This is a genomic window from Streptomyces sp. NPDC048424 (assembly GCF_040651555.1).
Taxonomy (GTDB): Bacteria; Actinomycetota; Actinomycetes; order Streptomycetales; family Streptomycetaceae; genus Streptomyces.
In genome coordinates, this window is record NZ_JBEZKE010000010.1 from 105,814 (window position 1) to 161,912 (window position 56,099).

Here is a 56,099-nt window from a genome sequence, read left to right on the forward strand (position 1 = left end):
CGACCAACGGTGGACCTCCACCTCCGCCGAACGACCCTGCGGCGCCCTGCCCGAGGAGTGCGCCGAAGCCGGCGTCGACCTGGTCGTCGTCTGCGGCGGGGACGGCACGGTCCGCGCCTGCGCCGACGTGGTGGCCGGCACCGGCACACCGCTGGCACTCGTGCCCTGCGGGACGGGCAACCTCCTCGCCCGCAACCTGCACCTCCCCCTGGATCCGCTCGCCGCCCTCGAAACGGCCCTCGTCGGCGACGTCTTCCCGATCGACGTGGGGCGGGTGTGGGGCGACGGCCTCCCGTCGACGCGGTTCACCGTGATGACGGGGGCCGGATTCGACGCCGCCACGGTCCGCGACACCTCGCCCGCGCTCAAGAGCCGCCTCGGCTGGGCCGCCTACGCCCTGTCCGCCGCCCGCCACCTGGGAGACCCGGGCATGCGCCTGACCGTACGGGTGGACGGGGGCCGGGCCCGTCGCCGCCGGGCGCGGATGGTCGTCGTCGGCAACGTGGGCGCGCTCCAGGGCGGACTCGAACTCCTGCCCCGGGCCCGGCCGGACAGCGGACGGCTGGAGCTCGTGCTGTTCGACCCCCGCGGCCCGGCGGGCTGGCTCGCCGCGGCCGGTCACCTCGCCTCCCGGCTCGTCCGCCCGGGCACCCGCGCGCCGGACGCGTCGTCCCCTGCCCCGCCGCACGGCGGCCGGACCGTGGCCGGAGGGGCCCTGGAGTACTTCAGCGCCCGCAGTATCGAGATCCGCTTCGCCGACGCTCAGGCCCGCGAGGTCGACGGCGACACCATGGCCGAAGGCTCCCGGCTGTTCGCCGAGGTGGAACCGGGCGCCCTGCGGATCTTCCTCCCCCGGGCCCCGGGAAGCACTCCGGGCGTCCCCCACCCGAGGAGCCCCGCGCACGCGTCCCGTGTCCCGCGCCACTGAACCCGTACCGGCGCGCCGCGCGCCGGAACCACACACACCGTCAGGAAGCCCATGGGAACCGCGAGCCGAGTACCACAGAGACGTGACGTGGTGGGCGAGGAACTGTCCGCGGACGAGGCCTGGTCCGCCCTGCGCCGCTACGGAGGCTGGAGCCTGGTCCGTGACTCCTTCGTACGCTTTCGCTACGCGGACGGCTTCAGCCACTCCCGCGCGCTCGCCCTGCAGACGGTCCTGTCCATCGTGCCCCTGGCCATCGCCGCCATCGGCCTGTCCGGCGTCCTGCACACCGAGGGCATCGGCCGCGTGGCCGAGCTGACGATCGGACGGATCACCAGCGGCCCCAGCCGGGAGGTCGTCGACGAGGCGCTGCGCGAGAGCCGCCGCCACGCCGGCGACGGCGGCCAGGCAGCCCTCTGGCTGGGCCTGCTCTTCTCCCTCGTCAACGTCACCACGAGCCTGTGCCAGGTCGAGCGCGGCGCCAACCGCATCTACGGAAACGAACGCGACCGGCCCTTCCTGCGCAAGTACACCCGCGGGCTCGCCATGGCGGCCCTCGCGGGTCTTCCGCTGGGGCTCAGCTTCGTCGTCACCGTCCTCGGCGCCGACCTCACCCACGCCTTCGCCGAGGTCTACCACCTCGGGCCGACCGCCATCCGCGCCTGCGACGTCCTGCGTTGGCCGGCCGGGATCCTGCTGGCCGTGCTGGCCACCAGCGCGATCTTCCGCCTTTCACCGCGCCGCGACCAGCCGGGGTACACCTGGCTCGCCTTCGGCGCCGTCGTCTACCTGGGACTGTGGATCACGGCGACCTGGGCCTTGAGCCTGTACGTCGGCGCCAGCGCCACCTTCACCAGCGTGTACGGGCCCCTCAGCGCCCTCGTCTCACTGCTGCTGTGGTCCTACCTGACCTCCCTGGCCCTGTTCCTCGGCCTCTCCTTCGCCGCCCAGCTGGAGGCCGTACGGGCCGGCGTGCGGCAACCGGTCACACAGGACCCCGGAGTCTGACGCAACCCACCCGGGATGCCGCCCGAACCGTCCCGGCCCAACCACCCCGACCGATAGCCCCCGACCGAAAGCCGCGTACCCATGGCACAGCACCCGCCCCGCTCCCGACGCCGCACGGTCCGCGCGTTCCTGGCCGGATGCTCCGGTCCCGACGCGGCCTTCGGGACGAGACTCCTGCTGGCGGTGACGGCGACGACCGCCGTGACCGTGCCGTTCGTACTCGCCCTCGTGCTCGTCGAATCCCGGTGGCCGCCGCTCTACCGCCTCGACCGGGACACGGCCGAACGGCTCCACCGTGCCGCCCTCGAAGACCCGGGACGGGTAAGGGTGTTGAGCTTCCTCACGGACGTGCTGTGGGACCCGGTGACCATGCGGCTCCTGGTGGCCGCGTTGGTGGTGTGGCTCCTGAGGCGCCGCGCGTGGCGGCTGGCGACCTGGGCCGCCGTCACCGCGACGACCGGAGCCCTCCTGGGGTTCCTGACGAAGAGCGTGGTGGAACGGGCCCGCCCGCACCTGCCCGACCCCGTCGCCCACGCGCCCGGGTTCTCCTTCCCCTCCGGGCACGCCATGACGGCCATGGTGTCCTGCGCCGTGCTCCTCCTGGTCCTGCTCCCGCTGGTGCCGCCCGCCTGGCGGCCGCTGCCCTGGGCACTGGCGGTGACGAGCGTGCTCGGAGTCGGCTACACCCGCGTGGCACTGGGCGTGCACTGGGTCAGCGACGTGATCGGGGGCTGGCTCCTCGGCCTCGTCGTGGTCACGGCCACGACGCTCGTCTTCGAGGCCTGGCGGGCCGACATCGGGCGCCGCCGGACCGGCCTCGCGGAGGGGCTGGAGCCCGAGCTCTCCGTCACTCCTCGGGGGACTCACCCGCATGCGCACCCCGGTGACCCGTCCCGGCGTGCGGGACGGGTGTCACCCGGGGATGGAAACAGGCGGTGATCGTCTTGCCGCCGTGGAAGGAATGCGCGTCCCACTCGTCGGCGAGGGCGTCGATGATGGCGAGTCCCCGTCCGGAGGTCGCCTCGCGCGAGGGGTCGCGCGGGGCCGGCAGGCACGGGTCGCCGTCGGCGACGCTGACGTGCAGGCACCGGCCGTCCCAGGTGAGCACCAGGCCGGCGCTGCTGCGGGCGTGGATGTGCGCGTTGGTGACGAGCTCCGACACCGTCAGCAGGACGGAGTGGGCCGTGTCGGGGGCTTCCGTCGTCCACTGAAGGGAGTCCAGGTGTTCCGCGGTCCACCGACGGGCCTCGCGCACCCCTCGGTGGACGGGAAAGGACGTGGCCCACCCCTTGGCACGCATGGACACCGCGCTCACCTCGCTCGCGTTCTCGTGTGATGCCCGACCAGACGGATCGGGACGCGTATCAGAACCGGCTCGCCCGGTGGCGGGCCCGGTGCCCGTCCTTGCGGTGGAGGAGCAGCAGGGCCAACACCACGGGCGCGATCAGCAGGACCATCGTCGTCATGGGAGTTCTCCTTCCCTCGTAGTCCGTCTCTCCTTGACGTCTGGCCCCGATGAGGCGTCCGAAACCCCGACGGCCGTCGCTTCACCCGCGTCATCCGCCCGATCGCGGGTACCCGCGCAGCGTCCGAACACGGAGAACTTGACGGAGAGGGCACCCCGATGACGATGACAGCGCAGGGCAACAAGGCTTCCACCTCGACCGAGTTCCGTCGGCAGGCCGCGCGGGCCGCCGGTCGACTGCGGGACACCGCCGTGCACGTCGGGCATCTCGTCGAGGCCAGGACGCCCGAACCCGTCCTGGCCACCGCGCGCGCCGGAGCCGGCCGGGCCGTGACGATGGCGCGGACCAACCGGACCGCGTTGACCGCGGCCGCCGGCCTACTGGCCGCCGCCGTGCTCACCCGGAAGGCTCGGCGCGTGCGACGGACGCGGCGTCAGCGGTAGTCAGGCTCCCGAGCCGCCCGCTCCCGGGCCCGTTCCGCGTTGAACTGGGCTCCGGTGAGCAGGGCCAGGTTGGCGAACCAGAGCCATACGACGAAGACCACGATGCCGGCCAGCGAGCCGTAGAGGCGGCCGTACGTGTCCAGCTCCGTGTAGAGCGTGAAGAGCGCCGAGGCGGCCAGCCACAGCAGCGCCGCCAGTACGCCGCCGGCCAGGCCCTGGCGGACCCCGCGGCCCTGGGCCGGGCCGGTACGGAAGAGGACCAGCACCAGAAGGGTGACGACGACCAGCAGCACGGGCCAGCGCAGGAGCGCGATCGTGTCCGGTCCTCCTCCGGCGGCCCGTGCGGCCCATCGGGCCGGCGGCCCGGACATGACCAGCCCCGCGGCGCCGACGACGAGCAGGGTCAGCAGCAACGCGGCGTTGAGGAGCAGCATGTGGGCCGCCCGGAGCGGACGTCGCGTATCGGGCACCTGGTGCATCGTGTGCAGGGCACGGCGGAACACCGCCAGGTAACTGCACGCCGACCACAGTGCGCTCGCGACACCGCTGAGGAGCAGGGCCCACATCGACGAGTGTTCCGCCGAGAGGCCTCCCAGCGCGTCCCGGAGCACCTGCGCCGATTGCGGAGGGGCGTACGCGGTGAGGTCGGCGATCAGCCGGTCCCTCGTGGCCCCGCCCAGCAGCCCCACGAGGGAGACGGCGATGACGAGGGCGGGCAGCAGCGCCAGGAGGGCGTAGTAGGTGAGGGCGGCGGCGTGGTCGGCGAGGTTGTCCCTCCAGACGCGGATGGCCGTACTCCGCAACTCGGCGCGGGTGCGCGTCACGAGGGCGGTGGCGGGGGCGAGAGGGCCGTCGCCTCTACATGGTGCGGTGCGGGGGATGTCGGTCACGCCCTGCACGTTCCCTGCGGGCCCGTGCCCATGCGCCCGTGAGGTCCGCGCCGTCGGCCGGGGGGCCTTTCACCCACGAGGGGGCGCGGGCCGCAACGGCCCGCGCCCCCTCGTGCCCGTTCGGCCTTCAGGTCACGGTGCGCCGAAGGTCAGGGTCAGTTGCGGTGTGCCCTCGTTGGCCTGTGCTTCGGAGGACCACAGCCACAGGGCGTCCGTGCCGCTGCTGGTCAGTGCCAGGCCGTAGCCGTCGCCGAGCGCCGCCGCGACCGTCGCGGTGGTGAGCGCGGTGGTGTGCACCGCGCTGCCGTCCGGGATGCCCGCGAAGCTGCCGAGTGCCGGGCCGCCCAGGGCGGGGCGGTTGGTGTACGTGGTCCCGCCCTCGCTCCACGCGCCGGTGACCGGGACGACCGAGACGGTGTCCGTCGTACCGGCGCCGCTCATCGTGCTGGTCTTCACGCTGAGGGTGGCCGACTTGAGGACCGTGCCCGCGGGCGCGGTCGGCAGGTCGAAGCGCAGGTAGCTCGCGTAGAAGGAGGTGCCGCGCACCGCGAGTGAGGACGAGGTGCCGTAGTTGGTCGCGGGCGCGCCCGCGTTGGCGTAGGTGTCCTCCGCGGCGGTGACCTGGACGACGGAGTCGGCCGGGGCGGTGGCGAGGGCGTGGTGGTTCTGGACCTGCGCGGCGCTCAGGACGGTCGGGTAGACGGCGGTTTCGTCGAGCTGGCCCGCCCAGTACTCGCTCGTCGGGCGGTCGGGCCAGCCGCCGAGGCTGTCGCCGCCGGCGTGCCAGTACCCCGAGAAGTTCTCGTGGGTGGTGACGTTCAGGGTGCCCTTCTGGGCGCCGTCCACGTAGAGGGTCATGCCGCCGGGGCCCTGGCTCGCGACGACGTGGTGCCATTCGTTGTCGTTGTACGCGCCGCTGGTGGTGATGGTGCGGGTGGCTCCGGTGTAGACGCCGTAGACCAGCCGGCCGTCGTTGGTCATGTAGATGTGCTTGTCGTACTGATTGCTGCCGCGTGCCTGGTTGTTGCCGAAGCCCAGGAGCTTGCCGCCCCGGGTGGTGTTCGTCTTGAACCAGGTCTCGATCGTGTAGGTGCTGCCCACCGTCTGCCGCTTGTCCCCGTACACCTGGGTGTCAATGCCGTTGAAGCCGATCGCCGTGCTCGCGCCGGAGACCGCGCCGGGGCCCTGCCGCAGGGCGGGGGCGTTCAGGTGCACGCCGCTCTGGTTGCCCGACACGGAGGAGTCGGCGGCGAAGGGCAGGGCCGACTCGTCGTAGCGCCAGTACTGCTGGGCTCCGTCGGCGCGGACCTGGTTCGGGTAGCCGTCCACCTGGGCCGGGAGGGTCACGCTCGCCGTCGCCGACAGGGCGCTGGTGTTGCCGGCCGCGTCGGTGGCCGTCACCCGGTACGTGTACGACTGGCCCGCCGCCGCGGTGGTGTCGGTCCAGGAGGCCTGCGGGCGCTTGAAGAAGAGCGAGTCGGCGGTGACCGTGGCGAGGGGCGTGCCCGCGCCGTTGCGGTAGATCCTGTAGGTCAGCGTGCTGTCGTCGAGGTCGAGGCTGGTGCGCCAGCGCACCTGGACCTCGCCGGGCTTGAAGCTGACCGCGCTCGCGACGGGCACGGTGGGCGCCCCGGTGTCCCCGGTGGAGGCGAAGCGCGTCAGGCTCTGCTGCGCGGCGCCGTTGACGGTGGTGAACTCCCCGCCGACCCACAGGTACTGCACGCCGCCCTTGGAGCCGACCGTCATCACGCGCGGGCCGATGCCCTCGCCGATGCCGTCGTTGGTGTCGGGGGCCCAGCCCAGCTTGCCGGTGCCGCTGGTGGGCTGGGCGAGCAGGTGGTGGCGCTGACCGTCGGGGAACTCGCCGACGCTGGAGCAGTCGTGTGCGTGCGAGGCGCTGTAGAGCACGCTCTGGTACGGCAGCACGGCCTGGGTGGCGCCGAGGCAGGTGTCGCGCCAGCGCTGGCCGAAGTCGCCGAGGTTGAGGGCGATCCGGCCGTCGAAGACCCCGCCGCCGGTGCCCTCGTTGGCGGTGTAGAAACCGGTGGCGTCGGTGGCGATGTCCTTGACGACGGAGTTGGTCTCGATGAAGCCGGCGTACGACTTGGTGAGCGCGCCGCTCGTCGCGTCGACGACGGCCAGCGCGTGCGTGTTCGTACCGTTGACGGTGAAGAAGTCGCCGCCGAGGACCACGCTGTTGCCGTCCGGGGTGACCTCGACGGCGCGGCCGGGTTCGTCGGCGTCGGCGGTGAAGGGCTTGAGGGCGCCGTCGGCCGCGCCGACGGCGGCGAAGCGCTCGCGCGGCTGGCCGGCGACGCTGAGGAAGTCGCCGCCCGCGTAGACGGTGTCGTCGGTGACGGCGAGGGCGCGGACGGTGGCCGCGAAGGCCGGGCGGAAGCCGGTCTTGACCGTGCAGCTCGCCACGTCGATGGCGGCGAGGCTGGACACGGCCGTTCCGTTGACGGCGCCGAAGTAGCCGCCCGCGTACAGGGTCGTCTTGTCCGGGGAGAGGGCGAGCGCGCGGACGGTGGCGCTGCCGGCGGCGATGGTGAAGGACAGTTTGCAGGAGGTCGGGGCGCCGGTCGCGGCGTCGAGCGCCACGAAGTTCACGGCCGACTGCTCGCTGCCGGCGCCGCCCGCAGGCGGGCGGACGGTGGAGAAGGTGCCGCCGGCGAAGACCTGGCCGCCCGCCTCGGCGAGGGCCCAGACGACACCGTTGGGCTGCCAGGTCGACAGCGGGTCGGCGGTGAAGGCGACGGGCGGGGTGACGGCCGCCGCCTGGGGGACGAGGCCGAGGCCCATCCCTGCACCGGTTCCGGCCAAGGACAGGGCGAGAGCGGCCGCCAGCTTTCTGGATCTACGCATGAACCCCCCAGTTCGGTGTGGCGTGCGGCCGTGTGGCGCGGCCGGGTGAGTCATGGCCGAAAACAGCCGAACAGCAGTCCGCGACCATGCGTACGGGCGCACCTTAGGGCGATTTTGCGCTCGGTTCACCCCACTTGGCACATCGGATGCCAAAGAGCGCCGGTACCCGCAGGTACGCCGCCGTCACGCGCGCGGTTTGGCGCGGAGGTGCATCCGCTCCCCCTGGCGCCCGAAGAGGCTCAGGATCTCCACGGGCCGCCCGTCCGCGCTGGTGAACCAGTGGGGCAGCCGGGTGTCGAACTCGGCGGCCTCGCCGGGGCCGAGGACCAGGTCGTGGTCCGCGAGGACGAGCCGCAGCCGGCCGTCGAGCACGTACAGCCACTCGTACCCCTCGTGCGTACGGAAGTCCGGCTCGGTGCCCCGGTCGGTGATCAGCATCTTGAAGGCCTGGAGGGGGCCCAGGCTGCGGGTGAGCGGGATGGCCGTACCGCCGTTGGGCATGGTGCGGGGCGTCAGCCGCACCCGCGGGTCCCCCACTTCGGGGGCGCCGACGAGGTCGTCCAGGGGCACCCGGTAGGCACTGGCGAGCGGCAGCAGCAGTTCCAGGCTGGGGCGGCGCTGTCCCGATTCGAGCCGGGAGAGGGTGCTCTTCGAGATGCCCGTCGTCTCGGAGAGCGCGGCCAGCGTGAGGCCCCGCTCGGCGCGCAGCCGTCGCAGCCGGGGGGCCACCTCGTCGAGTACCGCCTGGTGGGGCGCCGGCTTGTCCGTGCGGTCGTTCTCCATGCGGCCATTCCATCGCGCTGTCCCGGAAACGGCAACGAGGTTTGCCGCCGGAGCGCCGGGACGCGCACGCTCCCGGCATGAGCCCACACAGTGATTCCAGACCCGCGCGGGGACGGCGGTACGCCCGCGCCACCGCCACGGCGGGGCGGCAGGCACCGGCGGTGCGTTGGGTACTGGCCGGCCTGTCGCTCTCGATGCTGCTGTCCTCGCTCGGCACCAGCATCGCGAACGTCGGCCTGCCGGCCCTGGCGCAGGCGTTCTCCGCGTCCTTCCAGCAGGTCCAGTGGATCGTCCTCTCCTATCTGCTCGCCATCACCACCCTGATCGTGAGCGTCGGCCGGCTCGGTGACCTGATCGGCCGCCGCCGGCTGCTCCTGGGCGGGATCCTGCTGTTCACCGTGGCCTCGGTCGGGTGCGGCGCGGCGCCCACGCTCTGGCTGCTGATCGCCGCCCGGGCGGCGCAGGGGCTGGGCGCGGCCGTGATGATGGCCCTCACCATGGCGTTCGTCGGGGAGACCGTCCCGAAGGCGCGGACCGGCAGCGCCATGGGACTGCTCGGCACGATGTCCGCGGTCGGCACCGCCCTGGGTCCTTCGCTGGGCGGCGCCCTGATCGCCGGGCTCGGCTGGCGGGCGATCTTCTTCGTCAACGTGCCGCTCGGCCTCCTGACGTTCCTCCTCGCCCACCGCCATCTGCCCGTCGACCAGCAGCGGACGGCGGGAGCGGGCCGGCCCCGCCTCGACCACCCGGGGACCCTGCTGCTCGCGCTCACGCTCGCCGCCTACGCACTGGCCATGACCCTCGGCCACGGCCGTTTCGGCCCGGTCAACCTCGCGCTGCTGGTGGCCGCCGCCCTGGGCGTCGCCCTGTTCGTACGCACCGAGGCGCGGGCGGCGGCGCCGCTGATCCGGGGGACGGTGTTCCGCGATCCCGTGCTGCGCGCGGGCCTCGCCACGAGCGCGCTCGTCTCGACGGTGGTGATGGCGACGCTGGTGGTCGGGCCGTTCTACCTCTCCCGGACGCTCGGGCTCGACGAGGTCCTCGTAGGGCTCGTGCTGTCGGCCGGTCCGCTGGTCGCCGCGCTCACCGGGGTACCGGCCGGCCGCATCGTGGACCGGATCGGCGCCCCGCGCACGACCGCCGCCGGGCTCTGCGCGACGGCGCTCGGCGCCCTCGCCCTGTCCGTGACGCCGGAGACCTCCGGCGTCCTCGGCTACGTCGTGCCCCTCGCGGTCCTCACCGCCGGCTACGCGGTGTTCCAGACGGCGAACAACACCGCCGTCATGGCGGACGTCCACCCCGATCAGCGGGGCGTCGTCGCCGGGATGCTCAACCTCGCGCGCAACCTCGGGCTCGTCACCGGTGCGTCCGTCATGGGCGCCGTGTTCGCGTTCGCGTCGGCGACGACCGACATCACGACGGCGGGCCCGCACGCCGTCGCCGGCGGCATGCGGGTCACGTTCGCGGTCGCGGCGGTACTGGTCCTCCTCGCCCTCGCCCTCGCCCTGACGGGGCGCCCGGGGAAGGACGGAAGGCGGATCGAGCACTGAAGGCCCGCCCCGTCAGGGGTCACGCAGGGTCACCCTTGGGAAACGGCCCCGCGCGGGCCCGCGCGCCTCTACCGTGCCCTGAGGTGATGGGCACGGCACAGGAGGTGGGGCGGATGGACGACGAAGAAGACATGCGGCTGGCGGGGATGACCCCGGAGATCTCCCGCCGCACCCTCACCATGCTGCGCGGCCTCGCGGGCCTGGAGCCGCCCGAGCAGGTTCCCGAGGACGCCATGGTCGTCGCCGATGCCATCCTGGCCGAGCACGGCACGGACGGGCTCCGGGTGCTGGTGATGACGCTGGCGGCCTGGGCGACGGCCCAGATCGAGAACGTCGCCGAGCTCAGCGGGCGCAGCCACGAGGCGGTGCTGGACGCGATGGAGCTGGCCTGCCTGGAGGCGAACGACGGGGAATAGGACCTGCCCGGGGGGCGAAGGCCGGGGAACAGGGCCCGCCCGGGGTGGCCGGAGGATAGGGTTCCGCACCCGATGCCGGCCGGTCCGGAAGAAAGACGGTCCGGGCCGGCCGGGATCGGGCCGGTGTCGGCGACACTGGGAGAGCAGGAGCGTCGCCGGGGGGTCGTGATCGGAGGCCGTCGTGAGCACACCTTCCCCCATCCGCATGGCTGCCGTCCTGTCCACGGAGCATCGTGGACGTCTGATGTCCCAGGCCCACGAGGTCAATTTCCCGGAGAACGCGCGGATCTTCGACGAAGGAAACCGGGCGGAGTCCTTCTGGATCGTGCGCTCCGGCACGGTGACCCTGGAGATCCCCGTGACCGGCCGCCGGCCCGCGGCCGTGGAGAGCCTCGGCCCCGGTGAGCTGGTGGGCTGGTCCTGGTTGTTCCCGCCGTACGTGTGGCAGCTCGGCGCGGAGGCGATGACGCCGGTGCGCGCGTACGAGTTCGACGCGGCGGCCGTACGGATGCTGATGGACGCCGATCCCGCCTTCGGGTCCGCGGTCGGGCACTGGGTCGGGCGCGTGCTCGCGATGCGGCTCCAGCAGACCCGCACCCGGCTGCTGGATCTGTACGCCCCCCGCCTGAGCGCGGCCGGCTAGACGCCCCGGGCCGCCGGGCCGGTGAAGCCGGCCGTACGGGTCCCGGACCGGTGGTCCGGGCCCCGAATGGCCGGTCGACGGGCGGCCGCGCACGATGGAGGGGTGCGAACCGAGGCTCACGGCACGATCGGCGGACGGGTGTCCGGAATCCTGGAGAACCCGGTCGTCGGGATGGCTCCCTGGATCGTCTTCTCCCTGCTGGTCGGACCGGGACGGTTCGAGATCTCGGTCGTGATCGCCCTGGCGACGGCCGTCATGCTGGTCGTCCTTGGCCACGTGGTCAACCGCGGCAGCTCCTGGAAGCTGCTGGAGGTGGCCGACGTGGTGTTCTTCTCCGCGTTGGCCGTGGTCGGCGCCCTGGCGAGCGAGGGCACGCTGCGCTGGCTGGAGACGTACGCGGGCGAGGTCGCGAGCATCACCCTCGCCGTGATCGCCTTCGGCTCCATGGCCGTGGGGATGCCCTTCACCCTCCAGTACGCCCGCGAGCAGGTCGATCCGGCCCTGTGGCACACGCCCGCCTTCATCCGCACCAACTACGTCATCACCGCGGCGTGGGGACTCGCCTTCCTGGTGACGGCCCTCGCGGGCGCGTACGGGGACCTGGTCCTGCACAACCCGAACAACATCTGGACCGGCTGGATCATCCAGATCCTGGCGATCGTCGCGGCGCTCCGCTTCACCGTCTGGTACCCGGACGTGGTCCGGGCCCGCGCCGCCCGCGAGGCGGCCGGCCAGGCGCCCGAACCGCTGCGCCTGGCAGGGCTGCTGCTGCCCCTGGCCGGGCTGTTGGTGCCGATCGGGATCGCCGTGCTCGTCTTCGACGGCAACGTGTGGTGGCTCGGCGTGGCCCTGATCGTGGGCGGCGGACTCCTGACGAAGGCGCTCCAGTCGCAGAACTGAGCCCCACCGCACGCCACAGCGGGCTTCCTCATCCCGACCCCACGGCAACTCCCGCCGGCTCAGAGGGGTAGCGTAGGCGCGACATAAAACCATGGGCAGCTATGTGTCGGTGTGGGCCGATCCGTGCCGCCCGTCGCCGGCCGCGACGTCACGCCTGGCTGGTGGTTGCGTCTCACCACCCTCTGAGCAAGGAGCTCCACACGCATGTCCATACCACCGCAGCCGCCGTCGTCCCCTCAGCCGTACCCGCAGTCCGGACCGTACGGGCAGCCGGTTCAACCGGGGCCGTACGGCGGCCCGCAGGGCTGGCCGGGGCAGCCGCCGGTGTCGCAGAAGACCAACGCGCTGGCCATCGTCGCGTTCGTCATGTCGGTCGCCTGCGCGCTGCCGCTGGTTCCGCTGATCCTCGGCATCATCGCCCTCTCCCAGATCCGCACCCGGGGTGAGAAGGGCAAGGGTCTGGCCATCGCGGCCATCGTCATCCACTCCCTGACCATCGCGGGCTACGCCCTGTTCCTGGTCCTCGGGCTGACCGGGGCGCTGGACGGCGGCTCAGCGCCGAAGCGCGACACCGGTGGCCAGGTCACCGGGTCGGGCTCCAGCAAGGTGCAGGACATCCGCAAGGGCGACTGCTTCAACACGGGCGGCGATCTGGCGGAGTACGAGGACGAGGACGGCGGCCAGGCCGGCTACTCGGTGAAGATCGTGCCCTGCGACCAGGCGCACGAGGGTGAGGCGTACGCCGTCTTCAACCTGGACGACGGTGCGTACCCGGGCAAGGACAAGGTCGTCTCGATCGCCGAGGAGAAGTGCGCCGGTACGGCGCTGACCGACTACGTGGGCAAGAACGCGAACGTTTCGGACAAGTTGGACGTCTTCTACTACTTCCCGCAGCCCAGCACCTGGGCGTTCGGCGACCGCGAGGTGACCTGCTTCGTGGGCGACTCCAGCGGCACGAGCACCGGTTCGGTCCGCTCCGCTTCCTGAACCGGAGCCTTCCGTCCGGACCACTCCGCGTTGAGGCGCATCCAGGGGTGTCTTGCCCATCGGCAAGGCACCCCTCAGTCGTGCACACCGGCCCGTTCGGCCGGGCGGCGTCGCAGGACCGAGGCGGCCGGGGCGACGGCCGCGACCACCGCGAGGGCCGCGCAGGCCCCGACGGTCGCGCCGAGCACGTCCCACGGGACCACGATGGCGCTCCGGACATCGAGCAGGGCCAGGGCCCAGCGGATTCCGGCCAGGTTGAGGACGGCGACGAGGGAGCCGGCGACCGCGCCGACGAGGACGACCGTCAGGGACTCCCCCGCCACCAGCCGGAGCACCTGCCACCGGGTGGCGCCGGCGAGGCGCAGCTGCGCGAGCTCCCGGGCCCGGTCCGTGGTAGCCATCACGAGGGTGTTGGCGAGCGCGATGCCGGTGTAGAGCAGGGCGATGCCGAGGACCAGCAGGAAGCCCAGCCGGGTGATGCGCTTGGCTGCGGGGTGACGGGCCGCCGGCCACTGGTCCTTGGTCAGGACCCGGCCCCCGGCCGGCCGGGCGGCCTCGGCCAGGGCGGAGGCCACCGCCGTGGGGTCCGCCCCCGGGGCGAGCCGTACGTCGATCCGGTCGACCGGCGCTCCGGGTGCGTTGGCCGGGGTGACGTAGGCCCCGTTGTTGCCGGTGCCGGTGCTCATCACGGCGGCGATCCGCAGGGTCTTGCGGGTGCCGTCGCCCAGCCACACGTCGACGCTCGATCCGACGGTGTGCCGCTCCCACTCCTGCGTGACGATGACGGAGTCGTCGTCGAGGTCGCCGAGCCCGCCCGCGACGAGGGGCGGTTCGGCGGTCCGGGCGAGGGTCTTCGGGTCGGCGGCGCGGGCGTCGGAGCGGATCAGCGCCACGCCGTCCTCCAGGACGTGGAGTTCGGTCGCCGCGGTGGCGCAGACCTCGGTGCCGGGCACGGCCCGGATCCGCTCGACGGACGCCCGGTCGAAGCCGCCCGCCCCGCCCGTGATGACGAAGTCGGCGGTGGTCTGCTGCCGGATCTCGGTGGCCTTGGCCTCGGCCAGGGTGGCGGTGGTGCCGAGCAGGGATCCGGCGAGGGCCACGGTGACGAGGACGGGGGCGGCGACGGCCGCCGTACGGCGGATGCCCGCGGCCGCGTTCTCCCGGATCAGCATGCCGCCGGCGCCGGGCAGTCGGGCCGGGAGCCAGGCGATCAGCCGGACCAGTGGCCGGACGAACACCGGGGACAGCAGCGCGAAGGCGACGATGAACAGCATCGGGCGGCTGGTGTACGTCTTGCGGTGGAGCAGGTCCGACGGGTCGGTGAGCAGGGCGTGTGCGAGGGTGCCGACGCCGGCCAGCAGCAGGGCGGAGCCGAGGATCCAGCGGCCCGGGGTCATGGTCCTCGTCTCGACGGCGGCTTCGCGCAGGGCCTCGGTGGGGCCGACCCGCCCCGCTCGCCAGGAGGCGGCGACGACTCCGGCGACGGCGACGAGCAGCCCGGTCCAGAAGGCCGCGTGGAGGGGCCAGGTGGCGTCGCCGAGGGCGAACCAGTGCGGTGCGATGCCCTCGTCCACCAGCCACCGGGCGAGTACGGGAGCCCCGTACGCCCCGAGCAGGCAGCCCGCGGCGGAGGCCGGTACGCCGAGGACCAGCGCCTCGGCGAACACGCTGCGGCGGACCTGGCCCGGGGTGGCTCCGGCGGTGCGCAGCAGGGCGAACTCCTTGCGGCGCTGGGCCACGGCGAAGGCGAAGGTGGAGGCGATGACGAAGACGGAGACGAAGCCGGTGACCCCGCCGGCGGTGCCGAGCAGGGCGTTCACGGCGAGCAGTGCCTCGCTGTCGCGTTCCGGGTCGGGGTCGGCGTGGCGGCGGTCCCGGCCGGTCAGGACCCGTACGCCGGGGTCCTGGCCCACGGCGGCGCGTACGGCGGCCGGTTCGGCGGCGACGACGAGCTGGTCGATGGCGGGTGACAGCCGGGAGGCGCGGGCGTCGGTCCAGAACACGGCGTCCTCGAAGCCGTGTCCGCCGCCGGGGGCGGTGACGGTGCCGACGACGGTGGCGGGTCCGCGGTCGGTGGTCAGCCGGGTGCCGGGCCGGGCCCATCCGGTGGTGACGACCTCCTGGTCGGACTGCGGGGCGCGGCCCGCGTCGAGGGCGTACGGGGCGAAGGCGGCGACCGACCAGGGGTGGCCGACCAGTTGCTCCGGGGCGCCTTCGGCGTGGACGGGGAAGGACCGGTCCTCGGTGGTCCGGCCGAGGGCGGCCAGCCGTTGTGCGAGGTCGGGGGCGACGGGCTTGGGGTGGGCGAGGGTGCGGGTGCGCTCTCCGTTCGGGCCGGCGACGCGGAGGATGTCGTTGCCCTTGACGACGACGGGGGCCTGGGCGAACCGTTCGGGCAGGCGCTGCGGGGCGTCCAGGGTGGCGGCGAGGGCGAGGCCCATGGTGGCGATCAGGCCGACGCCGAGGGCCAGGGCGAGGAAGCTGCCGGCGAAGGTGACCCAGCGGGTGCGCGCGGTGCGCAGGGCGACGCTCAGCACGGCGCGGCCTCCAGCGTCGTCATGCGGGCGGCGATGTCCGGGGCGCTCGCGCCGGTCAGTTCGCCGCCCAGGCGGCCGTCGGTGAGGAAGACGACGCGGTCCGCGTAGGAGGCGGCCACGGGGTCGTGGGTGACCATGACGACCGTCTGGCGATCGGTGTCGACCATGGCCCGGAGCAGGGTGAGCACTTCGCGGCCGGTCTGCGAGTCGAGGGCGCCGGTGGGCTCGTCGCCGAAGAGCACGTCGGGGCGGGTGATCAGGGCGCGGGCCAGGGCCACGCGCTGCTGCTGGCCGCCGGACATCTGCGCGGGCCGGTGCCGGGCGCGTTCACCCAGGCCCACCCGGGCCAGGACCTCGCGGACCTCGGCCTTGGCGGGCCGGCGGCCGGCCAGGCGCAGCGGCAGGGCCACGTTCTGCTCGGCGGTCAGGGCGGGCAGCAGGTTGAAGGCCTGGAAGACGAAGCCGATGCGGTCCCGGCGCAGCAGGGTCAGCCGGGTCTCGCTCAGGGCGCCGAGTTCCGTACCGCCGACGGTGACGGTGCCGGAGGTGGGCCGGTCGAGTCCGGCGGCGCACTGCAGCAGGGTGGACTTGCCGGAGCCGGAGGGGCCCATGACGGCGGTGAAGGTGCCTTGGGGGAAGTCGAGGGAGACCTGGTCGAGGGCGGTGACCGCCTGGTCGCCGGTGCCGTGGACCCGGCTGACGTCCCTGAGTTGGATCGCGTCGTGTTCCATGCCTCGACCCAACCGTCCCGGACGGCTCGCCGCAGCGGGCCTGGAGGGTGTTCCGGGGGTGGGGCCGGCCCTACCCCCGGAGGGGTTCCAGGCCCCGTCCGGGCCCATCACAGCCGGATGTTCAAAGGTTTCGGGGGGATTTCGTGTCGGTGTTCGGCCGATTCGGTGGGCCGCTCCCGCACAGGTCAGCTCGTTCACACGGCTGCTGTCTGCACTCATCCGTACACGATGGGTGACGAAAAATGGGGGTGCGAACGGGCGTTCGCGGCCCGCGTGGGCAAGACTCTGTCCGCTATCCGAAACACCAACCCAAGGGAGTGTTCGAAATGCGGTCCATCGCAAGGGGTCTCGGGCTCGGTTCCGCCGCCATGGCGCTCACCGCGCTCACCGCACTGGCCTGGCCGGGTACGGCCGGAGCCGCGCCGACCGGTACGGAGAGCCTGTACGCGCCGTCCGCACTCGTGCTCGGCGTGACGGCCGGTCAGGACGCCGGAAGCGGCACGGTGCTGCGTGCGGTGACTCTCGTCTGCTCGCCGACGTCGGGCGGGACGCACCCCAACCCGGTCGCCGCGTGCGCCGAATTGCGCGCGAACGGTTCCCGGCTGGACGCGCTCACGGCCCCGGCCGCCGACGCGGCGTGTACCAGGGAGTGGAACCCGATGACGGTGACGGCCGACGGGGTGTGGCAGGGCCGCCGGCTCAACTACACGTACACCTTCGGCAATCCGTGCGGCTTCCGGAACACCACCGGCGTGCTGTTCGACTTCTGATCCCGCACGGCACGACGGGTCGGGCGGCGCCGTGCGACCGCCGTCCGACCTCCAGGGTCCGCGCGCAGCCCGAGGGTGACGAGGCCCGGCACCCTCCAGGCTCAGCCCAGTTCGAGGCTGGTCACCCCGAACAGCTCGGTCAGTGCGAGGTCCGGGGCCGGGCCGGTGTACATCCGGGCGGTCTCGAAGACCGGGACCAGGCCCAGGTCCGCGACGAGTGCCGTGGCCCGCGGGTTCGCGTCCGGCACGTCCAGGGAGACCAGACCACCCGGCGCGTGCTCGGCGAGCCGCCGCAGCAGGGCGGCCGCCACCGCCGGATCGGCCGCGTACAGCGGGCCGATCCGGTGGGCGGCGCTGCACGGGCGGATCACGCCGAGGCCCTCGATCCGGCCGTCGCGGACGGCGGCCAGTGCCGTCCGGCCGGGCAGCCCGGTCCAGGCGGACAGGAAGGCGGGGCGCGGTTCGGGGAAGAACCGCCGGTCGTAGGCGGCGAGCAGGCCGAAGGGCAGCGAGGCCGCGTCCACGATCGTGATCCCGGCCCCCGACCCGGCCCCGGTGCCGGTCTCGCTCCCGGCCTCGCTCCCGGCCCCGCCCTCGCCGCCGCCGGCCCCCTCGGGGACGCCTTCGTGGCGGACGTTGTTCCAGGCGTGACGGAAGCCGGACTTGCGGTAGTTGTCCTGCTGGGCGACGACCCCGTCCAGTCCGACGAGCCGGCCGTCGAGGCGCGCGATCCCGGCGTCCCACAGCCGGAAGCCGTAGCCCTGGCCGCGGAAGGAGGGGCGGGCGATGTAGAAGCCGATGAAGCCGAAGCCCGCCCCGTACCGGACGGCGGAGATGCAGGCCACCGGTTCGCCGTCGAGCCGGCCGACGAGGAAGCCCTCCGGGTCGGCGACCGCGAAGGCGAAGCGGTCCGACTCCCCCGGGTTCCAGCCCTCCTCGTCGGCCCAGCCGCGCATCAGTTCCATGTCGGCGGCACTCGCGCCGGCGATCTCGAATCCCGTCATGCCGGTGTTGTACCAGATGCGGACGGTGTGCACAGGAGTGCCTGATCGGCCGTCAAGAGCTGTACGAACGCGTCCGGATCGGCCTCCCGGTGGAGGTCGCTGACCTGCCCGTCACCCACTTCGACGACCCGCCAGACCCCGTCCGCGCGCAGCGCGAGATCGGTGGTCACGAAGGGGCAGTCCAGCGCCCCGACGGCCGCCCGAACCGGTTCGAGGGCCGGCTCGGGGAGCTCCGGGACCTCGGCGACCGGGCTGTCGGGGTGGGCGGTGACCAGCCGGGGCACCCCGTCCCGCCACCACACGCGCACCTCCGCGGCCGCCGCCGACGGCGCGACGAAGGTCTCGAAGGCCCTCAGCACCACCCCGCCCGCGAGGAACTCGTCCTGGAGCGCGACGAAGCGTGCGACCACCCGGTGCAGTGCGGCCGGGTCGGCGAGGTCGGGCACGTAACAGGCTTCGTCCCACTCGTGCTTGCGGGACTTCACGTAGTCCTTCACGACGGCGGCGCCCGGCGGCAGGCCCGCGGCGAGGGCCGCGAGCCGCTCCGGGTCCGGGACCTCTCGGGGGGCCGTCGGCAGCCAGCCGCTGACGGGGGTGAGGCCGGCGAAGGCCTCGTACCAGCCGGGGAGTTCGTGCGCCCGGCGGTACGCATCGGGGGTGACGACGAGTTCGGCGCCGCGCCGGCGCAGGGCCGCGTCCAAGGCGGCGTACCGCTCCGCGGGGACCATCCATCCCCGGTACCAGACGGCTCCCGCCCCCTCGGGCACCCGCGCCACCGCCCGTTCGGGGTCCCCGGCGAGCAGCGCGTCGTGGTCGACGAGCAGGACCGTACCGCCGACGGCGCGCAGCTGCCGGGCCTCCGCCGCGAAGTGGGCATCGGCCCGGCGCTCGTTCATCGGGTCGCAGCAGTGGAGGACGGTGGCGGTCGCGGTCGTCGTCGGCATGCGCCCACTCTACGGAAGCCCCCGCGACCCACCCGTACGGATGTCAGCCCGCGCAGATGACGTCGTCGAGCCGGATGGGCTTGGAGTCGAGGCGGACGTACGCGGTGAAGGTATCGGTGACCCCCTCGGCCCACTGGGTGGTGACGGTGGCCCAGCCGACCCCGGCCGCCTGGGCCACGGTGACCGGGCCGATGCCGATGCCCAGCGGTGCGTTCTGGGAGCAGAGGAGGACGTCGGAGTCCTTGCTCAGCTCCTGTCTGTCCTTGAGGACCTGCGAGACGTTGTACTCGCGGTCGTGCGGGGAGGGGCCGTGCTGCCCGTAGAAGGTGGCGAGGAAGCGGCTGATCTGATCGGCGGTATGCCCCTCCGCGATCGCGACGGGCGCGACGGGTGCGACGTGCGCGGCCGGCGCCGCGTGGGCGGGGACGGACGGCAGTGCCGGCAGCGCGAGCAGGGTCACCAGCAGGGCGCCAAGGCTGTGCGGCTTGAGCATCATGTCCCGTTTTGTACCCGGCTGGCCGCTGCACGGGGAGGGAGCCGCGCGGATCTCACTCCTGTGGGGGGCGCGATTCACCGCAGAAACGACCCTCCGGCCTGCTCGCGGCGTGCTCACGGCCTGCTCCGGGGCGCGGCCGGAGCTCGGCCGGAGCTCGGCCGGAGCTCGGCCGGGGGCGCGGAAATGCGGTCGCGAGTGCGCGGCGCCGGTACGTAGGGTCGGCGCATGGGGAAGCCGCTTGTCGCAGTGTTCAGCGGGGCCGGGATGTCCACCGACTCCGGGATTCCGGACTACCGGGGGCCACAGGGCCTGTGGCGCCGGGAGCCGGACGCCGAGAAGCTCGTGACCTACGAGTACTACATGGCCGATCCGGAGATCCGGCGCCGGTCCTGGCTGATGCGCGCCGAGCTCGCCGCGCTCGGAGCACGGCCGAACGCCGCGCACCTGGCCGTGGCCGAACTCGAACGCGGCGGCACCCCGGTCCGGGTCATCACCCAGAACGTGGACGGGCTGCACCAGCTCGCCGGGATGCCCGCGCGCAAGGTGTTCGAGCTGCACGGCACCGCCCGGTCGGTGGTGTGCACGGCCTGTCACGCCCGCTCGGGCATGGACGAGGCGCTGGCCCGGGTCGCCGCCGGGGAACCGGATCCCGCCTGTCCGGCGTGCGGCGGGATCCTGAAGGCGGCGACGGTGATGTTCGGGCAGCGGCTCGACCCCGTGGTGCTGGGGCAGGCCATGGCCGTGGCCAAGGGGTGCCAGGTATTCGTCGCCGTCGGGTCCACGCTCCAGGTGCAGCCGGCCGCGTCACTGGCCGGGATGGCCGCCGAGGCCGGAGCCCGGCTGATCATCGTGAACGCCGAGGAGACCCCGTACGACTCGCTGGCCGACGAGGTCGTCCGCGAGCCGATCGGCACCGCCCTTCCCGCGCTGCTGGCCCGGATCGCGGCGGGCTGATCCACGTCGGCCACCTGATCTCCGCCGAGTGACGGCCACCCCCGGATTCAGCTGCGGATCCGGCTGCGCATTCGGCTTCGAATCCGGTCAATCCGCCGCCCACGTGGCCGAGATGGCCCCGATGATGCTGTTTCAGGCAGATCTGACCGAAGATCATCCCACTTCTCGCGCCCCGTCCCCCGATGATGCGTTACGGGCGGCACGCAGCCGTCCGCATTGGGGCGGGAGGGGCGGAAGTGACACACGAGCTGGTCGAACGCGACGACGTACTCCTGGCCGCGGCCGCCGCCACGGCCCGGGCACGTTCCGGCAGGGGCGGCTGGCTGATGCTGGCCGCGCCGCCCGGCCGGGGGCGTAGCGCCGTGCTCGACACCGTCGTCGGCCGGGCGGGTTCCGACCACGGCGTACGGGTGCTGTCCGCGCGCTGCTCGCCCGAGGAGACCGCCTTCCCGTTCGCCCTCCTGCGCCAGGTCTTCCCCGGCGCCGACGGCATTCCCTTCGCCGAGCCCGCCGCCGAGCAGGAGCAAGAGGTCTTCCACCGGCTGCTGGACCTGCTGACCCGGACGGCGGCAGCCCGGCCCGTGCTGCTGGCCGTCGACGACCTGCACTGCGCGGACCCGGTGTCACGCCGCTGGATCGGCTACCTGGCGCGCCGGATCGCCGGGCTTCCGGTCCTGCTGCTGGCGACCGAATGCCGCGAGCACTCCGACGTCACCTGGCTGCCCCGGACCACGGGCGTCTGCCACCCGCTTCCCCCGCTCGGGCAGGACACCGTCGCACGGCTCGCGCGCGAGCGCGGGCTGACTCCCGAGCAGCGGGTGATGTGCCGGGACGCGACCGCGGGCAACCCCGCCCTCGTCCACGCGCTCCTCGCCGACCTCGCCGACCTGGCCGACCCCGTCCACTCCCCCGACCCCACCGCCCCGGAACCGGGGCACGCCCCGCACAGGCCGGGCGGCGCTCCTCCCGTCCGCTACCGCGACGCGCTCGCCCGCTGGATCCGGCACCGCGCCGACGACGAGACCCGCCACATCGCCCTGGCCCTCGCCGTCACCGCAGCGTGCTCTCCCGCCACCGGTTCCGCTCTGCTCCGGGAGGCACTGACGCTCTGCCCGGCCCGCCACGCGGCCGCGCCCTGCGCGCCGCGGCTGGCCCGGCTGCTCTCCCACCCGCTCGCCCTCCGAGCAGTACGGGACGCGGCCGACCCCACCGAACTGGCGGCCCTGCACACCCGTGCCGCCCGGCTGCTCCACGACCGCGGCGCCCCCGCCGCGGCCGTCGCCGCCCACCTGCTGCACCTGGAACGCCCGTGCGAGGTGTGGATGGCACGCTGCCTCGAGGAGGCGGCCGACGACGCCGTGCGGGCCGGGCACACCGAAGAGGCCGCCGGACTGCTGCGCCACGCCCTGCGGACGCGACCGCCGTTGGCCCGGGACCGGCAGGCCGACCTCACCCTGCGCCTGGGAACGCTGGAGTTCCCGCACAGCGCCGAGGCGGGCATCCGCAGGCTCCGCGCCGGCCTCGACCTGCATCCCGACCGCCAGGAACGCGCCGCCGCGGCGCCCGCCCTCGGCGCGGCCCTCGCGGCACGCGGCCGCACGACCAGCGCGCTGAGCGTCCTGCAGCGGGCGAGCTCCGGCACCGACGACGACGAACTGGTGCACGTCCTGCGGACGGTCACCGCCCTCATCTCCTCGCACGACGCGGCCGCCTGGCGCGATGCCGTCGCGGGCCTGCGCACCCTCGCCCCCACGGCCCCGCCCGCCGTCGAACCACTGGTCTGCGGTCTGATCACCGAGTACGAGACCGGTGCCGGGCTCCTCTCCGCATCCGAGGTCCTCGCCCGGATCCAGCCCCGGCTGGCCGGGGCACCGGTCCACCCGCGGCTGCGCACCGCCTGGCTCGGCAGCGCCGCCACCCTGCTGCAGTGGGCCGACCGGCTGGAGGACGCCCGGGCCCTCGCCCGGCAGGGGCTCCCCGTGCCGCCGACCCCGCCGGACCTCACGGACGCGGGCCTGCAATGCCTGGTGAGCGCCCGGGCGGAAGCGGCGCTCTGGGCGGGTGAGTTCCGGCGCGTCATCGCCGAGAACACCCTCCTGGCCCACACCTGCACCGGGCGCGGCATCCGCGCCCCCCACCTGGTCTCCATGGTGGCGCTCGCCCGGTACGAGCTCGGCCTGCGCGACCAGGCCTGGCAGCTGCTGTCCACACCCGACGAGAGCACCGCGGACAGCTCGTGGGAGTGGAACGAACTGCGCTACGCACGCGCCCTGCTCCACGGCTTCGAAGGACGGTGGCAGGACTCGCTCGACGACCACCTCGCCTGCGGCGCCGGCCAGAGCGCCCGCGACTTCGTCAGCCCCGTGGCCACACCGTGGCGCTCCGGTGCGGCCCTCGCCCTGGTCCGTCTCGGCCGGGCGGGCCACGCGCGGGAGCTGGCCGAGGAGGAACTCGGCCACGCCCGCCGCTGGGGCACGCCTCGTACGGTCGGCAGGGCGCTGCGGGCCCACGCCGCGGCCGTCGGCGGCCGGCAGGGCCTGGAATCGCTCACCGAGGCGGCCGCCCTGCTGGAGGGAGCACCCGCGCCGGTGGAACGCGTCGAGACCCTGATCGACCTCGGCCGGGCGCGCATCGAGGCGGGGCTCGGCCGCAGGGGCCGGGAGGATCTGCGGCTGGCCGACGCCGAGGCGGCCCGGCTGCTGTCCCCCGCGGGGGTCACGGTCGGCGAGGGCGACGGGGGCGAAGGGGGCACCGACCCGGCCACCGCGCCGACGGGCCGGCTGCTGCGGGCGACGCGTGCGGCGCTGCGCGACGCGAACGCCCGCACCACGACGCGGGCCCGGACCGGCCCGGGCGCACTGACCGGAGCGGAGCGGCGCGTCGTGGACCTCGCCGCCCAGGGGCACACGAACGCGCAGATCGGCGAGGCGCTCCACCTGTCCCGGCGCACGGTGGAAACCCATCTCACCAGCTCCTACCGGAAGTTGAAGGTGACGCGGCGCAGCCAGCTCACGGCCGGGCTGGCCGGAGGGGACACCGCCGGGAGCGGGCCACGGGACTGACCACGAGAGCGCGCGGAGCGCCGTGTTCGTGGTCTTCCACGATGTGCTCGGACACGGCCGGCGGACAGAGTGGGCACCGCGCCGGACCGGCCCCCGCGGTCCGGCGCCACCTCCATCCGACCGGCTCCCGCCGCACCCTCGGCGGAGCCGTGCACGAAAGGCACTGAGCATGAACTCCACGATGCGCACGTCCGTCCGCTCTGGTCTGGTCGCCCTGATCGCCGTGGCGGGGACGACGGTCCCGCAGGCCGTCGCCGAGGCCCGCCCCGCCACCGTTCCCACGGCGCAGACCGCCTCGGAGGCCGGGGCCATGCTGGCCCCCAACGAGCTGTGGCAGCTGCGCAAGCGGGGCAGCCGCTACGAGATCGCCAATGTCCACAGCGGCATGTGTCTGAAGGTGAAGGGCGGCTCGAACGACAACGGCGCTCCGGTGGTCCAGGCCGAATGCGGGACCGCGAGCGAGCAGTTGTGGAAGTCGGAGGTCACCGACGGCGGCACGTTCATCCAGCTGCGCAACGCCAACTCCGGCAAGTGCCTGGACATCGCCGGGGGTTCGGCACGCAAGGGCGCCAAGATCATCCAGTGGGACTGCAACGGCGGCCTGAACCAGAAGTGGTGGGACACCGACAACATCGACGGCAACCCCGGCTGGTGGATCAGCGGCACCACCCCGAGCGGCGCCCCCACCTGGATGTGCCTGGACATGCCCGGCGCCAGCACCTCCTCCGGTACGCAGGCCGCCGTCTGGGAGTGCGTCTAGCCACCCCTCCTGGCCCCGCCCGACCGGGGAGGGCGGGGCCAGGCACCGTGAACCCGGGACGGGGCCTAGCTCGCGTCGGCCGCCCGACGCATTTGCGCCACGTCCAGCTTCTTCATCTGCATCATCGCGGCCATGGCCCGGGCGGCGCGCTCCGGGTCCGGGTCGCTGACCAGGTCGACGACACCGGGCGGGATGACCTGCCAGGACACCCCGAACCGGTCCTTGACCCAGCCGCAGGCGGACTCCTGGCCGCCGTCCTTGGTCAGCGTGTCGTAGTAGTGGTCGGCCTCGGGCTCGTCGGCGCAGTCGATCATGAAGGAGATCGCCTCGGTGAAGGGGAACTGCGGTCCGCCGTTGAGACCGACGAACCTCTGCCCGTTGATCTCGAACTCGACGGTCATGACCGATCCCGCCACATCGGGGTTCGCCTCCGTGTAGCGGGCGATCCGGCCGAGCCTGCCGTCCTTGAAGACGGACACGTAGTACTCGGCGGCCGCTTCCGCGTCCCCGTCGAACCACAGACACGTGGTGAAACCGTTGCCGCTCATCTCTGCCTCCAGGCCGGTGCGTGGACGGTGGGTACCGTTCCACACATACAGACCGGCCCCGGGCCCGAAATTCATCGGTGGGCCCGGGGCCGGTTCGCGTTCAGCCGGGAATTCGCCCGTACGGCCTACTTCGCGGGCGCCGCACCCATGGCGAGCATGCGGTCGACGACGCGCTCGGCGGCGTTGCCCTCGTCCAGGTCGCAGAACTCCTCGCGGAACGCCGCCCGCGCCTCGGCGTACTGCGCCCCGACCTCGTCGGCGTTGCGCACGGCCTCGATGAGGCTCGCCGAGTCCGTCAGCAGCGGGCCGGGCGCCTTCTCCTCCAGGTCGAAGTTGAAGCCGCGCAGCGTGCCGCGGTAGTGCGCCAGGTCGTACGTGAAGAGCAGGATCGGCTTGTCGGTGAGCGCGAAGTCGAAGATCGCGGAGGAGTAGTCCGAGATCAGCACGTCGGCGACCAGCAGCAGGTCGGCGGCGTCGGGCCAGCGGGACACGTCGACGACGAAGCCGTCGCGGACGCCGTCGCGGACCTGCTCGGTCACGTGGTGGTGGCCGCGGACCAGCAGGACGTGGTCCTCGCCCAGGTCACGGCGGGCCTGCTCCAGGTCGATCCGCAGGTCGAGCTTGTAGCCGCCCGACCAGCCCTCGCAGTTCTCGCGCCACGTCGGCATGTAGAGGACGACCTTCTTGCCCTCGGGCAGGCCGAGCCGTCGCCGGACCTCGGCGATGCGCTCGGCGTCGGGCCGTACGAGTGCGTCCGTACGCGGGCTGCCGGCCTCGATGACCTCGCCGTCGTAGCCGAGGGCGCGCTTGAGGAGCGGGGTGGCGTAGGAGCTCGGGGAGGCCAGCAGGGACCACTGGGCACTGTCGTGCTCCAGCCCCTCCAGGATCTCCGGGCTCGTGTAGTAGTCGTGCACGAAGTCGTGCCCGATCTTCTTGATCGGGGTGCCGTGCCACGTCTGTACGACGACCTGGCCGGCGCGGCGCTGGAAGAGCTGCGGCACGTTGTCGTTGGTCACGACGTAGCGGGCGCGGGCCAGCACCTCCCACCACTCCACGCTGCCGTACTGCACGGCGCGGGCGGTCGACGGAACCTCGGCGCGGCCGTCGCGGACCAGCCAGATGTGCTCCAGCTTCTCGCCGCGGCGCACGAGCTCCTCGTGGATGGCGCGCGGAGAGTCGCCGGCGCCGTGCCCCTGGAAGGTGTCGTACACCACGATGTCCTTGACCGGCAGGGCGCGCTGCGCCGGGTAGGTCTCGAACCGGGCGACGCGCTGGGCGAAGTGCGAGCGGTCGTGCGGGCTCAGCAGCGGGTCGGCCACCAGCACCATGCGGTCGTGGAAGCGGGTCTCGATCCGCATCCGGCGGCCCTGCGTGCTGAAGGGGTGCGGGCCGTCGAAGAGCAGGCCCGGCCCCATCTGCACGGGAGCGCCGCGGTCGACGCCGAGCAGGCCCGCGGTGGTTCCGCCCTGGGCGGCCGGGCGCAGCGTGGGCCACCAGCGGCCCTCGGGGATCGTGGTCCGGCCGGCGTACGCCTCGGGGAGCACGGGCTGGAAGGTGGTCTCGAAGGCGTCCCCGTCACGGGTGACCGGGTAGCTGAACTCGACGCCGTGCGCGTTGTGCAGGACGAGCTCGTACGGCTCGTCGGCGGGCGCCACGAACCGGCCCCGCAGGGTCACGGTGCCGTCCTCGGCCTTGACCTCGTCGACGAGCGGCGGGGAGGGCTGCACGGAGAGGGTCAGGTGTCCGGTGTTGCCGCGCTTGGCGAAGAGGGAGCGGTCGCCGTCCTCGCCGGGCAGGGGCAGGACCAGGCCGTTGAAGCCGCCGCGCTCGTCGTGGACGAGGCGGTGCTCGCTGCCGTCGGCGCCGAGTACGGAGAGGCTCCAGGGCTCGGGGGCCCACTCGCCGGGCTCGACCTCGGCGTCCGCCACGGCGGCCAGCTCGGCCAGCGGGACGCGTGCGGTGAACGGGACGCGGCCGGAACGGGCCGCGGCGGTCTCCAGCGGGAAGCTGAGGACGGCGCCGGTGGTGACGTGGACGGCCCGCAGTGCGGACGCGGCCCCGGCCTCGGCGGAGAGCTCGCCGGTGATCTCGACGGCGTCGTCACCGGCGGGGTGGACGTCCAGGGCGCGGGCGCGGGCGATCTCCACCTGGATGGTGAGGGCACCGGAGACGGCCGGGACGATCCGGACGTCGGGGGCCACCCAGTACGGGGGCGGGTTCTGGCCGGTGTCGTGCTCGCCGCCGCGCAGGCGGGCGCGGTGCAGGCCGCCGGCTCCGGTGACGGCGATGGACGTGGTCCATATTCCGTCGCGCCACTTGCCGCCCGACTGGAAGATCGAGGGGTCGACGGTGGCGGTGAAGCCGGCCCAGTCGGCGTGCCGCAGGGCGAGGTGCGGGGACTTCACGGTGGCCATCGGGGAGGCGACCGTACGGGTGCTGACGACGGAGCGGCGGCGCTTGCCCCCCTCGCGGAAGACCAGCATCTTGCGCGAGCCGAGGCGGCTCTCCGCGCCGAGGTGGCCGGGGAGGGCGTAGCCGCGCAGCAGCAGCTTGCCGTCGGCCCAGCCCGCCTGCTCCAGGCGGCTGACGACCCGGCGCTCGCGCGGGCCGAGGGTGAGGACCCTGGCGGGGACCGGCGGGCGGCCCTGCAGGAAGGGGTAGTCGGCCTGCGGGCGGGCGAGGCCCTTGACCGGCACGCTGTAGTGGTAGTCGCGCTGGTGGTGCAGGAGCGCGATGAAGTCCTCGACGCGGCCCTCGCCGGCCAGGTAGGCCTTGAGGCGGTCGGCGACCGTCAGGTCGGGCCAGGGGCCCGTGCCGATCTCGCGGACGAGGCCGCCGACCTCCTTGACGAAGGCGGCGCGGAAGTCGGCGCCGCCCTCGGCGACGTACTTGTAGATGAGCGGGAGTTCCTCGCTCAGCACGTTGTAGTCGTAGTCGCGCAGGTAACGGACGTACTTGGCACCCTGCTTGGCCTTGAGGGACTCGCGGACCAGGCGGACGGACTTCACGCGGTCGATCAGGGAGATCGGGTCCGTGGAGCGCTGGGTGATCGAGCGCTCGCCGGTCTCGCGGACGCGCCAGTGGTAGACGCAGTCGCTGATGATGTCGACGCTGGACGCGAAGTAGTGCGCGGGGATGCTGACCGGGGCGTCCTCGTAGAGGATGCCCTCCGGGTACTGGAAGCCGTGCTCGTCCCAGAAGGTGCGCCGGTAGACCTTGTTCCACGCGGTGCGGTCGGTGACCAGCGCCGGGAACTTGGAGATGTGGGTCTTCAGCTGGGTCTTGGCGAACGCCGCGCGGTGGCCCCACGACTGCTGCATGCCGACGGAGCGGAAGCGCTTGACGTTGCCTCCGGCGAAGTCCGAGCCCGTCTCGTCGAGGGCGTCGATCATGCGCTGGTAGGCGTAGTCCGGCATGGTGTCGTCACTGTCGACGAAAGCCAGGTACTCGCTGTCCGGGTGGGCGTGACGGGCGCCGACGTTGCGGGCGGCGCCGAGGCCTGCGTTCTCCTGCATCACGACGCGGAACCGCTTGTCCCGGGCCGCGAAGGCCTTGGCTATGACGGCGCTGGTGTCCGTGGACCCGTCGTCCACGAGGATCGCCTCGAAGTCGCCGAAGGTCTGAGCGGCGATGGATTCCAGGCACTCGTCGAGGTAGAGCTCGACGTTGTAGACGGGGACGACGATGCTCAGGCGCGGGGGCATGGGTGGCGGGTTCTCCAGCGTTTGGTGCTTTATCGATGATCAGCTGCTCACAGCATCCTACTAGGTGGCAGAATCATGGACTCCTCCCTTATCGGGCATACCACGGCTGATCGCCGGGGCGGACGGCAAAGATTTAAGCCGCCCGCCACCTCGACGTCGCGGTCCCGGGTCAGACCTCCAGGTCGGCCTCGATCGCCTTCAGCTGGTGACGGGCCATCGCGAGGTTGGCCCGGCCCTTGTCGAGGGCGAGGTAGAGGAAGAAGCCCGAGGTGCCCCGGCCCTTCAGCAGACGGATCAGGTGGTACTGGCTGCCCAGGGTGATGAGGATGTCCTCGATCTCGTCTTTGAGGCCGAGCATCTCCATCGTGCGGACCTTGGCGCGGACCACGTCGGTGTTGCCCGCGGCGGCGACCGTGAGGTCGAGGTCCTTTCCGCCGCCGACGGACCCGAGGGCCATGCCGCTGCCGTAGTCGACGAGGGCGGCGCCGAGCGCGCCTTCGATGCTGGTGGTGGCTGCCTTGAGGGTGGCATCGACGTTCGCCATGAGGGGTTCCTCTTTCTTGTTTCGTTGTGTCGTGCGCTGTGGCGGTACGTGGTTCGGGTTCGGACCGGTGGAGTCGTACGGGGTCAGGCGGGCGGAGCGGGCGGCAGCGGGGGAAGGGGCGGAACGCCGGAACCGCGCCGCCCGAGGATGTGGTCGATCAGTTCGGCTATCCGCAGGCTGGAGCGCCGGGCCTCGAGGTGGAGGCGCCCGACGTTGACGCGGGGCTCCGCGGTCAGGGTGAGGACGGCCGACATGCCCGCCGCGTAGGTGGCCACGTATCCGTCCTCGCCCCGCACCAGCAGCTCGCGGAACGCGCCCTGCCCGGTGCAGTCGCTCAGCCGCTGGGCCACCCCGAGGGCGGCCGCGGTCAGGGCCGCGACGGATTCGGCCTCGGCGGCGGCGCTGTCCTGGGCGAGGACGAAGCCGTCGGCGCTCGCGGCGAGCGCACCGGTGAGCTGGGGTACCCGGGCCCGCAGCCTGCGGAGCTCGGCGAGTATCTCGGCCTCCGCCTCGGGGGGCACCGTGCTCATGTCGGGCTTTCTCCTTTCGGGCGGCCTCCGCTCGGAGCGGTCGGCGCGCAGGGCCGGTCGCAGCGGGAGCCTCACAGGCTTGCCTCCAGTGCGTCGCGTAAGCGGCGGAGCAGCGCCACGTCCGGGGATTGGGCCTGGGTCATCCAGTCGGGCAGGGGTACCGCGACCGGCGGCGGAGCCGGGGTGTGCGGGGTTTCGACCAGTCCGGCCGCCGCGAGGCGCCGTACGTCGAGCAGCGTGTGGAAGGCGGGCCGGCCCAGCACCCACGCGAGGTCCGCCGGGGTCCGCACGCCGTCGGCCGCGCGCAGCAGGATCCGCTGCCGGGCGCTGACCGTCTGGCCGGGCGCGGCCGCCCGCGGCACCACGGGGGCGGTGTCGAGCAGCGGGTAGGGCCAGACCGCGTCGAGCAGTTCCCGGCGGCGGCGCGTCTCGCGTTCGACGGCGGCGGCCGGCACGGAGCGGACCGAGCCGATCCAGTGGGTGGCGCCGCGGCGGAACCGGGAGGGCCCGCTGCCGGGGGACAGTGCGAAGAAGGCGGCGTCGAAGATGGCGGCGAGGTGGCAGATCTCCAGCTCCCCGCCGGCGAGCCCGCCGCTGTCCACGAGGAAGCGGGCGACCTCGCGGCGGGCGCCGGCCCGGTCGACCGCCTCGCGCCAGCGCTCGGGGGCGAGGCCGCCGCCGGTGGTGAGCAGGACGTCGAGGCCGGGGGTGGCCGGACTCTCCGCGTGCACGATGCGGCCGTCCTCCAGGAAGAGGGTGCCGCGGTCGCGGAGCAGGGCGCCGGTGGCGCGCTCCGCGGCGAGCCGGGTGAGCAGCGGGGACACGGCGGCGAAGGCGTTCGCGGCCGGGGCCGGGGTGGTCATCTGAGCACCAGCCCTTCGGCCAGGGTCCTGAGTCTGTGGCGGGCCAGCGCGAGGTTGCCCTCGGTGCGGTCGAGCCACAGGTGCAGGAAGACGCTGCTGTCGAAGCTCGTGTCGACGAAGCGCAGGACGTGGTAGCCGGTGCGGGTCGTGACGATCAGGTCCTCGACGGGCGGTCCCGCCGTGTCATCGCCCGGCGCCGTCGAGGCGAAGGACTCGTACTCGGCGGCCGCCCGGGCCAGCTCGGCGGTCTCGGCTGCGGTGGTCTCGTGGTCGCCCACGGGCGACTCCCCGGCGGTGCCGAGGGCCAGTCCGCTGCTCCAGTCGACCAGCGCGGCCCCCCGCGCACCAGGCAGGGCCATGGCTTCGAGCAGGCATTCGTCGATCCCGGGCACGCGGGCTCCCCTCCCGGCCGGACGTGCTGTTTGCACGGTCGTACGGCGCGACAGGAGGGAACTTACTCAACTTCCACAGTACGAAAGGGCGTTCTGGCATTTTCCGCTGGAACATGCCATGAAGCGCGTGAGACCTTGGCCGGAACGCGTCGATATTTGATCACGAAGCGAGCGGAAGATCGTCCGCGAGGCGGAAAGAGCCGCCCTCGCGCTGGACGTAGCCCTCGTGGCTGAGGGTGCGGAGCAGGTGGTAGACGGTGGGCAGGGGGATCCCGGTGATCCGGGCGAGCCGTTTGGCCGTCGCCCCGCCTTCGGCGTACATCGCTTCCACGAGGCGCAGTGCGCGCTGCACGGAACCGATCAGGGTGGGTGCGCTGTCCTTCTGAGTGTGGTCGGTACTCATGGTGAGTCCCCCTGCTCGGTACGAGGCCTGGCGAACCCATCAAAGTCGCTCACCGGCCGCAAAACCAGCTGACTCGCGTAAACCTGAGCATAAGATCACCGGATACCTCCCGGTCGGTACCGGATCGGCCCGGTACCCGTCCGGTCCCGCTAACGCGTGCACGTCACGTACGCCGGCAGCGGGGTGTCCTCGATCAGCTGGCGCGGCAGCGACAGCCCGAAGCGGTGTTCCAGGACGGCGAGGGTGTGGCGGTCGCGTTCCTCGTACGGTTCCTCGTCGGGGCGGACGCACGCACCGTCCGGGCCGAGTATCTTGGCCGCGATCAGCTCCGGAAGCAGGAAGTCCGGCTGATGGCCGCCGCGCCAGCATTCCTCGCCGAGGCCGAAGCAGCACACCAGCTCTCCGTCGCGGGCGTACGCGAACTGCTTGGGCGGGTGGTCGGGCTGCGGATCGAGGTGGACGGCCTCGACGCCGCCGCGGGACACCTCGGCGAGCCGTTCCGCGCCGGCCGGCAGGCCGTGCTCCACCGCGAAGGACCAGTCGCCCCACCGGCCGACGCGGGCCACGCCGTCCCCGTCGACCGTCTCCGTGACCATGCTCCAGGCGGCCGGCGCGCCCAGCGGCCCGGGCCGGACCCCGGGGAGCGCGCCGAGCCGCGCGGCGAGTTCGTCGGGGCCTATGCCCCGGGCGAAGGTCAGACCGACGAACCATCCGTCCCAGTCGGCGAGCCACTGGATCCCGCCGGCCGCGCCGGCTCCGCCCTCGGCCATGTGCGCCATCCCTGCACTCCCCACGGTCTCCCCCGCGATGCCGGTGCTCCCTCACCGGCACGATAGTCAGTCCGCGGACCGCTGCGGGAGGAGGCGCTCGACCATCGTCTCGATGAGCCCCTCCACCGGGTGGGCCTCCAGCATCGCCGGCGCGGTCAGGTCGTCCACGATCAGGCCCAGCATCGCGAGGTACATCAGGACCACGCCCTGCCGGTCCCCGGGCAGGCCCGTCTCCAGGTGCCAGGCGATGTTCGCCTCCAGCTCCTCGCCCTGGAACCCGGCCAGCTCCGCCTGGAGTTCGGGGCGCCGGGTGCCCTCCAGCCGCAGCTCCAGCATCGCGATGTGCACGCTGCGCTCGCGCCGCATCCGCTCCAGCAGCCGGGTCAGCAGCACCTTGGTGTCCAGCGGGCCGGTCAGGTCCTCCGGCTCCGGCGTCAGCCGTTCCCGGGTGCGGTGCAGGATCTGCACGAGCAGCTGGGCCCGGTTGGCGAAGTAGTTCGAGGCGGTGCCCGTGGGCACCCCGGCCTCGGCGTCCACCGCGCGCAGCGTCAGGCCGCGCGAGCCCTCGCGTGCCAGGACTTCGATGGCGGCGTCGAGCAGTGCGGCGCGGCGCTGCGGATTCTGGCGCATGGGCGGTCCCTGGGGGGTGGGTGCGGCACATCGCGTGAGGCACATCGGGGGATCACTGCAAGTGCAGTGCTTCGCACACGGTAGCGGATGTGCCGTCTCCGGGCCCTCCCCACCGTCCCCTCCCCCGTGTCAGGCTGCCCGTCATGGAGCGGATCATCGAGGAGATACGCGAGGACCTGTCCCGCCGGCTCGCCGTCGCGGCGGACCGGCTCGCCGACCGGACGCTGACCGAGGATCCCGCCTACGCCGCCCTGCTCGGCCGGGCCGAGCTGCGCGAGCGGATCCACCACCACCTGCGCCAGGCCGTCGAGGGCCTGGTGCGCAGCTCGCGGGGGCTGCCCGTCGAGCTCGCCGACGCCCGGGCCACCGGCGCGCTGCGGGCCGAACAGGGGCTGCCCCTCGCCTCCTTGCTGCGCACCTACCGCCGTGGCGGCCGGCTGCTCTGGCAGACCCTCACCGAGGCCGTGGCCGCGCACGACCGGGCGGCGCTGCCCCGGCTGCTGCCCGGTGCGCCCGCGTTATGGGACGTCCTGGACCAGCTGACGGACGCCCTCACCGAGTCGTACCACCGCACCGAGGCCGTCCGCGCCGACCGCGAGAGGGAGCGCCGGGCGGCCCTGCTGGACGTCCTGCTCGACGGGGCGGCGGCCGACGCGGGGCCGACGGCCGCGGAGGCCGCGGCGCGGCTGGGCCTGCCGGAGCGGGGCCGCTTCGCGGTGGTCGTGGTGGGATCCGGCGGCGAGGGCCTGTCCGCCGGCCCGGCCGCCGCCAAGGGCGGGGCCACCGCTCCGCGCGTGCTGTGGCGGATCCGCGGCGACGGGGAGATCGGCCTGGTGGAGCTGGGCCACCATCCACTGGAGTCCGTACGGGAGCTGCTCGCTCCGCTCGGGCTGCGCGCCGGGGTCAGCCCCGTCGTCGGGGCGGCGGCCGAGCTGGCCGGGGCGCACCGGCTGGCGGTCCTGGCGCTGCGCACGGCTCCCGAGTCCGGCGGTCCGCGCACGGCGCTGCTGGACGAACGGCTGCCGGCCGCGCTGGTCGCCGGCCAGGCCGAACTCGCGGGCCGGCTGCGGCAGGTGGTGCTGGGCCCGGTGCTCGCGCTGCCCGCCGAGGACCGGCGGACCCTGCTGACCACCCTCGGGACCTGGCTCGCCTGTCAGGGCTCGACCACGTACGCCGCGCAGCGGCTGTACTGCCACCGCAACACCGTCTCCAACCGGCTGCGCCGCCTGGAGCAGCTCACCGGCCGCTCGCTCACCGACCCGCGGCACGTGGTGGAACTGGCGCTGGCGCACGCGGCGGTGGTCCAGCACTCCGCGGCCCCGCACGCGGCGGGCCGGCCCGCCGCGGTCCGGCAAGGGGCCGGGGAGGCGCCTACCCCTCCTGCCCCGCGGGCCGGGCGGACTTCGCCGACTCCAGCAGGTACGGGACGTCGATCACCGCGACGCCGGGCGTGAACAGCAGCCGCGCCTTCAGCCGCAGGGCGTTCTGGTTGTGCAGCGGCTGTTCCCACCAGTGCCCCACGACGAACTCCGGGATCACCACCGACAGCACGTCCGTGGCGGCGTCCGCGGCCAGTTCCTGGACGTGCGTCATGATCGGGCCGACCACCTCGCGGTAGGGCGAGTGCAGGATCTTCAGGGGGAGCCCCGGATCGTGCACGGCCCAGGCCTCCCGCAGCAGGGCCGCCTCCCCCTCGTCCGCGGCGACGGTGACCGCCGTCAGGGTGTCGGGGCGCAGCCCCTGCGCGTAGCCGATGGCCTTGAGCGTCGGGGCCTGCACGGCGGCGACCAGCACGAGGACGTGGTGGCGGGCCGGTTTGCGCGGTTTGGCGTGGGGGGCCACGGCGACCTGCCGGGCGACCCTGTCGTAGTGGCGGCGTACGCCCTTCATGCCGAGGAAGAGCAGCGGCATGGCGATGACGACGAGCCATGCCCCGTGCGTGAACTTGGTGAGCAGGACGATGACCAGGACCAGCGCGGTCAGGGAGGCGCCGACCGCGTTGATGGCGCGCCTGCGGTGGATGTGGACGCGCTCCTCGCGCGGGGTGGCGGGTGAGGCGAGCTCCTTGCCCCAGTGCCGGACCATGCCGGCCTGGGAGAGGGTGAAGGAGACGAAGACGCCGATGATGTAGAGCTGGATGAGGCGGGTCAACTGGGCGTCGAAGGCGACGATGAGGGCGATCGCGGCGAGGGCGAGGAGTACGACGCCGTTGGAGTAGACGAGCCGGTCGCCGCGGTTGGAGAGCTGGCGGGGCGCGTACCGGTCCCTGGCCAGGATCGAGGCGAGCATCGGGAAGCCGTTGAAGGCGGTGTTCGCCGCGAGGATCAGCACGCCGGCGGTGACGGCCTGGAGCAGGTAGAAGAGGAAGTGCCAGCTGCCGAAGGTGGCGCGGCCGATCTGGGCGAGGGCGGTGGAGGTAGCGGTGCCGGGCGGCAGGCCCAGCTCGGTGGGGTCGGCCGCGACGTGCACCTGGTACGACATGGCCAGGGCCGTGATGCCCATGAACATCGTGGCCGAGAGCGCGCCCATGGCGGCGAGCGTGGTCGCCGCGTTCCTGGCCTTGGGCTTGCGGAAGGCGGGTACGCCGTTGCTGATCGCCTCGACGCCGGTGAGGGCGGTGCAGCCGGAGGCGAAGGCGCGCATCGCGAGGAAGACCAGGGCGATTCCGGTGTAGGTGCCTTCCGCGATGATCGGCAGGTGGGCGGACTCGGCGCGGATGGTCTCGCCGGTCCCGAGGCGTACGGCGGCCACGGCGAACATGAGGTAGATGACGAGGACGAAACCGTAGGTGGGGATGGCGAAGATCCGGCCCGACTCCCGTACGCCGCGCAGGTTCATCAGGGTGAGCAGCACCACGAAGGCGACCGACAGGGCCACTTCGTGGTCGTTCAGCGAGGGAATGGCGGAGGTGATGGCGGAGACGCCGGAGACGACGGAGACCGCGACGGTCATCACGTAGTCGACGAGCAGGGCGCTCGCGGCGGTGAGCGCGGCGGTCTGGCCGAGGTTCTCCGCGCTGACCACGTACGCGCCGCCCCCGCCGGGGTAGGCGTGGCAGGTCTGCCGGTAGGAGGCGACGACCACCAGGAGCAGGAAGACGATGGCGGCGGCCGCGTACCAGGTGAGGTGGAGCAGTGCGACGCCGCCGAGGGCCAGGATCAGCAGGATCTCCTCGGTGGCGTAGGCCACGGAGGAGAGCGGGTCGCTGCAGAAGATCGGCAGGGCGAGCCGTTTGGGCAGCAGGGTCTCGCCCAGGCGCGCGGTGTCGAGCGGTTCACCGACCAGCACGCGTTTCGCATTGATTCGCCTCATTGGGGCATGATCGTCGATCCTTTTCGCCGGTCATCCCTTTTGCGGCTTGTGTCACCCTGCGAGCTCCTCCGCCCGGTGAGCCAGCCACAGGTCGTGCCGGGCGCTCGGGGACTGGAGCAGGGAGCGCTCCAGCAGCACCTCGATACGGGACAGCCGCTTGCGGGCGCCCGGGACGGAGACGCCCAGCGCCGCGGCCGCCGCCGCGAGTTGCGCGTCGTGCGCCAGCCAGGTGCGGACCGTGGCCCGGGCGCCCGACGGGGCGTCCGGGCCGCTCAGCGCGCTCAGCTGGGCGCGGGCCCAGGCGGTCACGCGCGGATCGCGCAGCACCGCGTCGAGACCGGGGGCGGCCGCGGCGGCCGCCGCCTTCCCCCGCCACGCCCCCGGGGTCAGCCGCAGCGCCAGCGAGAGCGCCGCCTGGTCCCCGAGGCGCGCGAGGTCCAGCCCGAGCAGCGCCTCGACCAGCCGGAGCCTGGCGGCGAGGGTGTTGCGGTGGATCTTCAGCAGCCGCGTGGCGTGCGAGGCGAAGTTCAGCCAGGCGTGGGCGGTGGCGCGCAGTTCCTGTCCGCCGGGGTCCTGGGGACGCCGGGGCTCGTACGCGTACAGGGGCGCGAGCAGGGCCTCGGCCCAGCCGGCCCCGGCCTCGTGCGCGGCGAGCACCAGCTCGGGGCCGGGCCCGAAGCGGGCGTGCCGCTCGCCCCGCTCCCGGGCCACGGCCAGGGCGTGGAAGGCCTGGTGGTAGGCGGCCGGGGCCTCGCGCAGGCGCAGCTCCCCGCTGACCCCGACCGTGCAGTCCGGGGCCACCGCCACCAGAGCCTCGGCGAGGGGGTCGTGGCCGGCGGACACCGCCGCCGGGCCGGCCGGGACCAGCACGATGAGGTGGCGCACGTAGACCGGGCAGCGCACGATCCAGGCCCGGCCGTCCGTCAGCTCCTCGCACAGCCGCGCCACTTCGGCGCGCCGGCCGCTGCGGCATTCGACGACGTACATCCGCATCGGCTCGGGCAGCGCGGGCCCCAGCGCCTCGGCGATCTGGTGGGCGGTGGAGAGCCGCCCGTTCATCAGCAGGTGCAGCACGGCCTCGCGGGCCCGCGACTCGGCGCGCGCGGCCCGCTCCTCCCGCCGCGCGGCCTCCTCGGCGCGCAGGACGAGCGCCAGCGGTGCGGCGGCGTCCGCGAGCAGGGTGGCGGCGTCGGGGTGGTGCGGCTGTGCGAGTACGGCGGCCAGCGCGCGCCCGCCGTCCAGCGCGTACAGCAGCGTGGCGGAGCCGGGGGCGTGCAGGACGGCCGACCGTACGCCGCGGGCGCTCAGCTCGGCGGCGCCCCGCACGGCGGTCTCCGGTCCCGGGCCCCGCCCGGCGTCCACGCCCCCGGTCCATCCGCCGAGGCGGGCGGAGAGCCACTCCAGCAGCGCGGCCGATCCTCCGGCGTGGGCGAGCCGGTGCAGCTTGAGAACGTCCTCGGACCGGGGCACGCGCGCATTCAACCACCCACCGCTCACTGTGCGCTGTGATACCCGTCTCGCCCGGTCACTGGGCACGGCGAACCCTGCCAACGGCCGCCGGGCCGCGTAGGTTTGGCCAGGAGCGGCCGGGTCCCGGCATCCACGGGGGAAGACCGGGGTCCGCCGCCGCTCACATCTTGGCGGCCGCGCTGCGGATGGCCTCGCGGATGCGGAAGTACGTGCCGCAGCGGCAGATGTTGGCGATGGCGTCGATGTCCTCGTCCGTGGGCTCGCTCGTGCGCCGGAGCAGGGCGACGGCGGCCATGATCTGGCCGGGCTGACAGAAGCCGCACTGGGCGACGTCCTGTTCGAGCCAGGCCTCCTGGACCGGGTGCAGGTCGTCCCCGTTCGCCAGCCCCTCGATGGTGGTCACGGACTTGCCCGCGCACGCGGAGACGGGCACCACGCACGGGCGGACGTCGGCGCCGTCGAGGTGGCTCGTGCAGGCCTTGCAGACGTCCACCCCGCAGCCGTACTTGGGGCCGCGGACTCCCAGCATGTCGCGGAGCACCCACAGCAGGGGCAGATCGTCGGGCGCGTCCACGGTGACGCTCTGCCCGTTGACGGTGAAGGTGTGCGAGGGCACGGCGTACTCCTGGATCCGGGACCGGCGAGGGGGGTGAGGGAGTGGCGGGGGAAGCGGGCTAGCGGGGGTAGGGGGTGAAGTCGACGTCGAAGTCGAGGGGGAAGCTGCGCGGCTTGGAACCGGTGGCCCGGGCCCAGGCGTTGGCGATCGCGCCGACGGCGGCGGGCACGCCGAGCTCGCCCGCGCCGCCCGGCTCCTCACCGGTCGCCGGCAGCACGAAGACCCGTACGTCGCGCGGGGTGTCCCGCTGCTGCGCCCAGTGGAACTGGCTGTAACTGCCTTCCAGCGGCAGCCCCTTGTCCAGGTGCAGGCCCGCGCGCAGGGTGGTGGAGATGGCGTCGGTGAGACCGCCGATCATCTGGGCCTCCAGCCCGCGCGGGTTGACCGGCAGGCCCACGTCCACGGCGATGACCGCCTTGGTGACGCGGACGTGGTCCGGGTCCCGGGTGTCGATCTCGACGAGGCACGCGGTGCGGGACTTGTACTCCTCGTGGAAGGCGATGCCCTGCGCGCGGCCCGCCTCCATCGGCCGCCCCCACTCCCCTTCCGTGGCCACCTTGTCGAGTACGGCTCGCTGGGCGTCGGTCTTCAGGAAGGTGCGGCGGAAGCGGTAGGGGTCCCGGCCCGTGCGCGCGGCGAGTTCGTCGACCACGATCTCCTCGGCGCCGCGCGTGTTGGCGGAGTACACCGAGCGCCAGGATCCGGTGGGGATGCCGGTCGGCACCTCGGTGAGCGCCTGGGTGGTGAGCCCGAAGTGGTACGGGGACTTCACCGTGGTCAGGAACAGGGTCTGGGCGAGGGTGGCGTTGCCGATCCCCAGCGGCAGGCTCGCCGCGGTGGCGGTGATGATCTCGCCGAGGCCGTGCCGGAAGTCGGTCTCGGCGGCGGCGACCCGGTGCTCGAAGCTGAGGACCTCGCCCAGCAGGTGGGTGGCCCGGATCTTGTGGTGGGTGGCGGGGCGCATCCGGCCGTGCCGGGTGTCGTCCACGCGGGTCCACATCAGCCTGACCGGGCGGCGGCAGGCCTTGGAGATGCGGGCGGCCTCCAGGGCCGCGTCGAAGAAGAGCCGCCGGCCGAACGAGCCGCCGGCCTGGACCACGTGCACCTTCACCTTGTCCAGGGGCAGGCCGAGGTCGGCGGCGATGCTCTCGCGGGCCACGATCGGGGACTTGAGGCCGGACCAGATCTCGGCGCGGTCGTCGCGGACGTCGGCGACGGCGGAGTTGGTCTCCATCGGGGCGTGGCTGACGAAGGCGAAGTCGAACTCGGCGTCCACGTACGGGGTCAGGAGCGGCGGCACCAGCAGCGGCGGGGTGGCGGCGCGCAGCTTGGCGCGGATCTGGGTGTCGGACAGCTGGTCGGCGGGGCCGGGCCCCCAGGTGACCTGGAGGGCCGACTTGGCGGTGATCGCCTGCCCGAAGGTCTCGGCGACGACGGCGACCCCGGTGGGGACGGTCACCACGTGCAGGACGCCGGGCATGGCCCGGACGGCGGCGAGGTTGGTGACGGTGCGGACGGTGCCGCCGAGGGTGGGCGGGCGGCGCACCACGCAGGGCTTGGCGCCGGGCACGTCGAGGTCGAGGGTGTACTGCTGGGCGCCGGTGACCATGGCGCGGGCGTCGACGCGGCTGGTGGGCCTGCCCACGAGCGTGTGCTTCGCCGTCTTCTTGGGGGCGGCGCCGAGGACGATCAAGCCGGGGTCGGCGGCGGCCGCGGCGAGGGAACCGTAGTCGGCGGTACGGCCGTCGGAGGCGCGGACGGCGCCGTTCGCCGTGGTCAGTGACGCCGCGGAGAGGCCCCAGCGGCGGGCGGCGGCCGCGACGAGACGGGCCCGGGCGGTGGCGGCGCACTGGCGGACGGGCCCGTAGAGGGAGCGGATCGAGTTGGAGGATCCGGTGAGCTGGTTGAAGAGCAGCTCGGGCCGCGCGTCGTCCAACTCCACGCGTACGTCGGCCAGGGGCGCGTCGAGTTCCTCCGCGACCAGCATGGCGACCGCGGTGGTGAGGCCCTGGCCGACCTCCTCGCGCGGCAGCCGGAAGCGGATGGTGCCGTCCGCCTCCACGGCGAGCGCCAGCAGGGCGGAGGTGGGCGCCCCGGCCAGGATGAACAGGTCGCCGAGGTCGATCACGTCGGCGATGGCGGGCAGCGACGGCACCACGGCGTGGGCGGGCTGCGGGGCGAGCGCGTCGGCGCCGGCGCGGGTGACGAGGGCGAGGGTCGGCGCGGCCACCAGGTAGGTGAGGAAGGACCGGCGGCTCTGCCCGGCGGGACGGTTCTGCCCGGCGGTGTCGTCCTGACGCGTGGCGCGGTCCTGCCCGGCGGCGTGGTCGTACCCGCTCATGTTCGTTGTGTCCCCACGCTGTGCGGGCCCGCCCGCGCGGACCTCCCCCGGTTCATTACCGGCACGTAGGGTAGCGACCCGCCGGTGCGGTGGGAAGCCTGGGCTCCGCATCGACTCGCGGCAGGGGGTCCTCCGTTCGGGGGTATCCCGGTGAGGCTCGTTGATCCGGGCCCGGTACGAGTACGGCGGTCGGCCGGGCTCGCACACCTCGGCCGTACGATCGAGCGGCGGCCGGCGGAGGGCCGGTTTCCGGCCGCCGCCGCCACCCCGCTCCGGCCCCCACCGGCAGGTGCCGGTCCCGCCCCGCCGAAGGGCACTGACCGGATTCGTTCGCACACGAAACAGCCGCCGGAAGGCCTATGACATATGCCGGAAGCAAGAACGTTGCGGATGTTGCCAAACGCCTTACACACCGTCGCGCCCTGTGCAACAGTCGTTACCGGTCCTTCCTTCAGACTTGGCCGTGCCGCGCCTGTATCGGAGTTCTCATGCCGTCCCACCTGTTCGCGGACCGTTCCGCGCAGCCGCCAGAGCCGGGGTCGGTGGACGCGCTGATCTCTCAGACCCGGCGGCTGCGGGGAGAAGTGGACGCGGTCCGCCGCGACACCGTCGTGGACGACGACGACGCCCAGGGCCGCTGGCAGCGCGCACTGTGCGATCTCGCCGTCCACCACCTCGACGACCTCCGCGAGCACCTCGGCCAGCTCAAAGAGGGCCTGCCGCCGGTGCCCGAGACCATCGAGCTCCCCCAGGCGGCGCCCGAGGTCGGACCCGAGGCCCAGACCCGCGTCGGCAGCGCCGAGTGGAACCTGCTGACGGACGAAGTCAGCTGGTCCGACGAGCTGTTCCAGATCTTCGGACGCTCGCCCGAAGCCGGTGCGCCCCCCCTCGACGAACTGGGCTCCACCCTGTTCTCCGAGGACCAGCCGCTGCTCACCGCGTGGGTCACCGCCTGCCTGGTGGACGGCAAACCGATCGACGGCGAGTTCCGCATCGTCCGGGCCGACGGCCGCGTCCGGACGCTGCACATGAGGGGCGAGCCGGTACTCGACTCCGACGGCTGCACGGCCTCCATGTGGGCCGTGCTCCGGGACGTGAGTGAACTGCGCCGGAGCCAGCGTGCGGTGCGCGAGTCCCGTGACTCGCTGCAGCGCCAGCGGGAGATCGCGCAGACCGAGCACCGGCTGGCGGTCGAGCTGCAGGAAGCCGTGCTCCCCCCGTGGCGCGGCTCCCTGCGGTTCCCGCACAGCAGCGCGGGCACGCTGGACGTGGCCGCCCACTACCTGCCGTCGGCGACCAGCGCGCTGATCGGCGGCGACTGGTACGACGCGCTCGAACTCCCCGACGGACGACCGATGCTGACGGTCGGTGACCTGACCGGGCACGGGGTGACCGCCACCTCCGGGATGGCGATGATGCTGGGCGCCCTGCGCGGGATGGCCATGGCGGGGATCGACCCCGGACCGCTGATGGGCTGGCTCAACCAGCTCCTGGAGACCTCCGTGCAGCCGGCGCTCGGCTCGGCCGTGTGCTGCCGCTACGACCCCGCGCGCCGGGTGCTGTCCTGGGCGCAGGCGGGCCACCCGGCACCGTTGCTGTTCCGCCGCGGGTCGGGCCGGTCCCTGCTGCCGCCGGAGGGCGTCCTGCTGGGCGCGACCTCCGGAGCCTCGTACGGGCAGGCCGAGGAACGGCTCGAAGTCGGCGACCTGTTGGTGCTGCACACGGACGGACTGACCCCGCGCAGCATCGAGTTCAGCCGGGCCGACGGCACCGAGCGGCTCCTGGCGCTCGCGCCGCGGTTCTCGGCGGCGCGGTCGGCGCAGGACTGCGTACGGCTCGTCATCGAGGAGTTCGGCGAGAGCGAGCGGGAGGACGACGCCTGCGTGCTCGTGGCCCGGGTGGGCGGGTAACGGGCGCGAACCGTACGGGCTTCAGGGCCCACGGGTTCGCCCACGGGTCAGCCGACGGATTCAGGGGCCGCGCCGGAAGGCGCGGCCTTTCTCGTCTCCGTACACGTACACGGTGTGGGGGCACTCGGGGCACTCGGGCGGACGGGGGCCGGCGTGGGACTACACCCCCGTGGCGCGCGGCGCCGGGCTGTCCGGGAGGGCCAGCTTGATCTCCTGGCGCAGGTCCTCGATGCGCGCATAGCCGGAGTACTGGGCGGTGAGCCGGTACATCTCGCGCAGCCGGTCCCAGGTCCGGTGCGAGGAGGTCTCGTTCATCGAGACCAGGGCGAGGCGCGCGTAGCGGTCGGCCTGTTCCGGCTCGTCGGCGATGAAGCAGGCCGAGGCCATGGAGATGTAGTCGAAGATCTGCGAGCGCTGGTAGCCCTCGCCGCGCAGCCGCAGGGCCTCGCGGGCGTGGCGCGCGGCGATCGGAGCCGCCGAGGCGTCGTGGTCGGCGAGGGTGCGGTAGGCGAGGGCCTGCATGCCGTGCAGGTCGGCCTCGTCGAAGTGCTGCATCCAGCTCGGCGGCGGTACGTCGCCCTTGTCGGAGACGAACAGCTCCTCCGCCTCGCCCAGGGTGCGGCGCATCGCCTGGCCCTTGCCCATGGCGGCCTGCGCCCAGGCCTCGATGGTGTGCAGCATGGCGCGGGTGCGCGGCAGGGTCTGCTCTCCCGAACCCGACTGGGCGAGCTTCATCAGGTCCAGGGCCTCGTTCGGCTTGCCCAGGTGGACCATCTGACGGGCGGCGCGGGACAGCGCCTCGCCGGCGCGCGGCCGGTCGCCCCCTTCGCGGGCCGCGTGCGCCGCGATGACGAAGTACTTCTGCGCCGTGGGCTCCAGGCCCACGTCGTGGGACATCCAGCCCGCGAGCACCGCCAGGTTGGCCGCCACCCCCCAGAGCCGCCGCTGGAGGTGGTCGGGGTGGTGGTAGGCGAGCATCCCGCCCACCTCGTTGAGCTGGCCGACGACGGCCTTGCGCTGGAGTCCACCGCCTCTGGAGGCGTCCCAGGCGCGGAACACCTCGACGGAGCGCTCCAGGGCCTCGATCTCCTGGGAGCCGATGGGGGCCGCCTCGTAGCGGTCGTATCCCGCGGGATCGACCTGGAAGGCCTCCCCGAAGTGCCGCGCCTCCTTCGCGCGGGCGGGGTCGGTGTGCAGCCAGTCGTACATGGCGTTGCTGAGGGCGGAGCCGGCGGTGAGCACGGCGCCCGCGCCCATCAGACCGCGACGGTTGAGCATGAGGTCCATTCCCGTGAATTCGGTGAGGACCGCGGCTGTGCGTTCGGGCGCCCACGGCATCCCGTCGGGGTTCTCACGAGCCCCTTCCGGCTGCCGTCTGGAGGTGCGCCGCTGCCGTACGAACCCGAGGTCCTCGATGGTCACGACACGACCGAGCCGCTCGGTGAACAGTGCTGCCAGTACCGTGGGCACCGGTTCGCGCGGGGTCTCCCCCATGTCGATCCAGCGCCGCACCCGCGAGGTGTCGGTGGCCAGCTGGGGGTGGCCCATGGCCGCCGCCTGCCGATTGACCATCCTCGCCAGTTCGCCCTTCGACCAGCCGGCCAGGCCGAACAGGTCGTTCAAGCGGGTGTTTGGACCTTTGCTCACGTCAAGCCCCCAGGTTCTCGGCTGAGTTGACAGTAGCCCCCCGTCAGATGCCCAGCGACTATTCGCCAGGCTTCGCCAGGGCACGCCCGATGGTTCGCCACCTTGCGCCGGGTGTCAGGTAGGAATGCGCCTCCCCGCCCCGGTCACCGGTGGAACTCCCCAGGGTGAAGCACGGGATCCGGCGGGGCGGCGTACGCAACTCGTCGGCGCACGAAGGGATCCGTATCACCATGTACGCAGCAACGTCCTCCGTGTCCGCACCGGTCCGGCCGCACCGCACGCTCCCGGCGGGCGGCGGCCCCTACCTCGAACCCGGCCGCCCGTCGGCACCGGTGCAGGGCACCGTCCGGGCGCGGCGCATGCCGGGTACCGGCTCACAGCCCGTCAGCGGCAGAATCGATCTCTCGGGGCCGCAGGGGGCGCAACTGCGCACCGCACTCGCCTCGGTGCAGAGGATCTGTCCGGAGTTCGCGCCGGTGCAGGTGCTGCGGCGCAGCGGCCGCTCGGTCCTCCTGGTCGGCACCACAGGGCGGATGACCGCCGTCGCGAAGGTTTTACTGGACCACTCGCCGGAGTGGCGCGAGCGCTACCGGCACGAAATAGCGGCATACCGGACGTTCGTCCGGCACCGCCCGCCGGTCCGGGTGCCGCGGCTGATCGCCGCCGACCCCGAGAACTGCACGCTGGTGGTGGAGCGGATGGCGGGCCGGGTCGCGGCCCTGCAGCGGCACCCGGTGGAGCCGCCGCCGCGGGTGGACCTGCGGGCGGCCCTGGGCGCGGTGTGCCGGGTCAACCAGTGGCGGCCGCCGGCCGAGCTGTTCGGCACCCCGATGAACTACGCGCGGCGGATCGCCCGCGACTACGAGTTGGGGCTGCTGACCGACCGGGACCTCGGCGACCTGCAGAAGCTGTTGCACGGCGTGAAGCTGTCGGGCACGGCGCTGCAGTTCAACCACGGTGACGCGCTGCTGTCGAACCTGCTGCTGTCCCCGGCCGGTCCGGTGCTGCTCGACTGGGAGCACGCGGGCTGGTACCTGCCGGGGTACGACCTGGCCACGCTGTGGACGGTCCTGGGCGACGCCCCGGCCGCCCGCGCCCAGATCAGCCGGCTCGCGCAGTCGGCGGGTCCGGCCGCGCGGGACGCCTTCCTGGTCAATCTGATGCTGGTGCTGACCCGGGAGATCCGGATGTCCGAGACGGCGGTGCAGCGCTCGATGCTGGCGACCGCCCCGACCCAGCCGCTGCCGGCGGGCTCCCTCTCCTCGGGTGAGGAGCAGCGGCTGCTGCTCCGCCGCCTGCACGACGACGCCGGGATGGCGCGCCGAGCGGTCCGCGCGGCGGTCGGCACGCGCTGATCCGCCCGATGGGCCGGACGGCCCGGGCGCCCCATGTACGCGAAGTCCCGTGGCCCCCACCGCCACGGGACTTCGCTCGTTCGCGGGTGCGCAGACGCCCGGGGAAGGCGCGGGCGGCTCTCCCGGCCGCGCGGTGCGGTCGCGCCCCGGATGTCCCGTCGGGCTCCGTTAGCGTGGGGAGACCATCGACGGGAGGCGCTGATGAAGTCCGGAGTGCGCAAGTGGGAGGCGGTGCGGGAGTTCGCCCTCGGCCTTCCGGAGGCCGTGGAGGATCATCCGTGGGGTCCTGAGGACTGCGTGGTGAAGGTGAACAAGAAGATCTTCGTCTTCCTGGGCAACACCGACGGGCCGGGGCAGCCGGGCCTGTCCGTCAAGCTCAAGGACGAGGCACTGCACGGGCACGCGATGGCGGCGCCGGGAGCGGAGCCCACCGGATACGGTCTGGGCCGCTCCGGCTGGGTGTCCGTCCCGCTGGCGGAGAAGGGGGCGCCCTCCGCGCAGGTGCTGTGCGAGTGGGTGGAGGAGAGCTACCGCACCGTGGCCCTGAAGCGGCACGTGAGGGAACTGGACGCCCGGATGCAGGGGGAGGGTTGAGGTGTCGGTCTTGTGCTCGGACGCCGGATGACTTGACATCACATGATCCCCCGAAGACCTTTTCTGACTCAGCATCAGACGTGCTGGAGCCGATCCCCGTCTTCCCCACACCGCTGGAGCCTGCCCATGTCCGCAAGCGCTTCACGCACCTCCCCCGAGACCCTCCCGTCGAGACGTACGGTCCTCGCCGGTACGGGTGCCGGGGTGCTCGCCGCCACCGTCCTGCCCTCCGCCGCGGCGCGGGCCGCCGCCCAGGACGGCCCCCCGCTCGGCGAGTTCGACGTCGTCGTGGTCGGGTCCGGGGCCGCCGGGATGACCGCCGCACTCACCGCCGCCAAGCGGGGGCTGAGCGTGCTGGTCGTCGAGAAGGCGCCCACCTTCGGCGGTTCGGCCGCCCGTTCCGGGGCCGGGATCTGGCTGCCGAACAACTCCGTGATCCTGGGCGCCGGGGTGCCGGACACGCCGCAGAAGGCGGCGACGTACCTCGCGGCCGTGGTCGGGCCGGAGGTGCCGGCCGACCGCCAGGCCGCCTTCCTCTCCAACGGTCCGCGGATGCTGGACTTCGTGATGGCCAACAGCCCGCTCAGGTTCCGGTTCATGGAGGGGTACAGCGATTACTACCCCGATCTGCCGGGCGGCCTCCCGAACGGCCGGTCCATCGAGCCGGACCAGCTCGACGGCAACATCCTCGGCGCCGAACTGGCCCGCCTGAACCCGGCGTACATGCCCGTCCCGGCCGGCATGGTGGTCTTCAGCCAGGACTACAAGTGGCTGAACCTGGCGGCGGTGAGCGCCAAGGGGCTCGCGGTGTCCACCGAGTGCCTGGCGCGCGGCACGAAGGCGGCGCTGCGCGGGGAGAAGCCGCTGACGATGGGCCAGTCGCTGGCGGCCGGGCTGCGCGCGGGGCTCCAGCGGGCCGGGGTCCCGGTGTGGCTGAACAGCCCGCTGGTCGACCTGGTCCAGGAGGGCGGCGCGGTCACCGGCGTGGTGGTGGAGAAGGAGGGCGTACGGGGGACCGTACGGGCCCGGCGCGGGGTGATCGTCGGCTCGGGCGGCTTCGAGCACAACGCGACGATGCGGGCGCAGTACCAGCAGCAGCCGATCGGCACGCAGTGGTCGGTGGGCGCGAAGGAGAACACCGGCGACGGGATCCGGGCGGGCAAGCGGGCCGGGGCGGCGCTGGCCCTGATGGAGGACGCGTGGTGGGGGCCGTCGATCCCGCTGCCCGGGGAGCCGTACTTCTGCCTCGCCGAACGGACCCTGCCGGGCGGGCTGATCGTGAACGCGAACGGGGCGCGGTTCGTCAACGAGGCGGCGCCGTACAGCGATGTGGTGCACGTGATGTACGAGAAGGACCGGGGCGCCACCGGTTCGCACATACCGGCGTGGCTGATCGTGGATCAGAACTACCGCAACAGGTACCTGTTCAAGGACATCCTGCCGACGCTCGCCTTCCCCGATGCCTGGTACCAGGCGGGCGCGGCGAAGAAGGCGTGGACGTGGGACGCGCTGGCCGGCCAGATCGGGGTTCCGGCGGGCGCGCTGCGGGCGACGCTGGGCCGGTTCAACGCGCAGGCGTGGAGCGGCAGCGACTCCGACTTCCACCGGGGCGACACGGCGTACGACCACTACTACACGGACCCGAACGTGCACCCGAACTCGTGCCTGGCGCCGATCTGGGCCCCGCCGTTCTACGCGTTCAAGATCGTGCCGGGGGACCTCGGGACCAAGGGCGGCATCGTGACGGACGCGCGGGCCCGGGCGCTGCGGCCGGACGGCTCGGTGATCCGGGGCCTGTACGCGGCGGGCAACGCGAGCGCGGCGGTGATGGGCCACAGCTACGCGGGGGCCGGGTCGACGATCGGGCCCGCGATGACGTTCGGCTACGTCGCGGCGAACGACATCGCGGACGCGTGACGTCCCGGGCTCAGCGCGAGCGAAAGACCTAGCCCTGCTGGAAGAGCTCGGCGGGGAGCGGCTTCAGGAGGGCGTAAAGGTCATCGGTGATCGGACGGTCCCAGCTGGCGATGGTCACCAGCACGTTGTCGCTGCGGTCGAACTGGACGCAGGAGATGCGGGACTCCGACAGCTTGATCTTCCGGACGATGAGGAGGTTGTCGCCCTGCATGACGGGGCAGTCCTCGACACCGGTGACCTCGACGTCCTCGTCGTTCTCCAGGGCGTCGAGGAGCTGGGCCACCTCGAAGGGGACCTCGCCGTCGGAGAGCTCCCGGGCCGGGGAACCCTCGGGGAGGTTTCCGATGATCATCGCGGGGCCGCGTCCGCCGAACAGGTCGTAGCGGAGGAAGACACCCTGGCAGCTGCCGTCGGGCGCGGGCAGCAGCCCGGCCCCGAGATTGCCCGGCCAGTCCCCCGGGTCCATGGCCAGGACGTCGAAGTCCGGGCCGGCGGGTGTGGCGGCGCGGTGGCGGCGGAGGAAGGACATGCCGCCATGGTACGTGGCCGCACGGGTTTTCCGGCCCGGGGGCCCTGATCCCGACGCCGCCCGGGCCGGGCGCGCCGGACCGGCCGGTCAGACCGGGGGAACCAGGGTGAACCAGTGCCGGAGCAGGGCGGCGTCACCACCCGTGACCCGCAGGGCGGTGGCGGGCAGCCGTCCCCAGAGGAAGAGGGCGAGGTCCGAGGCGGTCCCGGCGGCCTCGACGTCCGCCGGGACGGTCGGGCCGGGCTCGCGGGCGCGGCTGCACTCCAGCAGGACCTCGTCCGCCGCGAAGACGACCGTCCAGGTTTCCGGTCCGTCGGTACTCCGGAAGCGGTACCGCTCCCCCGTTCCGGCGGGGGCCGCCTTCCACGAACGGCGGGCCGGGGCCATCACCTCGCACGTCTGGGTGACGGCGTCCGCCGCGACGGCCGGGTCGAGCGGGCCGGGAGTCCCCGTCGCGGACTGCGCGTCCCAGCGGTGGACGGCCAGCTCGATCAGCTGCATCCGCAGCCAGAATCCCGAGGTCTGCTCGGCCGACCAGGTCCACACCGGGGTGTCCGGCCCCAGCTCCCGGAGCAGCTCCGCCAGCTCCCGGGCGCCCTGCGCGAACCACTCCGTCAGCTCCTCCGGGGCGGCCGGGACCTGCGGGAGGTCGAGGCCGCCGGGGTCCGGCGGGACCGCGAGCCGCTCCCGTAGGACGTGTGCCAGGTAGCGGTGCACGCCCCCCAGGTGGGCGACGAGGTCGGAGACCGTCCAGCCCGGGCACGAGGGGACCGTCGGCACCGGCTCGCCGAGGTCGAGGGCGCGGCGGACGGCCTTCTCGAATGCCGACGCCTCGTTCCGGAAGTGGGAGATGCGTTCACTGTGATCCATACGGTTGACCCTGCCCACGGGACGGCGGAGTCTCCCGCCTTGCGCTCCGGGCGAACCCCTCCGGCGCGACACGCCGGCCGGTACGTACGAGCCAATGCGATGGAAATCGGACGGCCATGTAATCTGATCATGACCATCTGAACAGGTTCAACAACACTGGGGGGCCGGTGTACCGTCACCGCGTCATGATCTCCGCCGCCGTCGTCGCGGCAGCCGTCGGTCTCGTCGTACCGAGCGCGGCCCACGCGGCCGAGCCGGCCGCGAGCCACACACAGGACGCGGGCAAGAAGCTCGCGGCAGCCGTGCAGGAGGCGACGAAGACCGCCACCTTCAGCAGCCCGCCCGAGCGGTCCGTCCGCACGGCTCCTGCCACCGCGTCGGCCGCCGAGGGCGCGCCGGCCGCGGCCGCCGACCACTACGTCGGTCTGGTCACCACCGGATCCGGTGCGCGCACCATGGACCTCTCCACCTGGGTCTCGAGCGAGAAGACCGAGGTGTTCCGGGTGGTCGTCGACTGGGGTGACGGTCACACGACCGACCCCGAGCACTCCCTCACGGACGAGTTCCTGCGCTTCAAGCACACGTACGCCAAGGTCGGTACCCACAAGATCACGGTCACGGCGACCGATCTGGGGACCAAGGAGGCCGTCACCAACAGCGTCGACATCGTCGTGGCGGGCTCCGACTTCACCCCGCACGCGCCCACCCGGCTGCTGGACACCCGGGACGGCACCGGAACCTCGTCGTCCCGGCCCGTCGCCCCGTACGGGACGACTCGGGTGAAGGTCGGCGGCAACAGCGGCATCCCCGAGGGGGTGACCGCCGTGGCCCTCAACATCACCGCGACCGGCGCCGCCGCCGACGGGCACGTCGCCGCCTACGCGTCCGGCACCGAGCAGCCGACCACGTCGAACGTCAACTTCACCGCGGGGCGGTCCGTCCCGAACCTGGCGATCGTGCCGGTCGGCGCGGACGGCTACGTCGAACTGGTCAACCGCAGCGCCGGCTCGGTGAACCTGATCGCGGACGTCACGGGTTACTTCGCCCGCTCCGCCTCCAGCGGCTACACCCCCATGGACCCGTTCCGTCTCGTCGACACCCGGGACGGCAAGGGCGCCGCCAAGGGCCAGGTCGCCGGGCAGGGCTCCTTCGGCGTCCAGGTCGCGGGCCAGGGCGAGCTGCCGGCCGCGGGCATCACGGCCGTCGCCCTCAACGTCACGATCACCGCCCCGAAGGACTCCGGCCACCTGACCGTCTTCCCGAGCGGGCAGCAGGCTCCGATCACCTCGAACGTGAACTTCACCGCCGGCCAGACGGTCGCCAACTCGGTGATCGTGCCGGTGGGCCCGGACGGCAAGATCAACATACGCAACGGCTCCTGGAGCCCGACCGATGTGATCGTGGACGTGACCGGCTACTACAGCGCCGACGGCAAGGCCGCCTACCTGCCGCTCGCGCCGGAGCGCCTGCACGACTCGCGGAAGTTCTTCTGGCCGGTCGACGGCCAGGACTACCGCTACCAGACGCTGTTCGAGCCCAGCGTCACCCTTGCGGGTGCGGTGATGAACGCCACCGTCACCAACACGGAGGGCAGCGGCCACCTCACGGTCGCCCCGGACCCGAACACCCGGGAGGCGTACGGCCAGAGCAAGGCGGTCCGGCCGACCCCGCCGAACTCCTCCAACCTGAACTGGACGAAGGGCGAGACCGTCTCGAACCTGGTCCAGGCGAGCGCCGGCAAGAACGACATCGTCGACTTCTGGAACCGGGGCTGGGAGCGCACCGACCTGATCATCGACCTGTTCGGCGTGTACGCCAAGAACTGACGCGTGCCCCGGAGGCCTACGGTGCGTAGGCCTTCAGGGCGGCCGGCAGGCCCGGGAGGTCGGTGCCGAGCTTGCGGCACGCCGCGGACAGGGCCCATTCCGGGCCCTGTCCGGGGCGGCCGGAGCCGTCCGGGACGGACGCGCCCGCCGCCCGCCGCGCCGCCCGGAGCTCCTCCTCCGCGAGCCCGTCCCGCGTGAGCCCGCCCTGCGCGGGCCCGTCCTCGCCGGCCTCCCCGGCCTCCCCGGCCTTCGCGGCCTTCGCGGCCTTCGCGTCCGGCCCGCACGGCAGGATGCCGCCCAGCCCGAGCAGGACGTCGCTCGCCCGGGCCACCAGCCCGTCGGCCCCGCATTCCCGGGCCGTCACCACCGCCCGTGCCAGCAGGTCCGCGTCCCGCAGCTCGGTGCCCAGCGCCGCCAGGGCGCGGGCCAGTTCATAGCCCGCCGGTGACCGCGCGAGCAGGGCGACCGCCTCTTCCAGCAGTCCGGCCCGGTCCTCCGGCGCCGCGACCTCGGCCGCCACCCGCAGGGCCTGGCCGATGCCCGAAGGGGCACCGAAGGCGCGGGCCCGCCGGACGGCATCGCCGGCCAGGGCACGCGCCCGGTCCGGATCGTCCGCGGCGAGGGCCCGGGCCAGGTGCAGCTGCCACGGGCACCACGCCGGGTTCTGGATGCCGCGCGGGGTCAACCGCTGGTCGACCTCCTCCAGTTCGGCGACGGCCGCCCGTACCTGGCCGCGGGCCAACAGCAGTTCGGCGTAGACGGTCTGGGAGTCGGGGAAGACCACGGCCGCCGGGAAGGGCCTGCCGTACTCGTGCTCCCGTGCCAGCTCCCAGGCCTCGTCGACCCGGCCCCGCGCGAGCAGCGTGGTGAGGAGGATGGCTATGGCGTACCAGTGCACGGGGGTGCGCCGGCCCACGCGTTCGGCCAGCCGCAGCCCGGCGCGTGCCAGCTCCTCGGCCTCGGCGAGCCGCCCGCGCCGGTAGCGGATGTAGGCGCGCAGGCTGTACGCGAAGGACAGGTGCGCCCCGCGCCAGCCCTGCCGCTCGAACTCGGCGGTGCCCGCCTCGAACAGCTCCTCCGCCCGTCCCGGCCGGTCGGCGTACATGTGGGCCATCGCGACCAGGACCGGGACCTCGAAGCCGCGGTCCTCGTGGGCCCAGCTGAAGGGCCGCTCCAGCACCCGTCCGGCGTGGTGCAGCACCACGTCCACCGGCTCTCCCCGCAGGCAGGCGTCCCAGGCCCGCAACGCGATGACGTACCGCTCGGTGAGGTCCCGGCCGGTCAGCCGGTCGGCGAGCCGGGCGAGGCGCCGCGAGCGGGCCGGGGAGTCGGTCTCGGCGGCGTTGAAGGCGTCCCACATGAACTGCTCCGACTGCAGGCGCAGTCGGGCGCGGACGTCCTGGGTGTTCGGGATCTCCCGCGCGAGGGATTCCGAGGCCTCGGCGAGGCGGTCGCTGTGGGCGAGCACCTGGGCCAGCCGGATGACGATGCCCTGGCGCAGCGCCGGGTCGTCGAAGGGCTCGGCGAGAGCGGCCCGCAGGTGGTTGACGGTGTTGGCGGGCTCGGTGAGCAGGGAGGCGCAGCCGAGTTCGTACAGCACGGCCGCGCGCTCGTCGAAGTCCGGGGGCTCGCGCAGCGCGCGGGCGAGCTGGCGGCGGGCGGCGTCGGGGGCGCCGGCGCGGAGGTTCTCGCCGGCGGCCTCGCGCAGGACGCGCACCACCCAGGGGTCGTTCTCGGGGTGGGTCTCCAGCAGGTGGCGGGCGGCGGCGGAGGAGCCGAGTCCGGCGTCGACGACGGCCGCGGCGGCCTTGCCGTGCAGGGCGACGCGGAGCGCGTCGGGGATGGCGCGGTAGATGCCGGTGGCGATGAGCGGGTGGACGAACTCCAGCCCCGCGTCGCGCTCGTCCGTCGCGGCGGACAGGATCCGCGCGTCGCGCAGCCGCCCGGTGGCGTCCACGGCCTCCTCGGTGCCGAGGGCGGCGACCCGGGCGGCGAGGTCCTGCGGGATCGCGGTGCCGAGGACGGCGCAGGCCCAGGCGAAGCGGACGGTGGAGGGGCCTAGGCGTTCGAGGCGGGCGGCGAGGCCGCTGCCGCGCTGGGCGGCGACGAGGTCGCTCAGCAGCGGGGCGTTCGCCTCGACCGGGGTCAGTCCCTTGTCGCGGACCTTGGCGGCGAGTTCGACGGCCTCGAAGGGATTGCCGGTGGTGACGGCCCAGGCCTCCTGGCAGAAGGCGTCGTCGGCGTGGTCGCCGAGCCATTCGCGGACGAGGGCGGCGACGGCGGCCGGGGTGAGCGGCGCGAGGGGCAGCGGGCGCTGTCCCGCCCGGCCGGGCAGCGTACGGAAAGCCGCCGCGTCCGCGGGCAGTTCGTCGGGCCGGTAGGCGACGACGAGGAGCAGCGGGAGGTGTTCGGCGCGCGGGGCGAAGGCGGCGAGCCAGCCGAGGGACTCGGGGTCGGCCCAGTGGGCGTCGTCGAGGACGAGGGTGACGGGGGCGCGCTTGACGACGAGGTGGGTGAGGACCCAGTCGAGTCCGTCGCGCAGGCCCTGGGGGTCGGGCGGGGCGCCCTGTTCGGGGGCGCACAGCCCGAGGGCCGGTCCGACGATGGAGTACCAGCCCCCGAGGGCCGCGCGCAGTTCCTGCTCGGAGGTGCCGGCCAGCTGGGGCTGGATCAGTTGGCGGGCGACGTGGAAGGGCTGGCTCTGCTCCTGCTCCCCGCCGCGGGCGGCGAGCACGGTGCAGGAGCGGGCGTGCGCGCGGCGGCGGAGTTCGGCGAGCAGGGTGGTCTTGCCGAGTCCGGCCGGGCCGGAGAAGGCGAGCAGCGCGCCGCCGGCGTCCGGCCCGGGACCGGTGAGCTGGTCCAGGGCCTCGTCGACGGTGGCGAGTTCGGCCTCGCGTTCGACCATCGTGCGCCGCATACGGGTCCGGCGGTCCGTCATGGCTGGTACCCCCCAGGCCTGTTCGGGAGCTCAGCGTACGCCCGCGCACACGGTGAGGTGCCCCACAGTGAGGAAAGAATCCGATCTTCTTTACAACCGACCTTCCGACGACCTTCCGACAACCTTGCACCGGCCTTCCAGTGGCCTTCCGGCGGCCTTCCGACTGACGTTCGGAGGTGCGCTCCGGGGTGGTCTCCCGGGGCGCGTCAGTCCCGTGCCGAACGCGCCGCGAGCTCCTCCAGCACGGCCACCGCCTCCGCGGCCCGGTCCGCGGCCACGAAGAGGTGGTCGTGGTGGTATCCGGCGATGACGTTGCAGCTCAGACCGTGTGCGCCGAGTTCGGCGGCGAAGGCCGCGGTGAGTCCGACGGCGTCGAGGGCGGAGTGGATCCGCAGGGTGATCCAGCCCGCGGTGTAGTCGTAGGCGAGCCCGGCGGCGTCGGCGTCCTCCTGGCGCAGGACCAGGGTGAGCCCCTCCCGCTCCAGAACGGTGGCGACGGGCGCGGTGCCGGCGGGCACCGCGCCTCCGGGCACGGTGCAGAACACGTACCGCCCCTCGTTCAACTCGGGCCGCATACCGCTCAGGAGCTTGCGCAGATCGTTCTCTCCACTCATGCCCCCACCCTACCCATCATCCCGATATGCCCGATTGGGCGCTGCGGGCCGGGCGTCCTGGCCGCCGGCTCAGGTGTCCTCGTGGAGCCGCCGGTGCCACCAGGCGCGCGGACGACCCTGCCGGTCGGCCCACCGTCCGGCGGGCGGGTCGGGGTCGGGAAGCGTGCGACGGAGGAACTGCGCGTCCAGGTCCCGCAGTAGGCAGCCCAGCGCGGTCCGGGCGACGGGCGGCAGGGTCCGCTGGAGGTCGGCCAGTGCGTCGCGGACGACGGCGATGTCGTCACGTGCGCAGCCGGGGCAGCCCGGGCACGGGGAGGGGCTCAGGAGCAGTGTGCCGCCGGGGCGGCGCAGGAAGTTCCGGTACCTGCTCAGCAGGTCCGCGATCTCGTCGGCGCGGCCGGGCCGGGCCCAGTGGGCGGCGGCAGCGGCAGCGGGTGGCAGCCGGTCCACGGGCGGGAGCGGCCGCGTCCAGGCGGGTGGCCGCCGGCCCTCGTACGTTCCTCGTTCGGCGCGCAGCGCGCCGGGCCGTCTACGCGGCATCGCCCTTTCGGCGGATGATCCTCATGGCCCCATCCTGCCGGGGCGCTCCACGGCGGGCAAGGGGGTTGCGGGCGCGCGGCAAGGGGGTACGGGCGGCCACCGGGGCGGCGGCTCCGCGCCCGGTGGTGCCGCGCGTACGAGATCGACCTAGGTCAGGTCGAACTCCCCGCCCCGGGCGTTCAGCACGAACTTGTGCCACTCGTCCGGCGTGAAGATCAGCGAAGGGCTCTCCGGCCGCTCGCTGTTGCGCATCGCGATGAAGCCCTCCACGAAGGCGATCTGGACGTCACCCGCTCCCCGGCTGCTCGACTGCCAGTCCGCCTCGGTGAGATCGAGGTCCGGCTTGCCCCAGCCGGCGAGGGGTTGCGAAATCATGCTCTCGGCCACGTGCGTGCTCCTCCCGGTACGTCGTCCGGGGGCAAGGTTAACCACCGCAGCGCGTGGCGCACAGGCCACGGTGAGTCACCGTGGCCTGTCCCGTACCCCGGGCCGCCCGTCCGCCGCCGGCCGGGCCGCCGTCAGGACGTGGGCTCCTCGGCCCCCACCAGCCACATCGCGAAGAACTGGGCGCCGCCGCCGTACGCGTGGCCCAGGGCCCGCCGGGCTCCCGGAACCTGGTGTTCCCCGGCCTGTCCGCGGACTTGGAGGGCCGCTTCCGCGAAGCGGATCATGCCGGAGGCGCCGATCGGGTTGGTGGACAGGACCCCGCCGGAAGGGTTGACCGGAAGGTCCCCGTCGAGTTCCGTCACGCCCGCCTCGGTGAGCTTCCAGCCCTCGCCCTCCGCCGCGAAGCCGAGGTTCTCCAGCCACATCGGCTCGTACCAGGAGAACGGCACGTACATCTCCACCGCGTCGACCTCCCGGCGCGGATCGGTGATCCCCGCCTGCCGGTAGACGTCGGCCGCGCAGTCCTTGCCGGCCTGCGGCGAGACGAAGTCCTTGCCCGCGAAGAGGGTGGGCTCGCTGCGCATCGCCCCGCCGTGCACCCAGGCGGCCGGCTTCGGCGAACGGGCCGCGCCCGCCCGGTCGGTGAGGATCATCGCGCAGGCGCCGTCCGAGGAGGGGCAGGTCTCGGAGTACCGGATCGGGTCCCACAGCATCG

At 73.4% G+C, this 56,099-nt stretch carries 49 protein-coding genes (2 of these 49 only partly in view); 19 read left to right on the forward strand and 30 right to left on the reverse strand.

Annotated features, from left to right (window positions below; translation table 11 throughout):
- From AB0D29_RS16845 to AB0D29_RS16855, 3 genes are all read left to right on the forward strand, one after another.
- Nucleotides 1-928: the 3' portion of a diacylglycerol kinase family protein gene (locus AB0D29_RS16845; RefSeq protein ID WP_362854876.1), read on the forward strand. It extends 815 nt beyond the left edge of the window; the window shows 928 of its 1,743 coding nt (coding positions 816-1,743); the start codon falls outside the window, past its left edge; the stop codon is at nt 926-928.
- Nucleotides 929-979: 51 nt separating this feature from the next.
- Nucleotides 980-1,933 carry a YihY/virulence factor BrkB family protein gene (locus AB0D29_RS16850; RefSeq protein ID WP_362854877.1) on the forward strand — a complete coding sequence of 318 codons (954 nt, stop codon included), beginning with the start codon at nt 980-982 and terminating at the stop codon, nt 1,931-1,933.
- 81 nt (nt 1,934-2,014) lie between these two features.
- Nucleotides 2,015-2,872: a phosphatase PAP2 family protein gene (locus AB0D29_RS16855; RefSeq protein WP_362854878.1), complete on the forward strand. Its 858-nt coding sequence runs from the start codon at nt 2,015-2,017 to the stop codon at nt 2,870-2,872.
- Here AB0D29_RS16855 and AB0D29_RS16860 read toward each other — a convergent pair.
- Entirely contained in the window at nt 2,781-3,233 is a 453-nt protein-coding gene (locus AB0D29_RS16860) for an ATP-binding protein (RefSeq protein ID WP_362855129.1), read from the reverse strand. The two genes, AB0D29_RS16855 and AB0D29_RS16860, sit on opposite strands and share 92 nt — an antisense overlap.
- Before the next feature lie 324 nt (nt 3,234-3,557).
- Between AB0D29_RS16860 and AB0D29_RS16865 the strand changes: the two genes are divergently transcribed.
- Complete coding sequence (locus tag AB0D29_RS16865; protein WP_362854880.1) at nt 3,558-3,842, forward strand: hypothetical protein; 285 nt, start codon at nt 3,558-3,560, stop codon at nt 3,840-3,842.
- Here the strand turns inward: AB0D29_RS16865 and AB0D29_RS16870 are convergent.
- From AB0D29_RS16870 to AB0D29_RS16880, 3 genes are all read right to left on the reverse strand, one after another.
- Nucleotides 3,833-4,732, reverse strand: coding sequence for a YhjD/YihY/BrkB family envelope integrity protein (locus AB0D29_RS16870; RefSeq protein ID WP_362854881.1), 900 nt, complete (start codon nt 4,730-4,732; stop codon nt 3,833-3,835). The two genes, AB0D29_RS16865 and AB0D29_RS16870, sit on opposite strands and share 10 nt — an antisense overlap.
- Before the next feature lie 132 nt (nt 4,733-4,864).
- The gene (locus tag AB0D29_RS16875; protein ID WP_362854883.1) at nt 4,865-7,597 is read right to left on the reverse strand and encodes a DNRLRE domain-containing protein; all 2,733 of its coding nucleotides are present in this window, start codon (nt 7,595-7,597) and stop codon (nt 4,865-4,867) included.
- Between the two features lie 183 nt (nt 7,598-7,780).
- Nucleotides 7,781-8,380, reverse strand: coding sequence for an XRE family transcriptional regulator (locus tag AB0D29_RS16880; RefSeq protein WP_362854885.1), 600 nt, complete (start codon nt 8,378-8,380; stop codon nt 7,781-7,783).
- A gap of 77 nt (nt 8,381-8,457) precedes the next feature.
- Between AB0D29_RS16880 and AB0D29_RS16885 the strand changes: the two genes are divergently transcribed.
- From AB0D29_RS16885 to AB0D29_RS16905, 5 genes are all read left to right on the forward strand, one after another.
- Nucleotides 8,458-9,930: an MFS transporter gene (locus tag AB0D29_RS16885; protein ID WP_362854887.1), complete on the forward strand. Its 1,473-nt coding sequence runs from the start codon at nt 8,458-8,460 to the stop codon at nt 9,928-9,930.
- 113 nt (nt 9,931-10,043) lie between these two features.
- Entirely contained in the window at nt 10,044-10,346 is a 303-nt protein-coding gene (locus AB0D29_RS16890) for a hypothetical protein (RefSeq protein ID WP_362854889.1), read from the forward strand.
- A 181-nt stretch (nt 10,347-10,527) separates the two neighbouring features.
- Nucleotides 10,528-10,989 (forward strand): cyclic nucleotide-binding domain-containing protein, encoded by a 462-nt coding sequence (locus AB0D29_RS16895; protein ID WP_362854890.1) that lies wholly within the window; start codon nt 10,528-10,530, stop codon nt 10,987-10,989.
- Nucleotides 10,990-11,091: 102 nt separating this feature from the next.
- A complete protein-coding gene (locus AB0D29_RS16900; RefSeq protein WP_362854891.1) occupies nt 11,092-11,889 on the forward strand; it encodes a hypothetical protein in 798 nt (265 codons plus the stop codon).
- Nucleotides 11,890-12,093: 204 nt separating this feature from the next.
- Entirely contained in the window at nt 12,094-12,876 is a 783-nt protein-coding gene (locus tag AB0D29_RS16905) for a DUF4190 domain-containing protein (protein ID WP_362854893.1), read from the forward strand.
- A gap of 74 nt (nt 12,877-12,950) precedes the next feature.
- Here AB0D29_RS16905 and AB0D29_RS16910 read toward each other — a convergent pair whose 3' ends face one another.
- Complete coding sequence (locus AB0D29_RS16910) at nt 12,951-15,413, reverse strand: FtsX-like permease family protein (protein WP_362854894.1); 2,463 nt, start codon at nt 15,411-15,413, stop codon at nt 12,951-12,953.
- Nucleotides 15,407-16,144: an ABC transporter ATP-binding protein gene (locus AB0D29_RS16915; RefSeq protein ID WP_362854896.1), complete on the reverse strand. Its 738-nt coding sequence runs from the start codon at nt 16,142-16,144 to the stop codon at nt 15,407-15,409. The genes AB0D29_RS16910 and AB0D29_RS16915 overlap by 7 nt, the downstream gene beginning before the upstream one ends.
- Nucleotides 16,145-16,470: 326 nt before the next feature.
- Between AB0D29_RS16915 and AB0D29_RS16920 the strand changes: the two genes are divergently transcribed.
- A complete protein-coding gene (locus AB0D29_RS16920) occupies nt 16,471-16,914 on the forward strand; it encodes an SSI family serine proteinase inhibitor (RefSeq protein WP_362854898.1) in 444 nt (147 codons plus the stop codon).
- A gap of 101 nt (nt 16,915-17,015) precedes the next feature.
- Here AB0D29_RS16920 and AB0D29_RS16925 read toward each other — a convergent pair whose 3' ends face one another.
- From AB0D29_RS16925 to AB0D29_RS16935, 3 genes are read right to left on the reverse strand one after another with little or no spacing between them, the layout of a single operon-like run.
- Nucleotides 17,016-17,918, reverse strand: coding sequence for a GNAT family N-acetyltransferase (locus AB0D29_RS16925; RefSeq protein WP_362854899.1), 903 nt, complete (start codon nt 17,916-17,918; stop codon nt 17,016-17,018).
- Complete coding sequence (locus tag AB0D29_RS16930) at nt 17,915-18,862, reverse strand: ATP-grasp domain-containing protein (protein ID WP_362854900.1); 948 nt, start codon at nt 18,860-18,862, stop codon at nt 17,915-17,917. Before AB0D29_RS16930 ends, AB0D29_RS16925 begins: the two co-directional genes overlap by 4 nt.
- Before the next feature lie 43 nt (nt 18,863-18,905).
- Nucleotides 18,906-19,358, reverse strand: coding sequence for a hypothetical protein (locus AB0D29_RS16935; RefSeq protein WP_362854902.1), 453 nt, complete (start codon nt 19,356-19,358; stop codon nt 18,906-18,908).
- 225 nt (nt 19,359-19,583) lie between these two features.
- Here AB0D29_RS16935 and AB0D29_RS16940 point away from each other — a divergent pair, with 225 nt between their 5' ends.
- The 3 genes from AB0D29_RS16940 to AB0D29_RS16950 all read left to right on the forward strand — a co-directional run bounded on the left by AB0D29_RS16940 (nt 19,584) and on the right by AB0D29_RS16950 (nt 24,134).
- Entirely contained in the window at nt 19,584-20,312 is a 729-nt protein-coding gene (locus AB0D29_RS16940) for a Sir2 family NAD-dependent protein deacetylase (protein ID WP_362854904.1), read from the forward strand.
- Between the two features lie 236 nt (nt 20,313-20,548).
- Nucleotides 20,549-23,374 (forward strand): LuxR C-terminal-related transcriptional regulator, encoded by a 2,826-nt coding sequence (locus tag AB0D29_RS16945; protein ID WP_362854906.1) that lies wholly within the window; start codon nt 20,549-20,551, stop codon nt 23,372-23,374.
- A 169-nt stretch (nt 23,375-23,543) separates the two neighbouring features.
- Entirely contained in the window at nt 23,544-24,134 is a 591-nt protein-coding gene (locus AB0D29_RS16950; RefSeq protein ID WP_362854907.1) for an RICIN domain-containing protein, read from the forward strand.
- Nucleotides 24,135-24,199: 65 nt separating this feature from the next.
- Here the strand turns inward: AB0D29_RS16950 and AB0D29_RS16955 are convergent, their stop codons facing one another.
- From AB0D29_RS16955 to AB0D29_RS16995, 9 genes are all read right to left on the reverse strand, one after another.
- Nucleotides 24,200-24,682, reverse strand: a complete 483-nt coding sequence (locus tag AB0D29_RS16955) for a VOC family protein (protein WP_362854909.1) — start codon at nt 24,680-24,682, stop codon at nt 24,200-24,202.
- A 125-nt stretch (nt 24,683-24,807) separates the two neighbouring features.
- A complete protein-coding gene (locus AB0D29_RS16960) occupies nt 24,808-28,386 on the reverse strand; it encodes a bifunctional glycosyltransferase family 2 protein/CDP-glycerol:glycerophosphate glycerophosphotransferase (RefSeq protein ID WP_362854910.1) in 3,579 nt (1,192 codons plus the stop codon).
- A gap of 169 nt (nt 28,387-28,555) precedes the next feature.
- Entirely contained in the window at nt 28,556-28,930 is a 375-nt protein-coding gene (locus AB0D29_RS16965; RefSeq protein ID WP_362854911.1) for a hypothetical protein, read from the reverse strand.
- An 83-nt stretch (nt 28,931-29,013) separates the two neighbouring features.
- A complete protein-coding gene (locus AB0D29_RS16970; RefSeq protein WP_362855130.1) occupies nt 29,014-29,451 on the reverse strand; it encodes a roadblock/LC7 domain-containing protein in 438 nt (145 codons plus the stop codon).
- Between the two features lie 80 nt (nt 29,452-29,531).
- Nucleotides 29,532-30,323, reverse strand: coding sequence for a transcriptional regulator (locus AB0D29_RS16975; RefSeq protein ID WP_362854913.1), 792 nt, complete (start codon nt 30,321-30,323; stop codon nt 29,532-29,534).
- Nucleotides 30,320-30,715 (reverse strand): hypothetical protein, encoded by a 396-nt coding sequence (locus tag AB0D29_RS16980; protein ID WP_362854915.1) that lies wholly within the window; start codon nt 30,713-30,715, stop codon nt 30,320-30,322. The genes AB0D29_RS16975 and AB0D29_RS16980 overlap by 4 nt, the downstream gene beginning before the upstream one ends.
- Nucleotides 30,716-30,875: 160 nt before the next feature.
- A complete protein-coding gene (locus AB0D29_RS16985) occupies nt 30,876-31,118 on the reverse strand; it encodes a helix-turn-helix domain-containing protein (protein WP_362854916.1) in 243 nt (80 codons plus the stop codon).
- A 149-nt stretch (nt 31,119-31,267) separates the two neighbouring features.
- On the reverse strand, nt 31,268-31,888 hold the full coding sequence (locus tag AB0D29_RS16990) for a DUF6461 domain-containing protein (RefSeq protein ID WP_362854917.1): 621 nt from the start codon (nt 31,886-31,888) through the stop codon (nt 31,268-31,270).
- Nucleotides 31,889-31,954: 66 nt separating this feature from the next.
- The gene (locus AB0D29_RS16995) at nt 31,955-32,518 is read right to left on the reverse strand and encodes a TetR family transcriptional regulator (RefSeq protein ID WP_362854919.1); all 564 of its coding nucleotides are present in this window, start codon (nt 32,516-32,518) and stop codon (nt 31,955-31,957) included.
- Between the two features lie 143 nt (nt 32,519-32,661).
- On the opposite strand from AB0D29_RS16995, the gene AB0D29_RS17000 reads away from it, so the two are divergent.
- Nucleotides 32,662-33,972: a helix-turn-helix domain-containing protein gene (locus tag AB0D29_RS17000; RefSeq protein ID WP_362854921.1), complete on the forward strand. Its 1,311-nt coding sequence runs from the start codon at nt 32,662-32,664 to the stop codon at nt 33,970-33,972.
- Here AB0D29_RS17000 and AB0D29_RS17005 read toward each other — a convergent pair.
- From AB0D29_RS17005 to AB0D29_RS17020, 4 genes are all read right to left on the reverse strand, one after another.
- Entirely contained in the window at nt 33,890-35,830 is a 1,941-nt protein-coding gene (locus AB0D29_RS17005) for an APC family permease (protein ID WP_362854923.1), read from the reverse strand. The two genes, AB0D29_RS17000 and AB0D29_RS17005, sit on opposite strands and share 83 nt — an antisense overlap.
- 51 nt (nt 35,831-35,881) lie before the next feature.
- Nucleotides 35,882-37,300: a helix-turn-helix domain-containing protein gene (locus AB0D29_RS17010; RefSeq protein ID WP_362854925.1), complete on the reverse strand. Its 1,419-nt coding sequence runs from the start codon at nt 37,298-37,300 to the stop codon at nt 35,882-35,884.
- A 160-nt stretch (nt 37,301-37,460) separates the two neighbouring features.
- Nucleotides 37,461-37,916 carry a (2Fe-2S)-binding protein gene (locus AB0D29_RS17015; protein WP_362854927.1) on the reverse strand — a complete coding sequence of 152 codons (456 nt, stop codon included), beginning with the start codon at nt 37,914-37,916 and terminating at the stop codon, nt 37,461-37,463.
- Nucleotides 37,917-37,974: 58 nt separating this feature from the next.
- A complete protein-coding gene (locus AB0D29_RS17020) occupies nt 37,975-40,257 on the reverse strand; it encodes a molybdopterin cofactor-binding domain-containing protein (RefSeq protein ID WP_362854928.1) in 2,283 nt (760 codons plus the stop codon).
- Between the two features lie 488 nt (nt 40,258-40,745).
- Here AB0D29_RS17020 and AB0D29_RS17025 point away from each other — a divergent pair, with 488 nt between their 5' ends.
- Nucleotides 40,746-42,167, forward strand: a complete 1,422-nt coding sequence (locus AB0D29_RS17025; RefSeq protein WP_362854930.1) for a SpoIIE family protein phosphatase — start codon at nt 40,746-40,748, stop codon at nt 42,165-42,167.
- Between the two features lie 159 nt (nt 42,168-42,326).
- Here the strand turns inward: AB0D29_RS17025 and AB0D29_RS17030 are convergent, their stop codons facing one another.
- Nucleotides 42,327-43,814 carry a hypothetical protein gene (locus tag AB0D29_RS17030; protein ID WP_362854932.1) on the reverse strand — a complete coding sequence of 496 codons (1,488 nt, stop codon included), beginning with the start codon at nt 43,812-43,814 and terminating at the stop codon, nt 42,327-42,329.
- A gap of 230 nt (nt 43,815-44,044) precedes the next feature.
- On the opposite strand from AB0D29_RS17030, the gene AB0D29_RS17035 reads away from it, so the two are divergent.
- The 3 genes from AB0D29_RS17035 to kstD all read left to right on the forward strand — a co-directional run bounded on the left by AB0D29_RS17035 (nt 44,045) and on the right by kstD (nt 47,680).
- Complete coding sequence (locus AB0D29_RS17035) at nt 44,045-45,169, forward strand: aminoglycoside phosphotransferase family protein (protein WP_362854934.1); 1,125 nt, start codon at nt 44,045-44,047, stop codon at nt 45,167-45,169.
- A 201-nt stretch (nt 45,170-45,370) separates the two neighbouring features.
- A complete protein-coding gene (locus AB0D29_RS17040; protein ID WP_362854935.1) occupies nt 45,371-45,763 on the forward strand; it encodes an MmcQ/YjbR family DNA-binding protein in 393 nt (130 codons plus the stop codon).
- A 126-nt stretch (nt 45,764-45,889) separates the two neighbouring features.
- Nucleotides 45,890-47,680 carry a 3-oxosteroid 1-dehydrogenase gene (gene kstD / locus AB0D29_RS17045; RefSeq protein WP_362854936.1) on the forward strand — a complete coding sequence of 597 codons (1,791 nt, stop codon included), beginning with the start codon at nt 45,890-45,892 and terminating at the stop codon, nt 47,678-47,680.
- A gap of 28 nt (nt 47,681-47,708) precedes the next feature.
- On the opposite strand, the gene AB0D29_RS17050 is transcribed toward kstD, so the two are convergent.
- Nucleotides 47,709-48,209 carry a hypothetical protein gene (locus AB0D29_RS17050; RefSeq protein ID WP_030714404.1) on the reverse strand — a complete coding sequence of 167 codons (501 nt, stop codon included), beginning with the start codon at nt 48,207-48,209 and terminating at the stop codon, nt 47,709-47,711.
- A gap of 87 nt (nt 48,210-48,296) precedes the next feature.
- Entirely contained in the window at nt 48,297-49,079 is a 783-nt protein-coding gene (locus AB0D29_RS17055; RefSeq protein ID WP_362854938.1) for a maleylpyruvate isomerase family mycothiol-dependent enzyme, read from the reverse strand.
- A 185-nt stretch (nt 49,080-49,264) separates the two neighbouring features.
- Between AB0D29_RS17055 and AB0D29_RS17060 the strand changes: the two genes are divergently transcribed.
- Nucleotides 49,265-50,905 (forward strand): hypothetical protein, encoded by a 1,641-nt coding sequence (locus AB0D29_RS17060; RefSeq protein ID WP_362854940.1) that lies wholly within the window; start codon nt 49,265-49,267, stop codon nt 50,903-50,905.
- Nucleotides 50,906-50,921: 16 nt separating this feature from the next.
- On the opposite strand, the gene AB0D29_RS17065 is transcribed toward AB0D29_RS17060, so the two are convergent.
- The 5 genes from AB0D29_RS17065 to AB0D29_RS17085 all read right to left on the reverse strand — a co-directional run.
- Entirely contained in the window at nt 50,922-53,843 is a 2,922-nt protein-coding gene (locus AB0D29_RS17065; protein ID WP_362854941.1) for an AAA family ATPase, read from the reverse strand.
- 206 nt (nt 53,844-54,049) lie between these two features.
- Nucleotides 54,050-54,457, reverse strand: a complete 408-nt coding sequence (locus AB0D29_RS17070) for an ACT domain-containing protein (RefSeq protein ID WP_362854943.1) — start codon at nt 54,455-54,457, stop codon at nt 54,050-54,052.
- Between the two features lie 69 nt (nt 54,458-54,526).
- Nucleotides 54,527-54,997, reverse strand: coding sequence for a hypothetical protein (locus tag AB0D29_RS17075; protein ID WP_362854945.1), 471 nt, complete (start codon nt 54,995-54,997; stop codon nt 54,527-54,529).
- A gap of 147 nt (nt 54,998-55,144) precedes the next feature.
- Complete coding sequence (locus tag AB0D29_RS17080; RefSeq protein WP_030714395.1) at nt 55,145-55,384, reverse strand: DUF397 domain-containing protein; 240 nt, start codon at nt 55,382-55,384, stop codon at nt 55,145-55,147.
- 131 nt (nt 55,385-55,515) lie between these two features.
- A protein-coding gene (locus tag AB0D29_RS17085; protein ID WP_362854947.1) for a thiolase domain-containing protein crosses the window boundary here: on the reverse strand, nt 55,516-56,099 show its end. Its footprint extends 592 nt past the window's final position; only the last 584 of its 1,176 coding nucleotides appear in the window; its start codon lies off the right edge, out of view — the gene reads right to left on this strand; the stop codon is at nt 55,516-55,518.

What these genes read in the sequence shown, in the direction of transcription:
- AB0D29_RS16875 (WP_362854883.1), bottom strand. Translation starts at nt 7,597, where the DNA reads ATGCGTAGATCCAGAAAGCTGGCGGCCGCTCTCGCCCTGTCCTTGGCC.
- AB0D29_RS16860 (WP_362855129.1), bottom strand. Translation starts at nt 3,233, where the DNA reads ATGCGTGCCAAGGGGTGGGCCACGTCCTTTCCCGTCCACCGAGGGGTG.
- AB0D29_RS16995 (WP_362854919.1), bottom strand. Translation starts at nt 32,518, where the DNA reads ATGCGCCAGAATCCGCAGCGCCGCGCCGCACTGCTCGACGCCGCCATC.
- AB0D29_RS16865 (WP_362854880.1), top strand. Translation starts at nt 3,558, where the DNA reads ATGACGATGACAGCGCAGGGCAACAAGGCTTCCACCTCGACCGAGTTC.
- AB0D29_RS17065 (WP_362854941.1), bottom strand. Translation starts at nt 53,843, where the DNA reads ATGACGGACCGCCGGACCCGTATGCGGCGCACGATGGTCGAACGCGAG.
- AB0D29_RS16880 (WP_362854885.1), bottom strand. Translation starts at nt 8,380, where the DNA reads ATGGAGAACGACCGCACGGACAAGCCGGCGCCCCACCAGGCGGTACTC.
- AB0D29_RS16990 (WP_362854917.1), bottom strand. Translation starts at nt 31,888, where the DNA reads ATGGCCGAGGGCGGAGCCGGCGCGGCCGGCGGGATCCAGTGGCTCGCC.
- AB0D29_RS16905 (WP_362854893.1), top strand. Translation starts at nt 12,094, where the DNA reads ATGTCCATACCACCGCAGCCGCCGTCGTCCCCTCAGCCGTACCCGCAG.
- AB0D29_RS16935 (WP_362854902.1), bottom strand. Translation starts at nt 19,358, where the DNA reads ATGATGCTCAAGCCGCACAGCCTTGGCGCCCTGCTGGTGACCCTGCTC.
- AB0D29_RS16925 (WP_362854899.1), bottom strand. Translation starts at nt 17,918, where the DNA reads ATGACGGGATTCGAGATCGCCGGCGCGAGTGCCGCCGACATGGAACTG.
- AB0D29_RS16950 (WP_362854907.1), top strand. Translation starts at nt 23,544, where the DNA reads ATGAACTCCACGATGCGCACGTCCGTCCGCTCTGGTCTGGTCGCCCTG.
- AB0D29_RS16960 (WP_362854910.1), bottom strand. Translation starts at nt 28,386, where the DNA reads ATGCCCCCGCGCCTGAGCATCGTCGTCCCCGTCTACAACGTCGAGCTC.
- AB0D29_RS17050 (WP_030714404.1), bottom strand. Translation starts at nt 48,209, where the DNA reads ATGTCCTTCCTCCGCCGCCACCGCGCCGCCACACCCGCCGGCCCGGAC.
- AB0D29_RS16975 (WP_362854913.1), bottom strand. Translation starts at nt 30,323, where the DNA reads ATGACCACCCCGGCCCCGGCCGCGAACGCCTTCGCCGCCGTGTCCCCG.
- AB0D29_RS17060 (WP_362854940.1), top strand. Translation starts at nt 49,265, where the DNA reads ATGATCTCCGCCGCCGTCGTCGCGGCAGCCGTCGGTCTCGTCGTACCG.
- AB0D29_RS17070 (WP_362854943.1), bottom strand. Translation starts at nt 54,457, where the DNA reads ATGAGTGGAGAGAACGATCTGCGCAAGCTCCTGAGCGGTATGCGGCCC.
- AB0D29_RS16965 (WP_362854911.1), bottom strand. Translation starts at nt 28,930, where the DNA reads ATGGCGAACGTCGATGCCACCCTCAAGGCAGCCACCACCAGCATCGAA.
- AB0D29_RS16890 (WP_362854889.1), top strand. Translation starts at nt 10,044, where the DNA reads ATGGACGACGAAGAAGACATGCGGCTGGCGGGGATGACCCCGGAGATC.
- AB0D29_RS16850 (WP_362854877.1), top strand. Translation starts at nt 980, where the DNA reads ATGGGAACCGCGAGCCGAGTACCACAGAGACGTGACGTGGTGGGCGAG.
- AB0D29_RS16920 (WP_362854898.1), top strand. Translation starts at nt 16,471, where the DNA reads ATGCGGTCCATCGCAAGGGGTCTCGGGCTCGGTTCCGCCGCCATGGCG.
- kstD (WP_362854936.1), top strand. Translation starts at nt 45,890, where the DNA reads ATGTCCGCAAGCGCTTCACGCACCTCCCCCGAGACCCTCCCGTCGAGA.
- AB0D29_RS16985 (WP_362854916.1), bottom strand. Translation starts at nt 31,118, where the DNA reads ATGAGTACCGACCACACTCAGAAGGACAGCGCACCCACCCTGATCGGT.
- AB0D29_RS17055 (WP_362854938.1), bottom strand. Translation starts at nt 49,079, where the DNA reads ATGGATCACAGTGAACGCATCTCCCACTTCCGGAACGAGGCGTCGGCA.
- AB0D29_RS17035 (WP_362854934.1), top strand. Translation starts at nt 44,045, where the DNA reads ATGTACGCAGCAACGTCCTCCGTGTCCGCACCGGTCCGGCCGCACCGC.
- AB0D29_RS17025 (WP_362854930.1), top strand. Translation starts at nt 40,746, where the DNA reads ATGCCGTCCCACCTGTTCGCGGACCGTTCCGCGCAGCCGCCAGAGCCG.
- AB0D29_RS16955 (WP_362854909.1), bottom strand. Translation starts at nt 24,682, where the DNA reads ATGAGCGGCAACGGTTTCACCACGTGTCTGTGGTTCGACGGGGACGCG.
- AB0D29_RS17075 (WP_362854945.1), bottom strand. Translation starts at nt 54,997, where the DNA reads ATGCCGCGTAGACGGCCCGGCGCGCTGCGCGCCGAACGAGGAACGTAC.
- AB0D29_RS17040 (WP_362854935.1), top strand. Translation starts at nt 45,371, where the DNA reads ATGAAGTCCGGAGTGCGCAAGTGGGAGGCGGTGCGGGAGTTCGCCCTC.
- AB0D29_RS16855 (WP_362854878.1), top strand. Translation starts at nt 2,015, where the DNA reads ATGGCACAGCACCCGCCCCGCTCCCGACGCCGCACGGTCCGCGCGTTC.
- AB0D29_RS16885 (WP_362854887.1), top strand. Translation starts at nt 8,458, where the DNA reads ATGAGCCCACACAGTGATTCCAGACCCGCGCGGGGACGGCGGTACGCC.
- AB0D29_RS16940 (WP_362854904.1), top strand. Translation starts at nt 19,584, where the DNA reads ATGGGGAAGCCGCTTGTCGCAGTGTTCAGCGGGGCCGGGATGTCCACC.
- AB0D29_RS17005 (WP_362854923.1), bottom strand. Translation starts at nt 35,830, where the DNA reads ATGAGGCGAATCAATGCGAAACGCGTGCTGGTCGGTGAACCGCTCGAC.
- AB0D29_RS17000 (WP_362854921.1), top strand. Translation starts at nt 32,662, where the DNA reads ATGGAGCGGATCATCGAGGAGATACGCGAGGACCTGTCCCGCCGGCTC.
- AB0D29_RS16915 (WP_362854896.1), bottom strand. Translation starts at nt 16,144, where the DNA reads ATGGAACACGACGCGATCCAACTCAGGGACGTCAGCCGGGTCCACGGC.
- AB0D29_RS16930 (WP_362854900.1), bottom strand. Translation starts at nt 18,862, where the DNA reads ATGCCGACGACGACCGCGACCGCCACCGTCCTCCACTGCTGCGACCCG.
- AB0D29_RS17020 (WP_362854928.1), bottom strand. Translation starts at nt 40,257, where the DNA reads ATGAGCGGGTACGACCACGCCGCCGGGCAGGACCGCGCCACGCGTCAG.